Genomic DNA, 56,215 nt, shown 5'->3' on the forward strand with positions numbered 1-56,215 from the left:
GGTGTCGGGGGTCCGCTGCTCTTCGCGTGCTACACTTTCGGACGCCCAACGGGTGCTTTTGGTTGCGTTGAACGCACCGAAGGCCACCTTGGGTGCGTTGAATCAGCACTGCGGCGCTTGGACCCCAGCCGCGCTGACTACTCAATTCACGACGAACGTCCGAATGCTGCGAGCAGGCAGCTGAGTGTTGAACGCCCCGTTCGAAATGGTGACGTCGTTGTAGCGCGCGAGGTTCGCGCTTGCGTTCGTCAGCCAGGTCGGGGCGGTCGCCGAACCGGTGTCCCGGATGGTGACCGCGAGATCGACCGCCGAGGTGTTCTTGTTGATGGCGACGACGACGATCCTGGATCCGCTCTTGAACGCCGAGACGTAGACGTTCGACTGCGGGTTCGCGGTCGCGGTGATCCGCGAGTAGCCGGGGCGGACCCACTTCGAGAAGTGCGCCATGGTTGCGCCGCGCTTGCTGAGCTGGCCGTCCTCGCGCATCGGACCGTACGAGCGGCGGATGTACCACCACACGTAGGTCTGGAACCGGCCGTCCACCAGCGCGCGGTGGATGTGCTCGCCCACGTCGAGCGCCTGCGGCCACAGGTCGGCGGAATCGGTGCTGTTGGGGTAGTAGACCTCCGTCATCCACAGCTCCTTACCGCCGCCCTTCTGTTGGAACAGCGGGTAGGGCAGGTCCGCGAACCGGGTGCCGTAGAGGTGCGCGCCGATGATGTCCACGTTCGCCAGGGCGGTGGCATCGTCGAGGATCGGATCCGAGAGGCTCTTGCGGTACTGGAACGACTCGGGCGCGATGACCCTGGTGCTGAGCGAACCGGCGTTCTCGCGCAGGAACCTGACGATTTCGGCGGCGGTCCACGCCGTCCAATCCTGGGCGTAGTCCGGCTCGTTCTGAACCGAGATCCCGTACAGGTTCACGCCGTTGCTCGCCATGAACGCGGTGAAGTCGTTCAGGTGCTGCGCATACGCGCCGTAGGCGTTGTACCGCAGCCGCTTGCCGCCGGAGAAGCTCTCGGTCATCGAGGCCGGCGGGTTCCACGGTGAGGCGATGACCTTGGCCCCGAGCTCACTCGCCCGCTTGGCCGTGGCGACCTCGCGACTCCAGTTGGCGCGGTTGTCGTGGACGGGAATGCGCAGCACGGTGAACCCCAGCTGCCCCGTGCCGTTGCCGAAGGCCGTCTCGCGCTGGGCCGCGGTGAGATCGCTGATCCAGACGGTGTGGTTCATCCCGCCGAAGCCCAGGATCGTCTGCTGCACGTTCGACGGCTCGACGACCACCGCGGTGGCCGCCGCGGCCGGTGTCCCTGCCGCCAGCACCGGCAATGCGGCGCCCGCCGCCAGCACTGTCCGCCGGCGCAGGAGCGGTGAACCCGCGATTTCGGGCTGCTCTCGACGTGGTGACATGGCATCTCCCTGAAGTCGACTGGCGAACAGTCTGGGAGCGCTCCCAAAGCAGTCTTAACAGTGTCCGTGCGTCACCGTCAACCCCGGACGGCTTCGTACACCCCGGCGATCATGCCGACCACCGGCACCAGCGACAGCAGCACCACGAACTCCGACACGTCCAGCAGCCGCGACCAGTAAGGCGACCGCAGCCCGCGCGCCACTCGCGTCGCGTACGCCAGGCAGACCACCGCCGCCAGGACGACCGCGCAGCCCACCGCGAACACCGCCGTCCGTGGCCCGGAAGCCACCAGCCACACCCCGGCGCACACCAGCGACGGAACGCCGAACCCGATCAGGACCAGGCGTTGCGCGCGACGGGCATACGACCGCGACCGCAGGATCCAGGCCACGCCCAGCAGCGCGGCCAACCCCGCTTCCCACGGGCCGCCCGAAGAAAGCACGACGGAGGCCGCGAGCACCACCGAACCCAGCGCCACCAGCAGCCCGGTCAGGACCGCCTGGGCGCGGGACGTCCGGCCGATCATCTCGGTGCCCAGCGAAGGCTGTTCGTCCGCGCGGAACGCCGCCATGTCGTCCGGCACGCGAGGCAGCGGCAGGCGGGCCAGCCGCAGCGCCGGCATCGGGGCCACCGCCGCCAGCGCCGTGCACAGCACCGCGGCCACCGCCGCCGCCGGCAGCGGGGAAACGCCCGCCAGCAGCACGACCCCGGACGTCAGCGCGCCGAAGCCCGCCGCGCCGGTGATCGCCACGAACCACGGCAGGCGGTCGGCCACCGAGACCGCCGCCAGCACGCCGTACACCGTCACCGCCGCGAAACCCACCGCCAGCGGGCCCGCCGCCAGGGAGAACAACGGGTGCGGTGGCAGCACGGACATCCCCGCGAGCAGCGCGACGCCGACGCCGGCCAGTGAACTGGCCGCGCCCGCTTCGGCGTCGCCGTAAGCGCGGCTCAACGCACCGCCGCCGAGCAGCAGGACCAGGGCCAGGAGGCCGGTCCCGATCGGCGCCAGCACGCTGCCCGACGCCGCCGCCTGCACCAGCAGGCCACCGGCCAGCAGCAGCACGACCGCGGCGACCAGCCCGGACCGTCGCGCCACCGACGGGCCCCAACCGCCGTCGGCGTCGGCGACACTGGCGATCGAGTCGACGACGTCGTCGAACAGCAGCGGGCCGCGCGGGCGCTCCCGCGGGGTCAGGTGCAGCACTTCACCGTCGCGGATCTGGGCCGCGGCGACGCTGAGGCCCAAGGCCAGCGGTGCGCCGCCCAATCGGGACAGCACCCAGCCGGGGTGTTCGGCCGACGCCTGCCCGGACGCACCGGCGAGCCGGACGAGCTGCGGCACCAGCTCGGCGAACGTCGACTGCTGCGGCAGGGCGACGTCGACGCGGGCGCGCGGTGTGACGACCGTGACCCGCCGGGTGGTACCGGTCAAAGACGCCGTCATCACACGTCTTTCGCGGCCGCGATCACCGGCGCGAACTTGGCGCTCGACGCCTCGGCGAGCTTCTGCAGCCCGGCGTTCACCGCCTCCAGGACGATCTCCGAGAGGGTGCGGGCGTCGTACTCGCGGATCGCGCGGGGGTCGATGTCGATCGAGGTGAACCGGCCGTCGCCGCGGAGGGTGACGGTGACCTCGTTCTGCCGCGAGTGCGCCTTGATCTCCATCGCCTCGACCGTGCGCTGGATCCGCTGGACCTCTTCGGTCTGCTTGCGCACCTGGGACAGGAGCTCGTCCATGTCCGGCACCGCGTACGGATCGGTCACTGTGCTTTCCCTTCGTGCTGGCGGACGTGGACGCCGGCCACGAACCGCTGGAAACCGGGTGAGAGCCGCCGTGCGGTCGCGGGTGCGGCCGTGCAGGCGAGCTCGAGCACGAGACGGTCCGCCGGGATGGCCCCGGGGATCGTCAGGTGCACCTGGGTCTGGATCAGCTCGGTGCCTTCGCCGGTCCGCAGGCGCAGGAGCTGCATGACGGCGGGCGCGGCCGGGTCGCCGACGTCGCGGCGGCTCAGCACTTCGAGCCCGGCCAGCGTGCGCGAGAGGCGTTCGACGGCCTCGGCGGCGACGGCGTCGATCGACGCGTCGTCGGGCCGCTGCCGCACGCTGACCGTGATGTTCGGCGTGAACTCCTCGCCCGGCACCGGGTGCACGGCGACGAACACCGCGCCCGAGTCGCCGGGATCGACGGCGGTCCAGCCGTCCGGGATGACGAAGTCGAGGGGAAGCGTCATCACAGCCCCACGTAGGAAACGGCGTCGTCCCAAGCGGAGCCCACGGCGTCGGCGGCTTCACTGGCCGCGTGGCTCACGGCGTCGGCCGCGGCGCCGCCGTACTCGCCGATCGTGTGGCCGAGCTTCGGCAGGTCGATGTCGATCTTCGCGCCGACGCCCAGCCCGAGGCCGAGTGCCGCGCCCGCCTTGAAGTTCACCTTGAGGTGCCCGGCGTCGTAGACGGCCTGGGCGTCGAGCTGCGCGCCGAGGCCGTACTGCAGCGTGCCGTTCGCGCCGACGCCGATGCCCGCGACGTCCGCGGCGAGCTCGCCCTCGACCTTGCCGCCGACGAACCCGTTGGCGTGCGCACCGACGCCGTGCGCGCCGATCGTGCCGGACGCGCTCACTTCGCCGCCGGCGAACACCGTGCCCTTGGCGTGGGCTTCGGCGACCCCCCATTCCTTCTTGGCTTCGGCCTCGCCGTGCAGCGCCGCCAGTTCCGCGTGCCCGGACGCGCCGGCGTCCCAGCCCTTCGACGTGATCTTCCCGTCGTACTCCGGGGAAAAGCCGTCCTGCTCGTGCTGGAACTTGGCGTAGGTGATCTCGGTGTTGCGGCCGATCTTGTTCCGGAGGCCCTCGGCTTCCGGCTGCCCGAACGGCGTGTCCGCCTTCTTCGGCGCGCGCGTGCCTTCGAGGCCGTCCCAGGTGAGTTTCTTCCAGCCGGAGTTGCCGAACCACGACGGCACGGTCCGCGGCCGCTTCCGGCCGTCGAGGGGCTCGCCGTTGAGCCAGTGCAGCGGCCCGCGCGCCCACTTGCCGAGCTCGTGTTCCAGCCGTCCGACGCCCTCGGGCGGGAACAGCTCGGCGAGCGCGTCGGAGAACTCGTCGACGACCTGGCGGGCCGCCTCGGCGCTCTGTTCCCCGAGCTGCCGCGCGGCCTGGATGAACGCGCCGACCGAAGCGGAGTTCACCGCACGGGCCTGGGCGGTCAGCTGGGCGGCGTACTGGTCGAACTGCGCGAGCACCGAGTCGACGGCGGCTTCCGCGGACTGCACGAGCCGGGCCGCGGCGGCGAGCCGGTTCGCCTGGTCGCCGAGCTTCGTGGCGGCGTCGGTGAGTTCGGTGCCGAGTTCGCCCGCCGCTGTCGCGAAGGCGGTGTAGGCGTCGCCGTCCCAGTCCGCGTGCAGGGCCTTCGCGGACTCGCCGATTTCCCGCGCCTGGCCCGAAATGGTCGAGGCCCGGGCGGCGACCCGCTGCGAAGCGGCGCTCAGCGCCCCGGGATCCCCGGTGACGCGCCGTCGGCACTCGACGAGCACGCGCCGGTACCCGGACAGCACCGAGCTGACCACCCCCGACGCGTCGACCACCCCCGAGCCCGCCACCGGCTAGTTCCCGGCCGCGTCGTAGCCGACGTGCTGGCTGAAGTGCCTGCCGTTGTAGTCCAGCGCGATGTCGAGGTCGAAGTCCTGACCGCCCGGAGCCTCCACAGTGGACTCACCGGTGGTGAGGTTGGTGTGGATGACGACCTCGTCGGCATGGGCGGCCACCGGCGCGGGGGCGGGGGCGGGGATCGCGGGTGTCGTCGTCGCGGGATGGTCGACGGGGATCCAGCTGTTCGCCGAACCGGGTGTCGCCGAGCCGCTGGAACTCGGCGAAGAGCCGGCGAGCGCGGGCGGGGTGTAGTCGGTGAACGCAGGCTGCTGCTGCGGGATCCCCCCGCCGCTCCCGCCCGCCACCACCTGCTGCCCGGCCGGGCTTGCCACCGGCGCCGGGGTCTGGGGCGCGGTGACCGGGGTGGTCCCGATCGACGGCGTCGTCGCGCCCGAACTGCCGGAACCGTGGTGGAAGAGCTTCTCGATCTCGCCGATGACCTGCGCGAGCGTCGTGACCTGCTGGGCGAGGTCGACCGCGCCGACGGCCTTGAGCAGCGCGCCGATCGCGGTGATGAACGCCCGCAGCGACGCGCTCGTCGCGGTCGACAAAGCGACCGCGGCCCCGTAGGTCCACCAGTTCGACATCAGCGCGGCGACCGTCGGGTTCACCGCGGACACCACCGCGCGGTAGGCCTCCTGCGCGGTCTTGACCAGGGTGCCGGAGACCCCGAGGAGCTCGGCGCCCTTCTCCACCACGGTGATGATCTTCGTGAGCTGGTCCAGCGAGTCACGGATCTTCTTCAGCGCCGATTCGCTCGCCGCGCCCGACCAGATCTTGCCGAGCTGGTCGGCGGCCTTGGACAGCTCGTGGTACATGGCGAGGAACTGCTCGGCCTTCTTGACCAGGTCCACCACGTGCTTCGCGATCTGCTCCGGCTGACCGGTGACGATCTGCGGCAGGACGGTGATCGGGCCGCCCGAGGACGCGGTCGCGTCCATCGCGCTGGAGTTCGGGAAAGTCAGCATCGGTCCTCACAAAGGTTCAAGGAGTTCAGACGACGGAGGCGGGCCGGTAGACGCTGACCTTCGCCAGCCCGCCGGTGCGGGCGTCGAGCAGCCCGTGGTTGTAGAGGCGGCCGGCGTCGCCCGCGACGCCGATGACCGGCTGGCGGTCGGAGAACAGCAGCGGCTCGACGACCACGACGTCGCCGCTGTGCACGCCGCCGGGCACGTCGGAGAACGTGCGCGCGGTGCCCGCGTAGACCTCGATCAGCCCGACCCGCGCCTGGTTGTCGGCGTCGCCGGCGAGCCAGTCGTTGAAGTCGGCGACACCGTGGAAGCGGGTGTCGGTGATCGGGTGGTCGCCGAGCACACCGAACCGCGCGTCCCCCAGGTAGCGCAGCACGTTCCCGACCGACGACGGCTCGCCGTGGGCGCCCGCGCTGTCGTTGATGGCCAGCGTGGCGAGCTCGGAAGCGTGCGAGCTGCCCCAGATCGACGACGCGGGCGCCGAAGCACCGCCGCCGTGGCCGCCGCCGTAGCCGGCGGCCACGGCCCGGTCGGCCGCCTGGTAGGCGTCGGCGCCGGCCTTGACCAGCCCGTTGACCTGCTGCAGCAGCTGCAGGAGCGTGCGCACGGCGGTGATCTGGCTGGAGTGCAGGGCCGCGTTCGCGGCGGCGACCGCGCTGCCGAACGTCGCGAACGACGTCGGCGGCACGACGAGCCGTTCGAGGTCGGCCACGGCATTGATGCCGTGGGCGATGATGCCCCCGACGTTGCCCACGGCGGAGCGCATCGCCTCGGGCTCAGCCCGGTACTCGCCGGCCATGGGTCTCCTTCCGGGGGGTCTGCTCGGCTGAGCGTAGGTTCGGCTCCGGAAGCGGGCGGACGGCAAAAGTACCCACCGCGGCGGGGCGGCGAGTGGCCAAAATACCGGTCAGAGCCGCCCCGACCCGCTGGAGCATCGCCGTATGAGCCTCACGCCCGAGCGCCCGTCCGAGATCGTGCTGCAGTCGCCGCCGATGCTCCCGAAGAGCTCGTCGGGCGGCATGGTCCAGCTGATGATGTTCCTGCCGATGATGCTCGGCATGGGCGCGATGTCGTTCGTCTACATCGGACGCGACGGCGGCGTGATGACCTGGATCTTCGGCGCGTTGTTCGTCTGCGCCATGGGCGGCATGGTGGTGATGTCGCTCGGCCGCGGCGGGATGGCGAAGAAGGCGCAGATCAACGACGAACGCCGGGACTACCAGCGGTACCTCTCCGGGCTGCGTGCCCAGGTCCGGGACATCGCCGACGGCCAGCGCGCGGCCATGATCGCCGTCCAGCCGGACCCGGCCGACCTGTGGGCCTACGTCGAGACCGGCAAGCTGTGGGACCGGCGGCGCGCCGACCCGCAGTTCGCGCAGGTGCGCGCGGGCACCGGACCGCAGCGGCTCGCGACCCCGTTGAAGGCTCCGCAGACCGTGCCGCTGGAGGACCTCGACCCGGTGTCCTCCACCAGCCTCAAGCACTTCATCCGCACCTACTCGACGGTGGACGGCCTGCCGGTCGCGTTGTCGCTGCGGTCCTTCGCCGCGGTCACCGTGGCCGGGCGGCGGCCCGACGTGCTCGGCCTCGTGCGGGCGCTGCTGGGTCAGCTCGTCACCTTCCACTCCCCCGCGGACCTGCGGATCGCGGTCTGCGTCTCCCCGGACCGGCAGCACGACTGGGAATGGGCGAAGTGGCTGCCGCACGCGACGGCGACCGGCGCGACCGACGCCGTCGGCTCGCGGCGGCTGGCCGACGGCACCGCGGCCGGGCTGGCCGGGCTCCTCGGCCCCGACCTGGGCGAACGGCCCGCGTTCAGCCGCCGCGCGGCAGCCGAGCCCGACCTGCCGCACCTCGTGGTCGTCGTCGACGGCGGCACCGCCCACGGCGAGCCCCGGCTGATCGGCGAGGACGGCCGGCTCGGCGTCACGGTGATCGAAGTCGGCCAAGAGCACCCGCGGGCGTCCTCGACCGAGAGCCTGCTGAGCCTGCACACCGCGCCCGGCTCCCTCGGCATGGTCGTCGGCGAAGGCGGCGAGCAGCGGCTCGGCTTCCTCGGCCGCCCGGACGTCCTCGACCGCGGCGCGGCGGAGGCCCTCGCGAGGATGCTGACGCCGTTGCACACGCCCGCCGCGGTCGTCGGCGAGAAACCGATGTCGGCGACGTTCGGCCTGGCCGGGCTGCTCGGCATCGGCGACCCGCGCGACACCGACACCACCGTCACGTGGGCCCCGCGCGCGGCCCGCGACCGGCTGCGGATCCCGCTCGGCGTCAACCCGGAAGGCCGTCCGGTCGAGCTGGACCTCAAGGAGTCGGCCGAGGGTGGGATGGGCCCGCACGGCCTGGTCATCGGCGCGACCGGGTCGGGCAAGAGCGAGCTCCTGCGGACACTGGTGACGGCGCTGGCCGTGATGCACTCGTCGGAGACGCTCAACCTGGCGCTCATCGACTTCAAGGGCGGCGCGACCTTCGCCGGGATGACCGGGCTCCCGCACACGTGCGCGGTCATCACGAACCTGTCCGACGACCTCGCACTGGTCGACCGCATGGCCGACGCTCTCAACGGCGAGCTGCTGCGGCGGCAGGAACTGCTGCACGCGGCCGGGAACTACGCCTCGGTGCGCGACTACGAAAAGGCCCGCGCGGACGGCGCACCGCTCGACCCGCTGCCGTCGCTGCTGGTGATCATCGACGAGTTCAGCGAGCTGCTGTCCTCGCGCCCGGAGTTCATCGACCTGTTCGTCGCGATCGGCCGGCTGGGCCGGTCACTGGGGATCCACCTGCTGCTGGCGTCGCAACGGCTGGAGGAAGGGCGGCTGCGCGGACTGGATTCCCACCTGTCCTACCGGATCGGGCTGCGGACGTTCTCCGCCGCGGAAAGCCGGGCCGTGCTGGGGGTCGCGGACGCCTACCACCTGCCGCCGGTGCCGGGGTCGGCGTACCTGAAGTCCGACACCGAAACGCTGATCCGGCTGAAGGCGGCCTACGTCTCCGGCGAGCTGCCGCCACGCAGCACGGTCGTGCGAGAGGACGGGCAGGAGCTGGGCGTGCTGCCGTTTTCCCTGGCCTCGGTGGAAATTCCGGTGACGACGGAGGTGTCGCCGGCGCCTGCGGAGGAGGGCGGTACCGGCGAGACGATCATCGGCGCGATGCTGTCGCGCCTGGCGGGCCGCGGCCCGGCCGCGCACCAGATCTGGCTGCCGCCGCTGGCCGAGCCGCCGACGCTGGACCAGCTGCTGCCGCCGCTCGGCGAGGACGCGGCGCGCGGCCTGTGCCCGCTCGGCTGGGGTGGCAACGGGAAGCTGACGATCCCGGTGGCGCTGGTGGACAAGCCGTTCGAGCAGCGCCGCGACCTGCTGTGGGCCGACTTCTCCGGCGCGGCCGGGCACGCACTGATCGTCGGTGCGCCGCAGAGCGGGAAGTCGACGCTGATGAAGGACATCGCGGGCATGCTCGCGCTGACCCACACGCCGGCCGAGGTCCAGCTCTTCGTGCTGGACATGGGTGGTGGCGCGCTGGCGCCGATCGCCGGGCTGCCGCACGTGTCCGGGTACGCCACCCGCCGTGACGCGCAGCGCTGCCGCCGGGTCGTCGCGGAGCTGACGACGTTGCTGGAGCAGCGTGAGGAGTTCTTCGCGGCCAACGGGATCGAGTCGATGGCGACGTTCCGCGCCCGCCGTGCGGAGTTCACCGAGAGCACCGACGGCCGCGAGTTCGGCGACGTGTTCCTGCTCGTGGACAACTGGACCACGATCCGCCAGGAGTACGAGCAGCTGGAGGAGCAGATCACCGGGCTGGCCGCGCGCGGGCTCGGCTTCGGCATCCACGTGATCGTCTCGCTCAACCAGTGGATCGGCGTCCGCGCCCAGCTGCGCGACGCGATCGGCACGCGCTTCGAGCTGCGCCTGGGCGACCCGATGGATTCGTCGATCGACCGCAAGGTGGCGGCCAACGTCCCGGCCGACCGTCCGGGCCGCGGCATCACGGCGGAGAAGCTGCACTTCCTCGCGGCCCTGCCCCGCATCGACGGCGACCAGCGCCCGGAGACGACCGGCACGGGCGGCGTCGACCTGACGCGGCGGATCTCGGAGGCGTGGCGGGGGCCGCGCGCCCCGCAGGTCCGGCTGCTGCCGCCGGAGGTACCCCTCGACACGCTGCCCGCGGCTCCTTCGCGGCAGGTCACGCTGGGCATCGCGGAGTCGACGTTGCGCCCGGTGTACCTGGACTTCGCGACGGACCCGCACTTCGTGGCCTTCGGCGACGTCGAGTCGGGCAAGAGTTCGCTGCTGCGTGCGCTGGCTCAGGGCATCACGTCGGCGTACCCGCCGGAGGAAGCGGCGATCATCGTCGCGGACTACCGCCGCGGTCTCCTGGGAGCGGTGCCCGAGCCGCACCTGCTGGGTTATGCGGGCGCCGAGGGCAAGCTGACGGACCTGATCGCGGAGTGCGCCCAGGCGATGCGGAACCGGCTGCCCGGGCCGTCGGTGACGCCGGAGCAGCTGCGGAACCGCTCGTGGTGGCGCGGACCGGAACTGTTCGTCCTGGTGGACGACTACGAACTGGTGGCCACGGTGGGGCGCAATCCCCTGCAGCCGTTGCTGGAGTTCCTGCCGCAGGCGCGGGACATCGGCCTGCACGTGATCATCGTCCGCGGATCCGGCGGCGCAGGCCGGGCGTTGTTCGAGCCGGTGCTGCAGCGGCTGCGGGAGCTGGGGTCGCCGGGGTTGATCATGTCGGGGACCAAGGACGAGGGGGCGTTGCTGGCGGACGTGAAGCCGTCACCGCAACCGCCGGGGCGGGGAACGCTGGTATCCCGGCGGCACGGGACGGGGCTGGTCCAGGTGGCGTGGACGAAACCGGCGGAATCCTAAGCCTCGTACAGCGGGTCGTCCTCGACGCGCACCGCCAGCAGTTCAACCTGCGTTCGGCAGTCCTCAAGCCGGGAGGAGAGCACCTCGCTGATCCGCCGCAGCCCCGTTTCGGCGTCCTCTCCGTCGAGGGCGGGATACGCCGACAACAGAGCGACCTCGCAGAACTCCTCGGCCGAGCCGGCCGCCCGCGCCGAGACGATCTGAACGATCGACGCGTCCGTCGCCTCGATCTCCGGACCACACAGCTCCAGCGCCCGAACCGGATCCGCGACCGGCACTCGCAGATGGACCCGGACGACCAGGTCTGAATCCGCGCCCTCGGCGTGAAATCGGGCCGCGTCACGTAAGTCGCCCGGCGCATCTCCTTCCTGCCCCCGGGCTCGGCCGACAGGCTGTAGACGATGTACCCGTCCCACGCCACTTCCTGCCACAACGGGAGATCGGCATAGCCCACGACATCGAGGTCACCGTGGAACTCGAGACCGCTCACGTCCACCCGGTACTTGAAAGCGGCAGGCAACACCGCCCGCCGCAGGGCATCCTCGACCGTCTCGCCTTCGGCCACCGGCACGGACATGAGCAGGTATCCGACGAACCCCGTCCGGCCCCCCTCCGGATCGGCGCGCTGGATCTCCATCGCCGAAGCCCCGAACTCGTTCGCCAGGGACGCGTACACCACGGCCGCCATGGCGAATTCGTCGGTTTCGACGTTCAACCCCAGGGTGACCACGATGTCGGATGCCCGAAACCTCATGGTGTCCCTCCTTCCAGCGAGAGCGACTCCACCGCGGTGCGCACTCCCGCGACGAGTTCCTCGTCGGCGACGTCACCCGGCTCGCGGAGAGCGGGATCGATCGGATAGTCCTCGAGCAGGAAGAACACCTCGCTCAAGGCCCATCCCACCATTCCCCGCACCCGCTCATCGCGCTCGTCCGCGCGCCGGCCGGCCGCGTACCAGCTCCTGGCGAACTCGGCCCCGGACAGTTCTCCGCGGGCAAACGACGCCATGAGAGCGAGCTGCCCGGCCACCGCCGAACCGGGCGCCACCTCGGCCGGGGACTTCCACGCGTGCGCACGCGGCGGAAACCGCCCGGCCACGGCGGGCAGCCCCGGATGGGTGCCCGCCAGCCGCCGGGCGTGCCGGGCGAACCTGGCCCGTGCGTCGTTGACCCCGCCCGGCAGGGCACCGCCGAGGAACCGGGAGGTGCCCGCGACCAGGGCGTACCCGAGGCCGGTGGCCAGCACGGCACCCGACAGGTCCGGGAGGACGAGCAGGACCGGTCCCCGCTCCAGGGTCGGCTGTCCGGCCGGCGGCAGTCTCACCGGAGCAGCGCCGTCGACGCACTTGAGCACCTCGTTCACGCCCACGACCCGCCCACCGGTGCGCAGCCGTTCGAGCAGCGCCCGGTCCAACCCGGACGGTGCGGCCACGGGAGCGACCGCTTTGCCGTCCTCGGCGAGCCACGCCGGGGAGAAGGCGGTAGGTCCGTCGAGCACCCGCTGTGCCACGCCCGTGGGCGGCCGGTTCACCGCACGGGTGCGGTCATGTCGGTGGCGAAGCTGTAGTAGCAGACCGCCCGGTGTTTGCCCTGGTTCCAGCTCTCGGTGGTCGGCGTGATGACCTGGACGCGGACGCCGGGAATCGAGCGGGCGCCGGCCTCGCACCGGGCCAGGGTCCGCTGGTAGACCTCGACGATATCGGGCATCGGACCTGCTTCCAGCGGAAGCACCTCGAACGCCTCGGCGTTGTGCCGGTCAGTGCACGACCTCTGCATCACATCGGTGGCGCCCGAAGCCGGCGGGGACCAGAAGCAGTCGCCCGCGACGAGATCGGACCCGTGCGCCACCCCTTCGGGCAGTCGTTCCTGCTGCCGTTGCTGCCACCACGCCGTCCCGGTGGCGACCTTGTACGTCATCACTCCCGCCCAGCCGGCGAAGGCCACCAGCCCACAGATCACGAGCACCAGTCCGCGCTGCCGCTGCTTCCTGATCCGGACAATCGCGACGGCGGCGAACACCGGGGCGATCAGCCCGCCGAGCAACCCGAACACGAGCGTCGCGATCGCGTAGCGGCTGATCGGCTGATGGCGGAGTTCCTCGCGCATCAGCTCGTCGAAGAGCTCGGGATCGTGCTGTGGTGCGGACATGGTTCCCCCTCGAAGCGAGCAGCGAACCGCCGCTTGCCGTACCCCCGGGGTCCCGGCGGCTCGAAGGACGATAGCCGAGGGACAAGGCCGGGGCGGGTTCGAGTGGCTGAACCAAATCACACGAAGTCCCGAACTCAGGTGGGCGCTGGGATCTCGACGTCCCGACCGAGTTCGCTGTCGTAGTACGTGACCCGCCAGTCAGGACTCACCTGGGCCCATACCTCTTCCGCCAGGCGGCGACCACGGGCGGCGAATTCCTCTTCTGCCGCTTCGGACAGGAAGCCGGAGGTCATCGGATCGTCACGATTCACGGTCGCGGTGTAATCGTCGGCCCAACGATTCAGCTCTCGTATCAGAGCCGAACTCAACCCCAGCGTCGAATCCACCGGGACTCCTCGCCTTTTTGTCGGTGAACTGGTAGATCGGCCGGCCTGTACCCTGCCCCTGGTAGCCGGCTAACGGCGACGGCAAGGACGACATCGCCACCTTCACCCGTGGAAACGGCGTCGACGTCTACGTCTCGTTGTCGACCGGCGCGAAGTTCGGCACCAGCTCGACCTGGCACGGCAACTTTGCGTTCAACAGCGAGGTTCCCGCCCTGGGCGATCGCGGTCCTCTTTGGTCCAGGTGACCTGGACCAAACCCGCGGAGTCTTATACCGGGTGAAGGCCTCCTCGCATCGAGGGGGCCTTCACCCGGAACACCTTCAGAGTTCGTCGAGATCGACGGCGAAGCCGGCCCCTTCGTCGTAGGGGACAACTTCCCACAGCGCTTTGGCCGCACGCCAGACCGCCGAGACCACGGTCCAGTCCACTTCCCCCGACAGCGTGAGTGTGACGAGCGAGTCCGCGGCGGACACCCGGCCCGACGGATCGTCCGACGCCACACCGGCGACCATCGCCGCGACGAGCGGTGACCCCGCGCTGAACTGGATGTGACACCCGGCGGCACCACTCGCGACCGGATCCAGCTGGGCCGACATCCAGCCATCGCCGGAATTCCGATCGCTCAGCCGCAGCTCTGTGCCGTCTGCCAAGGCCCGGGACACCAGGCTGTCGAATCCCTCTTGGGGGCGATACCCCCGGTCGTGCAGTACAGCTGGATCTCATACGCCATGCGCACACACCACCATCACGGAACGGATCTCACCACATCGATGTTGTAACCGTACTGCTGCCGCAGCCAGGCATCCTTGGCCTGCTGTGTACGGCGAACCGCCTGTCTTGGTTTCGACGTAGTCGAGAAGCTTGCCGTTCTTGTCATACACGGCGAGATCGAGAACACGCTCGCCATAGGGCGTTTGGAAGGTTAGGGCGGCCCTGTTCTCGGCGTCGGTGACCACCGTGCGGCCCCGTTCCCGGAGGACGGCTTCCGCGACGTCGTCCCGGAAGCCGTCGCCCACTGCCTTGTTCAGCAGAACCTGGGCCTGCGGGCCCTCGATGTCCTTGATGCCCCCCTTCGAATCCCCACGAAGCGGACGCAAGCCGCGTTGTGCACCAATACCGGCGTATCACCGGCATACACGAAGTACGTGTGCAGGTCGTCAACCGTGAGGTTGTAGACCTTGGCCGTCGCCTGGCGGGTGGTCGCGCCGACGACCACGACGGATCCGCCGTCGGCCGTCTGAAGCCGGTCGCCCGGTGCCAAGTCCTCGGCTTCGCGCCACCGCTGTGCGCTTTTCGGGTGTCCTCCGCCTGCTTCGCCGCTTCCGCGTCCGCGATCGCCTGGTCCTTCTGTGCCTCCAGCCGGGCCGCGTCCGCGTCGCGGGACGTCTTCTCCAGCGCGGCCGCCTGGTTCGCCGCCGTCGTCGCCGCGTCCGCCGATGTCCGGGCCGACGGCGCGTACCGCGTTGCCGCGTCCGCGTCCTTCTTCGCCTGATCCGCCGCCGCAGCCGCCTGCTCGGCCGCTGTCGCCGCTGCCTCCGCGTGCGCCGCCGACGCGTTCGCCGCGTCACGAGCCTGCCGGGCCGCCGTCGCTGCCTGGCCGGCCAGCGACTCCGCGGCGTTCGCCGCACGGTTCGCCCGGGCCGCCGCCGCACGCGCCGTCGCGGCCGCGCGCTCGGCCTGGCTCGCGTCCGCGCCCGCCGACCGCGCGTACCCCGCCGCCTCGCTCGCCGCCGAAGCCGCCGCGTCCGCGTTCGAACTGGCACTTCGCGCCGCACCCGCGGCCCGGCCGGACGCATCCGCCGCTGCTCGTGCACCGGCCGCCACGTTCCGCGCGTCCACCGCCGCTTGCCGGGCTTCAGCGGCATGAGCACCGTCCGCCGCCGCGGCCGACGCCGCCGAATACGCCCGCGAACACGCCCGCTCGGCCAGCGACGCCGCCGTCGCGGCCTGCGCCGCCGCGTTCGCCGCCACCCGTGACGCCCGGTTCGCCTCGGCCGCCGCACCGATCGCGGTCTTGGCTGCGTCGGTGGCACCACGGGCCGCGTTGGCGGCCCGCGCCGCCGCGCCCGCCGCCTGGACCGACGAATCCCGTGCCGCCTGGGTCTCGGCCGCCGCCCGCTGGGCCGCTTCCTTGGCCCGCTGCGCCGCCGCGATCGCCCGGTCGGCCGCGTCCTGGGCCTGCTTCGTCTGCGCCGCCGCCTGCGCGCCCGCGTCCCGCGCCAGCTCGGCGAGGTGGGCGACGCTGGCGGTCTCCTGGTCACGTTCGGCCGCGAGCGCGTACCCGGTTTCGAGGAACGCCTGGATGGTCTTCGACCGTGCCGCTCAACGCCCGCTGCGCGGCCTTCTGCACCTCCGGCCCGCCAGTCGTCGACAGCTGGCTGACCTTGATCCGGTCGTCGTCGTTCTGCGCCTGCTGGCGCCCCGAATCGAGGAACTTCTGGACGTCGGCTTCGGTCCCGCTCAGCGCAGCCTGCCCGGCCACCCACCATCGGAGACTTCAACGGCGACGGCAAAGACGACATCGCCGTGTTCGTCCGCGGAACCGCCGGCGACGTCTACGTCTCGCTCTCCGACGGCACCAAGTTCGGGACCAGCGCCCTCTGGCACGACTACTTCGGCATCGCCGACGAAGTACCCGCGACCGGGGACTTCAACGGCGACGGGAAGGACGACATCGCCACCTTCGTCCGCGGAACCGCCGGCGACGTCTACGTCTCGCTCTCGACCGGCGCGAAGTTCGACACCAGCTCGGCCTGGCACGGCAACTTCGCCTTCAACAGCGAGGTTCCCGTCCCCCGGGCGATCCCGATCCTCTAGCGCAGCGGACCCGCCCCCGGCAGTCCCGGGGGCGGGTTACCGACTTCGGTAGGTTCCGGAAATCCTTGACGGCTCTTACGTTGGGCTGGTCGTCCCGTTCGGGACGGATATCCGGATCACCTGGGCCGAAGGGCATTTTCATGCGAATGTCGAGGGCTGTAGCCGCGGTGGGAGCTGCCGCCGCGGCGCTGAGCCTGGTCTCAGCGGGGGTTGCGGACGCCCAGCAGGACATCATCGGCGGGAGCACGGTTTCCTCCGCGCCGTGGGGCGCCCAGATCTACTGGAACAACGTGACGACGTACGGCGGTTTCGAGTGCTCCGGGACGATCATCGCCCCGCAGTGGGTGCTCACCGCGCGGCACTGCCTGAACTCGCCGGGCATGCACGTCAAGGTCGGCAGCGTGACGCTCCAGCAGGGCACCAACGCCACCGTCGACCAGCAGAAGGCGTCCCCGAACGGGGACATCGCGCTGCTGCACCTGTCGACGGCGGTCAGCACGACCTACATGAAGCTCGGCACCGGCAATCCGCCGACCGGGTCGACCAACCAGATCTACGGCTGGGGTCGCACGCAGGGCAGCAGCCCGCCGTCGAGCACCCTCAAGACCGCCAACGTGCGCGTGACGGGCCTGAGCTCGGACGCCTTCGGTGGCACGGCGATCGCCAGCCAGGGCGTCAACGGCTCGGCGTGGCACGGCGACTCGGGCGGCCCGGAGCTCTACAACGGCGTCCAGGTCGGCGTGTGCTCGACGGGGAACAACTCCGGTTCGAACCCGCAGGGCACGCAGAACTACGCGAGCATCGCCTCGAGCCGCAGCTGGATCCGCACCACGACCGGCGTCTGACGAGCCGATCGCCGCGTGCCGGCTGCCCTGGCCGCCGGCACGCGGCATACTCGCTCCATGAAGTTCCGCACGACCGTGCTGCTCGGCGGCAAGACCGCGACCGGCCTGCCGGTGCCCGCCGACGTCGTCGAGGCGCTCGGCGCCGGCAAGAAGCCCGCGGTCACCGTGACGCTCGGCGGGCACACCTACCGCACGACGATGGCGAGCCGCGGCGGGCAGTTCCTGGTGCCGCTGAGCGCGGAGAACCGGGAACAGGCCGGGGTCGCCGCCGGGGACGACGTCGAGGTCGAGGTCGCGCTCGACACCGCGCCCCGCGAACTCGAGATCCCCGCCGACCTGGCGGAAGCACTCGCCGCCGACGACCTCGCCCGGGCCCGGTTCGACAGCCTTTCCTACAGCGCGAAGCAGCGGTTCGTGCTGCCGATCGGCCAGGCGAAGACCGCGGAGACCCGGCAGCGGCGGGTCGCCAAGGTGCTCACCGACCTGCGCGCCGGGAAGTAACTAGTCCACAATGGATGCCCGGAGCGCGGCCTTGTCGGGTTTTCCCGACGGCGCCACGGGAACCGAGTCCACGAAGCGGAACCGCGCCGGGACCGCCGCCTCCCCCAGCTCGGCCGCCACCGCCTTGCGCACCTCGGCCAGGTCCGGCGACCGCCCCGGCACCGGGACCACGAACGCGTGCGCCGCCTCGCCCGTCCGCGCGTCCGGGACCGCCACGACGTACGCCTGGTCGACGTCCGGGCACGCGGCGATCGCCCGCTCGATCGGGCCGGTGTAGTGGATGATCGCGTTCACGATCACGACGTCGCGGGCGCGGCCGGACAGGTGTAGGTAGCCCTCGGCGTCCACGAACCCCAGGTCCTGCGTGCGCACCCAGCCGTCGCGCAGCACCTCGGCGGAGGCGGCCGGATCACGCCAGTAGCCGGAGAACGCCGAGGGCGTGCGCACCCACACCTCGCCCTCGCGCACCGAGATTTCCACCGTGTCGCAGGCCTTCCCGACCGAACCGGGGCCCTCGTCCGCCCGGCAGATCGTCAGCATCCCCGTCTCGGTCTGCCCGTAGGCGTGGTGCATCGCCGGCCCGATCCGCCCGGCCGCCTCGGCGAGCGTGTGCGGCGGCACCGGCGAACCGGCCACGATCAGCGTCCGCAGGCCGCTCAGGTCGACGTCCGAGCCGCGCAGCACGTCGAGGATCTGGTGCAGCCGCGGCACGGTGGTCAGGGCCGCCGTGATGCCCAGCCGCGGCAGCACTCCCGGGAAGTCCGGCGGCCCATCGGGGATCACCGCGGTGCCGCCCGCGAACAGGCACACCCCCAGCTGCTCGACCATCACCGCGCTGGCCAGGGACCCGAACAGCAGGTACCGGCCGAACCCCGCGCCCAGCCGCTCGTGCGCCGAGCCCGGCACCGGCGGCCGCCACACGCGGCCTTCGGTCAGCGCGCGGTAGCGGTAGGCCACCCCTTTCGGGACGCCGGTGCTGCCGCTGGTGAACACGACCGTCGCGACGTCGTCGAGCCGGCCTTGCGGCACCGGCTCGACGTAACGGGCCAGCAGCGAAGGCCCCACCCGCAGCACCGGCACCGCGGCGGCCACCGGCTCCGCATCGGTGATCAGGGCGTCGACGTCACCGAGGATGTGCCGCAGCTGCGCCTCGGGCAGCCCGGGCCGCACCGCGACCGCGCGGGCGCCGAGCACGTGCACCGCGACGAGCGCGGCGAACCCCTCCGGCGTCACGGCGGTGGCGATCCCGATGCCGTCACCCGGCCCGAGCCCCGCCGCCCGCAGGCCCGCGGTGAACCGGCCGATCAGTTCCCGCAGCTCGCCGCGGGTGGTCACCCGCGAGCCGTGTTCGAACGCGGGGACCTCCGGAGCGCGCTCCAGCTCGTCCAGCAGTGCCTGCGGGTGCACCATCGCGACTCACCTTTCGCCCGGGGCGTCCGGTCTACCGGGCGGATCTCAGAATTTCGGCAGAAACGACCCGCTTCCGCGGGAGCGACCGCAGCGACAGCGTGGCCGCGACGGCGACGGCCGCGATCAGGCCGGTGGCGGCGGCGAGCGTCCAGAAGTCCGGGTGCACGATCGACTGGCCGCGCTCGGCCTGCCAGGTGAGCAGCGCGATCAGGCCCGCGTAGCCCGCGCCCGCGGTCCGGACCAGCCGGCGGCGGACGAGGTCGGACTCGAGCACCCGGTAGCGGCGGGCCGGCAGGAGCAGCCCGAACGCCACCAGCGGCAGCACCTGCAGGGCGTGGATGCCGACGAAGTGCGGGATCCGCAGGTCCCCGCCGACCGTGCTCCAGCCGACCACCGGCAGGCCGGCACCGCCGTCGTCGACGCCGACGGAGTGCGCGCCGAACGTCGAAAACTTGCCGTTCGCCTCGAGCACCGCCTGCTGCGCCGGCGTCGGCGAGAACATCAGCGTCGCGACGTACATCCCAGCCACGGCGAGGGCGGCGCCCCACCGCAGGGCCGACCTCAGCGCGCGGTCCGGGATGCGCTGGAACAGCAGCAGCACGGCGACGGCGGCGGTCATCAGCCACGCCGTGTACGCGCCGCCCGCGACGACGTTGTTGATCGCGGCATCGGTGGGTGTCGACTGGTTGAAGTGCAGCGTGCGGCCGCGGCCGATGATCTGCCAGACCAGCAGCGCGAAGTCCAGGCCGATGCCCGCGGCGAAGAGCGTCCCGAACCACCAGCCGGCGCGGCGGCCGCGGCGCACGTGCGTCAGCAGCCACGCCAGCGTCAGCGCGTACAGCCCGATCGACACGGAGAACTTGAACGGCTTGAGCCAGATCGGCGCGTTGACCAGCGTGCGATCATCGACGAGGAGCCCGAGCAGCGAGACCGCGCACAGCACCCCCATCGCCCCGGCGAGCACCACCAGCGGACGGTGCCACGCGCGCAGCGTGACCAGCGCATTTCCCTTGTCTGCCATGGTTTGAAGCCTGGCGCGGGGGCGGTACGCGGTCACTGGAGCGCGCCACCGTCCCGAGGTGGGGAACGCCCTACCGCCGCCCGCGTGGGTAATAGTGCCGTCAGCACGACCGGCAGTTGTGCCGTTTGACCACACTGGCCTCTTTCCTAGCGTGACTTTCACACCGCGCGGACCACCGCGCCCGGGGAATTTTGCTTCAGGAAGGAGGTGGCCCGTCGATGTCCAGTCCGGGATTCCAGGCAGATTCCGCTGCCATGACGCGCGCCGTCCAGGGTTTCGAGGAAACCGCGACGAACGCCAAATCCACGATGGCCAGCTTGGAGTCCGAGCTGACCGAAGCCCTGCGCAACTACAAGGGTGACCAGGCCGTCGCCTTCTGGGACCTCCAGCGCCGGCTGCAGGAGAAGATGACCGCGGCGGTGAAGGAGCTCGACACGATGTCGCAGCTCGTGCACACCAGCCACGCGAACTACGGCCGCGGCGACGCCGACGTCCACCAGAGCTTCCAGGGGGTCGGCCACACCCTCGAGGGCTCGGGCGTGCTCCCCCGCCTCAACCCCTGACCGAGAGGACGCCCACCATGGCCGACGTCGTCGAAATCAACTTCGCCGCGTTGCAGCACAGCTCGGCTTCCCTGGCCGCCAAGGCCAAGGCGCTCACCTCGCAGCTGGAGCAGCTGCACCAGAACCTGCAGCCGATCACCGCGACCTGGTACGCCTCCGGCAGCTCCGCCGGTGACGCCGCCCGCCAGGCCGAGACGCGCCTGCGCCAGGCCACCGCGGACATCGTCGCGATCATCGCGCAGTTCGGCGGCAAGGTCGGCGAGGCGCACGACCTCCAGCAGTCGCTGGAGAACCGCAACCAGGGGCTGTTCGCGGGCTGATCCGCGCCAAGACGTCGGTCGGCCGGTGCGGGAACCCCCCGCTCGCACCGGCCGGCCGGCTTTCCCTTCCGCGTCCGTGCGACAAGAGAGCCGGGACCCGATGCACGACCAGTCGTACTACGTCCACCTGGAATCGCTGAAGGACTTCGTGCGGGAGCTGGAGACCCAGATCCACGCGATGGCGAAACCGAACGACTTCCTGCTCACCCTGGGCGAAGAACCGCTGCTGTTCGGCGAGTTCGGCGAGGCCGGGTCGCTGGCCGACGCCCACCGCGCCGCCGTCTCGGAGATGCAGGGCCTGCTGGACCAGGTCCGCAGCGCGATCGGGTTCGCCCAGGACGTCACCACCACGGTCGCCGACGGTTACGCCGGCGCCGACCAGTCGGTGGCCGGGGACCTGCACGCTTCGGGCGCCGTCACGGGCCTGCTCGACCCGGTGCTCGGCCTGCTGGGCGGCGGCGACACGGACGGGAGCCGCAAGGGATGACGAACACCGCGCACACGAACTTCGCCGCGTACAGCCACCAGCAGCTGTACGCGATGCTTCAGGCCGGCGACCCGAACAGCGCGCGGCACGCCGCCGACAAGTGGCAGTCCGCGGCGCTGCACCTCCACGAGCAGGCCCACAACCTGAACTCCGAGCTCACCGAGTTCTCCGGGCAGTGGACCGGTGGCGCGGCCGAGCAGTACCAGCACATGATCCTCGACCTCGCGAACGGCATCTCGAAGGTGGCGCAGACCGCGGAGGCGATGAACGTGATGCTCGGCGACGCCGCCGACGCGCTGGTGAAGGCCAAGAAGGAGATGCCGCCGCCGGTCGCGGTGCCGGACGTCGCCCCCGCCGACGTCGCGCTCGTGGTGAACCCGCCGCTGCTGCCGCCGGACGCCTCGCCCGCCGTCGTCCAGGCCGCGGCGCAGCAGCGTCAGCAGGCCATCGCGAACGTCGAGGCGCAGCAGGCCGCCGCGAACGCCGCGGGATCCGCGCACGGCAAAGCGATCGTCGTGATGACCCAGCTGGCCGGCGAGTACACCGTTGCCGAGGAGTCGATCCCGGCTTCGCCGAACGCCGTGCCGGCACCCACGACCCCGCCGGCCGGTGGGGGTGCCGGAGGCGCCGGCTCGCCGGGGCTGGCCGGCAACGGCCTGAGCGGCCCCGGGGTCGTCGTCACGCCGACGGACGGGCACCCGCTGCCCGGGGGCACGGGGACGACGCTGCCGCCGGGGACGGTCGTGCCGACGTCGAACCCGCTGTTCGGCGACATGTTCACCGCCGGGCTCGCCGCGGCCTCGGCCGCCGCGTTCGGCCGGTTCGGCTCGATCATGCCGAAGGTGCCGTCGTGGGCCACCGGCAAGGATCCGAAGGACAAGAAGGAAGAACCGCCCGGTACGAAGCTCGGCGGGGGCGGCGCGGGTGTCGAAGGCGGCTCCGGCGGCGGCATCCCGATCGGCGGCGGTGACGCCCCTTCCCTCGGCGGGGGCGGCGGGATTTCGGTCGGCGGCGGCGGGCTCACCGGTCCCGGCGAGGTCCCGGCGGCGCACTCCGGGCTGGCCGGCGACGGCGGGGCGGGCAACGCGCTGAGCGGGCTCGCCGGCAGCGCGGCCGGGGCCGCGGGGGCGGCGGCCGCCAAGGGCGCGATGCCGATGATGCCCATGATGCCGATGGGCATGGGCGGCGGCGGCGACATGGGGTCCGGGCGGCGGATCCCGGCGTGGCTGGTGGAGACGGAGAACGTCTGGGGCCAGTCGGCGCCGGTCGCGCCGCCGGTCATCGGCGAAGACGGCTCCTGATGACGGCCGCGGGATATCGCGTCGCCCCGGCGCGCCTGGACGCGGTGGCCGGCGAGTCCGGCTCCCGCGCCGAGGCTCTTTCGGCGGCGCAGTCGGCGGTGGCGGGCGAGAAGGTGCCCGCCACCGCGTTCGGCCAGGTGAGCGAGGCCGCCGCCGCGGCCAAGACGTTCGAGAAGACCATGACGGAGCTGGGCGGGAGGCTCGAGTCGCACGTCGCCCGGCTGCGGACGCTCCAAAGTGGACTGACGGCGTCGGCCGCGGGCTACCGGCGGGCGGACGCGCAGGTCGCGGCGGTGTACCGGGCGCTGCTGCCCGAAGACCCGCTGCCCCGCGCGGGAAATCCGGCCGGGATCGGCGGCGCGGCCGACACCGGGGCGTGGGCGCACGCGATCGCCGGCAACCGCGTCAAGGTCGCCGATGCCCTGACCGCCGAGCGTTCGCGGCTGGCTGCGTTGACGGACGCCGACGCAATCGCGCGGTCGCAGGCGCGAATCAAGCTGTACGAGGACATTCTCGCGACCGACCGGCAGATCCTCCGGTTCGATCCCGCCGGCAACGGCCGGATCGCCGAGCTCGTCGGGCACATCGAGCCGGGGACGCGGAACGTCGGGCTGTTCGTGCCCGGCGTCAACACGCAGCTGGCGAACTTCGACGCCTACGCCGGTCTCGGCCGCAGCCTGGTGGCCGCGGACCCGGCCGGGCGCACGGCGGTGGTCGTCTGGGCCGACGGGGTGTTTCCGCAGAACCCGGTGGCGCAGGGACCGGACGCGAGCTACGCGCGGACGATGGCGCCGGACCTCAAGACCTTCGCCGACGACCTGCGCGGCGAGATCGCGAGCCACGCGGGTTCCGACGTCACGCTCACCGCGATCGGGCACAGCTACGGCGGCGCGACGGTCGGGCTCGCCGAGACGCACGGCCTCGACGTCGACCGCGTCCTGCACGTCGAGTCCGCGGGCATGGGCCACGGCGTGTGGTCGCCGGCCGACCTGCCGCCGAGCCAGGCGGGCGTCCAGCGGTTCTCGATGACGGCCCCGCTCGACCCGATCGTCGTCGCGCAGGGCAACGCGTGGGGCCTGGAGTGGACCGGCATCGGGCACGGTGCCGACCCGGACGTCTTCCCCGGTGTCACCGAACTGGGCACGGGGGACGACGCCACCGGATCGCCCTTGTGGGGCGTGTCGTCGCACAACGACGTGCTGAAGCCGGGTTCGGATTCGTGGACGAACATCTACCGCGTGCTCACCGGCGGTGGGAACGTGCAGCCATGACCCCGGAACTGACCCGCCTGGCGGACGAGCTGACGTCGGTGATCGACACCACCGCGGCGGCCTTCGGCGGGCCGGCGGACCGGACACTCGACGGCGAGCTCGACTGCGATCCGACCCGGCCGGGGCACCTGCTGTGCTGGCAGTACGGCGTCCGCCTGGAGCACCCGGCCGAGCCGGAACGCCGCCTGGCGTCGCTGCTCCCGGCGTTGCGCCGCGACGGCTGGCAGTCCCACGACCGCAGCACCCCCCGTGAACAGATCACCCGCTTCACCCGCGAAGGCGCGGACTTCACGGTGCACGTGGCAGGCTCGGTCACCATCGTCGGCTCAACCCGCCCGGTCCCCGCCCACCACGAGTGACGCCGCCAATCACGCGAGTCCCGTCCCCAATCACGCGAGTCCCGTCTCCAGTCACGCGAGTCCCGTCCCCAATTACGCGAGTCCCGGCGAACGACCCTCCCGGTACGCGCATTCGCCGTTCGGATACACCGAACTCGCGTGATCGGGCGCGTCATTCACGTGATTGGAGACGGATCTCGCGTGATTGGGGGCGTATCTCACGTGCTGGACGGGCGGTCAGGGAGTGAAGCGGGTGGGGCGCCAGCCGCGGCGGCGGGCGCGGCGGACCGCCGCCACCGTCACGCCTGCGGCCGCGGCCAGCGCGAGCCCGGCCAGGGCGATCGTGCCCGCCGCGACGTCCGGCGGATGGGGCGCGGGGGCGGCGGCCGGGACCACCGCGGGAGCCGAGGCCCGGACGGGAGGGGCGCCGGGCGGGGGGACGTCGGCCGGCAGGGTCGAGGACACCGCCGCGTAGGCGTCCAGGACTCCCCAGCCCAGCCGCGGGTCGTGCCCGCCCGAAGGCGAGCGGTGGGCGGTCAGTGTCAGGCGCGTGACGACCTGGTCGCCGGTCAGCTCCGGGTGGTACGCCCGCACGAGCGCCGCGACCCCGGCGACGTACGCCGCCGCGAGGCCCGGGTCGGTCACCGGCCAGCGGTGCGCGACCGCGCCGCCCGCCCCGGCCGACGTGCTGACCAGCTCCGCACCGGGCGCGGCGACGCCGACGTAGTCCCCCGCTTCGGTCTGCACCGGCTCGCCCGCGGGGTTCACCGAGCCGACGGCCAGTACCCCGGACGTCGCCGTCGGGTACGTCCGCTCGCCCGGCCGGCTCGCCGACGCGGCCGAGACGACCACCGCGCCTTCCGCACGCGCCCGCGAAACCGCCGACGACAACGCCGGGCTGTCGGACGTCACGGGCACGGCGATCAGGATGACGCCCGCGTGCCTGTCCACGGCCCGGCCGATCGCCTCGGCGAGCGCGCCGGGGTCACCGCCGTCGGACGACGTGGACCGGATCGGCAGCAGGTGCGCGCCGGGCGCGACGCCGGCGAAGGTCGTCGACGGCTCCGGTTGCGCGCCGACGATCCCGGCCGCGATCGTGCCGCGGCCGTCGCAGTCGGTCCGCTCGGTGCCGGCCCCGCCCTCGAGCTGGCCGGGCGCGAACTGCGTGTTCTGCGCGTCGACGCCGGTGCCGAGGACGGCCACCAGCTGGCCGTCGCCCCGCGTCAGCGGCCACAGCCGCGCCGGGTCCACCAGCCGCTGCCCCCACGGGATTTCGCCGGTGTACGTGCCGGACGGGTTCGCGCACTGCCCTTGCCCGGACGCGACCGGCGCACCGGACACGGCCCAGCCCGCCGCGAGGCAGGCGACCGCGAGCACCGCCGGTATCCGCACCCGAAACCCCCGAACCGAAAGACGGTGGCGGGAAAGAACTTCCGCCACCGCCAGTCTAGCCGGGAAGAGCCCTTCAGCGAAGGTCCATGCCCAGATCCAACGCGGGTGCGGAGTGGGTCAGCCCGCCCACCGACAGATAGTCCACACCGGACTCGGCGTAGGCCCTACCACGGTCGAGGGTGAGGCCACCAGAGGATTCCAGCCGCGTCTTCGGCGAAACTTCGTCGCGGCGCGCGACCGCCTGCCGGCACTCCTCCGGCGTGAAGTTGTCCAGCAGCACCTCGTCCGCCCCGGCGGCCAGCGCCTCCTCCAGCTGCGCAAGCGTGTCGACTTCCACCTCGCACGCCAGTTCCGGCGCGTGCGCCCGGGCCGCGGCCAGCGCCGCGGTCACCGACCCCGCGGCGACGACGTGGTTGTCCTTGATCAGCACCGCGTCGCCGAGGCCCAGCCGGTGGTTGACCCCGCCACCGCAGCGGACGGCGTACTTCTGCAGCAGCCGCAGCCCCGGCAACGTCTTGCGGGAGTCCCGGATCGCGCACCCGGTACCGTCCACTTCGGACACCCACGCGGCGGTCGCGGTGGCGACGCCGGAGAGGTGGCACAGCAGGTTCAGCGCCGTGCGTTCGGCGGTGAGCAGCCCGCGGACCGGCCCGCGCAGCACCAGCGCGGGCTCCCCCGCCACCAGCCGCTCGCCGTCCTCGCGCCCGGCCAGGACCTCGAAGTCCGGGCCCAGCACCATGTCGAACACCGCGAGCGCCACCGGCAGCCCGGCGACGACCCCGTCGACGCGCGGGGTCAGCTCGGCGACCGCGATCGAGTCAGCAGGCACCGTCGACGCGGTCGTCGCGTCCGGCCCGTACCGCAGGTCCTCGCCCAGCGCTGTGGTGACGACCCGCCGCACGTCCTCGACGTCGAGGCCCGCGCCGGCGATCCGGCGCAGGACCGGTTCGGAGATCGGGAACGTCATGCCACGCCCTCCAAGGTGATCGGGTCGGCCAGCACGGGCTGGCCGGACGGGCTGAGCCGGATGAGCTGACTGCGCCGCCAGCCGTCGTCACGCGACGGGAAGTCCGACCGCACGTGGCAGCCTCGCGACTCGGTGCGCCGGACGGCCGCGGTGAGCAACGCCTGCGCCGCCACGGTCAGCGCCGCGTCCTCGACCGCGGCGTGTGTCCACAACGGAGTGTCCGAAAGCGACAGGTCCAGCACCGAACCGGCCGCCGCCAGCCCGTCGGCGTCGCGGCCGATGGCCGTGTACCGGCTCATCACGCGCTGCAGGGCATCACGTTCCGCCGCCGGGGCGGTCGTCCACGACGGCAGCCGCCCGCGCGCGGGATCGGCCAGCAGCCCGGCCCCGAGGTCCGCCGCGACGGCCTCCGCAACGCGCTGCCCGACGACCAGGCCTTCGAGCAAGCTGTTGGACGCCAGGCGGTTCGCGCCGTGCAGCCCGGTCCGCGCGACCTCGCCGGCCGCGTAGAGCCCGGCCACCGACGACCGTCCGTCCACAGTGGTCATCACGCCGCCGCAGGAGAAGTGCGCCGCCGGCGTCACCGGGATCGGGTCCACCGCGGGGTCGAGGCCCAGTGCCGCGCACGCCGCGAGCACCGTCGGGAACCGCCGCGCGAACCCGGCGATCCCGGTCGCGTCGAGGAAGACGTGGTCGTCGACGCCGCCCGGTGCGGTCGCCATCCGCCGCGTGATCGCCGCCGCGACGACGTCGCGCGGCGCGAGGTCGCCGAGCGGGTGCACCCCGCGCATCACGGGCAGGCCGGCGCCGTCGACCAGCGTCGCGCCCTCGCCGCGCACCGCTTCGGTGACCAGCGGGCAGCGGCCGCGCGCACCCGGGGTGTAGAGCACGGTCGGGTGGAACTGGACGAACTCGATGTCCGCCACGGTCGCACCGGCCCGCAGTGCGAGCGCGAGCCCGTCGCCGGTGGCGATCTCCGGGTTCGACGTCGCCTGGTAGAGCTGCCCGATCCCGCCGCTGGCCAGCAGCACGGCGGAAGCGCGGACGACGCCGGGCACGCCGTGGCGGTCCAGCACCGTGACGCCGGCGACCCGGCCGCCCGGCGTGCGCAGCGCGTCGACGGCGATGTGGTGCTCCAGCACCGGCACCCCCGCCTGCCCGGCCTGCGCGACCAGCGCGCGTTCGACCTCGGCGCCGGTCGCGTCGCCGCCCGCGTGGATCACGCGGAACGCGCTGTGCCCGCCTTCACGGGCCCGTGCGAGCAGGCCGTCCCCCGCGGCGTCGAACCGCGCGCCGTCCGCGCGGAGCCGGGCGATGGCGGCCGGACCGCCGTCGAGGATCGACCGCGCCGCCACCTCGTCGACCAGTCCCGCCCCGGCGGTGAAGGTGTCCTCGGCGTGTTTCGCCACCGAGTCGCCGACGTCGTGCTCGTTTTCCAGGACCACGGCGACGCCGCCCTGGGCCCACCGCGTGTTGCCGTCCGCAACGGCCGCCTTGGTCACCACCAGGACGTGCAGCCCGAGGGCCTGCGCGCGCAACGCCGCCGTCAGCCCCGCGACGCCGCTGCCGATCACGACGAGGTCGGCGCGGGCCTCCCAGACCGGGGTTTTCGCCTGTGCGGCATTAACCGGCGGCATCATTCGCCGCCGCCGGGCTGCCCGATCTCGATCATCCGCTGCACCGAAGCCCGCGCGCGAGCGGCCGTCTCGACGTCGACGTGCACCTCGTCGAGCCCGTCACGCAGGCACCGCAGCAGAGCTGCGGGCGTGATCATCTTCATGTAGCGGCAGGACGCGCGGTCGTTCACCGCGCGGAAGTCGATGCCCGGCGCGGCCTTGCGGAGCTGGTGGATCATGCCGATCTCGGTGGCCACCAGCACGCTCTTGGCCTTGGTGTCGCGGGCCTCGTGGACCATGTCGCCGGTCGAGAGGATCTTGACCCGCTCCGGCGCCACGGCCCCTTCGCCGGCCAGGTAGAGCGCCGAGGTCGCGCAGCCGCACTCGGGGTGGATGAACAGGTCGGCGTCCGGGTCCTCGGCCGCGCGGGCGGCCAGCTCGGCGCCGTTGATCCCGGCGTGCACGTGGCACTCCCCGGCCCAGATGTGGATGTTGTCCCGGCCGGTCACGCGCTTGACGTGCGCTCCGAGGAACTGGTCGGGCAGGAAGAGAACTTCCTGGTCGGCGGGGATGGACGCGACGACGTCGACCGCGTTCGAGGACGTGCAGCAGATGTCGGTTTCGGCCTTCACCTCGGCCGTGGTGTTGACGTAGGAGACGACCACCGCACCCGGGTGCTCGGCCTTCCAGGCGCGCAGCTGCTCACCGGTGATGGAGTCGGCGAGCGAGCAGCCGGCCCGCGCGTCCGGGATCAGGACGGTCTTCTCCGGCGAGAGGATCTTCGCGGTCTCGGCCATGAAGTGGACGCCGCAGAAGACGATGGTGGACGCGTCGCTGCTCGCCGCGATGCGGCTGAGCGCGAGCGAGTCGCCGGTGTGGTCGGCGATGTCCTGGATCTCCGGCACCTGGTAGTTGTGCGCGAGCAAGACCGCGTCGCGCTGCTTCGCCAGGCGCCGCACCTCCTCCGCCCAGGCCGCGTTCGCCTCGACCCCGCCGAACGGGGTGAGACCTTCCGGAACCAACATGGTGGTCATCGGGCCCTCCTGGACCTGTCTCCGGTTTTCGCCTTATAATCGAAAACCGTGCGAAGTCATCTTAACACCCAGACACCCCTGGCCCACGAGGTTTTGGGAGCGGTCCTTCAAGTGCGCTCGGACACACTGCGCGTGCTGTTGTGGCGACGCGCACTGGACCCCCACCTCGGCCGCTGGTCGCTGCCGGGCGGGCGGCTGCGGCCCGACGAGGACGTCGAGACGTCGATCCGGCGCCAGCTCGCCGAGAAGGTCGACGTCCGCCAGCTCAAGCACGTCGAGCAGCTCGCGGTGTTCAGCGACCCGGACCGGGTTCCCGGGCCGCGCGTGGTGGCGACCGCGTTCCTCGGCCTGGTCCCCTCCGACGTCGACCCCGAGGTGCCCGAGGACACCGAATGGCACGACATCGCGCGGCTGCCGCGCACGGCGTTCGACCACGAGGCGATCGTGCTGCGCGCCCGTGACCGGCTGCGGTCGAAGCTCTGCTACACCAACCTCGGGTTCGCGCTCGCGCCGGAGGAGTTCACGATTTCCGCGCTCCGGAGCCTGTATTCGGCGGCCCTCGGTTACCGCGTCTCGGCGACCAACCTGCAGCGGGTGCTTTCGCGACGCGGCCTGTTGCTCCCCACCGGCCACACGGCCGCACCCGGCCGCGCGGGTGGCCGCCCCGCGGCCCTGTTCTCCTTCGCCGGCAAGGGCATGCAGATCACCGATCCGTTCGCGGTGTTCAAACCGCCCAACCGGTGACCGTGCGCCGAAGGCGTTCTGCCCTTACCGTGGGACCCGTGACCGAGCCGGAATCGGAAAGTGCCGCGACGACGACGATCCTGCCGTTGTTCCCGCTCCAGACCGTGCTGCTGCCCGGCACCAAGCTCCCGTTGCACATCTTCGAACCGCGCTACCGGCAGCTGACGGCGGACCTGGTGAGCGGCACGGTGCCGGGCCGCGAGTTCGGCGTGGTCGCCCTCCGCTCGTCACTGACCCGCGAGGTACGTGGTCTGGACCAGTTGTACGAGATCGGCTGCAGCACGGTGCTGCGCGAGGCGAAACGCCTGCCGGACGGCCGCTTCGACGTCATCACGCAGGCCCAGCGCCGGTTCCGCCTGCGCGACCTCGACTGCGTTTCGGCGCCGTACCTCATCGCGTCGGTGGAGTGGATCGACGACGACCCGGTCACCCCGGCCGGCGACATGGCGGAGCGCCTGGCGACGGTCGCGCGCGGCGCGCACCAGCGGTACTGCGAAACGGCGTGGCGCAGCGACGACTGGCAGGCCCCGGACCTGGACACGACGTTCGCCGAGCTGGCCTACGCGCTGGCCGCGGACTGCCTGCTCCCCCTGGAAGACCGCCAGCGGCTCCTGGAGGAACGCCACCCGCTGCGCCGGCTCCGCATCGCCTGCCGCCTGCTGACGCGGGAAGCGGGTTTCCTGGACAAGCTGGGCGCGGTGCCGGTGCCGCCGGGCGAGCTCACCGACCTCAGCCGCCCGGCCAGCCTGAACTGACCCGTACCCCCGTCGAGGGCGGAGAGGACCCGCCGCCGCGCATCACCTGGCAGCCGCGGGCGGCGGCCAGGTCGAACGGGGCCACCCGGCCGGAGCGCACGTCCGCGGCCCACTCTCCGCTCGCAGGGAACGGCTGAGCTCCCGCGGCGACCGCCTCCGTGGACAGCAGCAAGATCGACTCCGGGGAGAGCAGGCCCCACCCGTCCCTGGGGGCTGACCCCGGTCCAGTCTATCGCCCCACCCCGACGAAACCGCCCGCGAAGCCGTGCTCCGGGGAAGTTGTCCACATCCGCGGAAGCCTGGGGACAATCAGGCGTTCTCCTCCGAACCGTTGCCGAACTTGTTCCACACCTTGCCCGCCGCCCCGGAAACCGTTTCGCCGACGTCGCTGAACACCTTCGTCAGCGGGTCCGCCGAGGTGCTCCACGAGTCCTTGTACGACTTGGCCGCCGACTTCAGGTCGTCCTTCCAGTCCGACGTCGGCGAGTCGTCGTCGCGGCGCGGGTAGTCGCCCGCCAGGATCGCCCGGTACTCCTCCGACGCCGCCCACTTCTGCAGCTGCGCCGCGCGGACCACCGCGAACGGGTGCGACTCGGTCTCGACGGACCTGAGCTTGAGGAAGCTGTCGCGGATGTCCTCGACCGATTCGTACTCGGCGGCCTGCTGCAGGAACGACGGGACGTCGATGCGCGCGGGGTCGATGCCGCCGGCGACCTGGATCTGGGCGCGCAGCGCCGCCGTCGGGTCCTGGCTGCACAGCAGCCCGGCCCGGTCGCACGACAGCTCGGCCTTCCGGAACCACTCGCGCAGCGCCGCGATGACCGCCCGCAGGCCGAGTGCGCTGACCGGTGTCCACGACATCGACAGCTGCAGGCCGATCAGGCGCACCATGATCGTGCGGTAGACCGCGTGGCCGGACAGCACGTGCCCCATCTCGTGCCCGAGCACGAACCGCAGCGACTCGATGCTCATCAGCTCGACCAGCCCGGTGCTGACCCGGATGAACGGCTCGTCCATGCCGACCGTCTCCGCCCGGACCCGCGGGTCCTGGAAGACGAACACGTTCGGCACCGCGGGCAGGTCCAGCGTCTCGGCGCATTCGTGGCGCAGCCGGTCGAGCTCCGGGTACTGCTTCGGCCCGACGCGGATCGACGACGCGAGCGCCATCAGCCGCTCGCCGCGCTCGTTGTAGAAGCCCGAAATGGCCTTGACGACCTGGGCGAAACCGGGCACCGCGCGCAGCGTGGCGAGCGCGCCGCGGTCCACCGGGTGCTCGTACGCACGCGGGCTGATGCCGGGAAAGCGGACGGCGTTGTGCCGCGAAACTTCGATGTCTTCGGTCACTGCTGGAACCCCCTGTAGTCGAGGCACCAGCCTAGGGGAAAACGCTCAGCCGAGGCGGCGGCCCAGGTCGTCGCGCCCGTTCCAGGTGGCGAGCATGCTGTAGGCGATCGACACGCCGAGCGGGCCGGCGAGCAGCACCCACCACGACTCCAGGCGCGGCGCCAGCTCGATCACCGAACCGAGCGCGGGCGGGCTGGCGATGGCGTAGTGGCTGTTCGCCCAGCCGACGCCGAGCAGCATGGCGAGCGCCCCGGCGAGCGCGACGCCGAGCACCGCGGCGAGGAACACCACCGGCCCGCGCCGTTCGCGCAGCAGCCAGACGACGACGCCGACGACGATCCCCGCCCCGAGGGTGAGGAACCCGAAGACGGCGAGGTCGTCGAAGCGGTGCCAGCTCTCCAGCTCGAGGGCGCCCTGGGTGCCGTCGGCGGCGATGATGCGCACCCGCTCCGGCGGTGCGAGCCGCGACCAGGCGAAGGCGAGGGGGAAGCTCAGCAGGCTCAGGATGCCGAGCACGCTCACGGCGGGCAGCAGGTCGGCCTTGACGACCACCCGGGGCCGCCGCTCCCGGAACAGCACGGGAACCGACCACGGACCGGCCACGGCCGACGGCCGGTGCGCGGGTCCCGACGACTCACTCACCCGGACTCCCTCCTGCGACAGTGCCACCGAGCGTAACCGGTCGATGCGTGGACGCGGTGAGCCACCGGCCGTGTCGCAGGGTCAGCCGCTCGCCGTCTCGCCGTGGCGGCTGCAGCGGGCCGTCCAGCCCAGCGGGCTCACCTGGACCACGAGCCGGCGCGCGCAGAACGTGCAGTACCGCGGTGGCTCCAGCGCCGTCCTCGGGTTGTGGCACGCCGGGTGGTCCGCCCCACCCGGCGACTCCTGTCCACAATGGACGCAGTAGGCCGCGGAAACCGGTGTGTCAGAGGCTGTCACTGAGGGCCTTGATGGGCATCTTGAGCTCGTCGAGCATCTCCAGGTCCGCCGAAGCCGGGCGGCCCAGGTTGGTCAGGTAGTTGCCGACGATGATCGCGTTGATCCCGCCGAGCATGCCCTGCTCCGCGCCGAGGTCGCCCAGCGTCAGCTCGCGGCCGCCGGCGAAGCGCAGCATCGTGCGCGGCATCGCGAGCCGGAACGCCGCGACCGTCCGCAGGGCGTCCTTGCCCTCGACGATTTCGTAGTGCTCGTACGGCGTGCCCGGCTGCGGGATGAGGAAGTTCATCGGCACTTCGTGGGGGTTCAGCTCGGCCAGCTGCACCGCGAACTCCGCGCGCTGCTCGACCGTCTCCCCCATGCCGATGATGCCGCCGCAGCAGACCTCCATGCCCGCCTCGGCGACCATCCGCAGCGTGTCCCAGCGCTCTTCCCAGGTGTGGGTCGTCACCACGGCGGGGAAGTGCGAGCGCGCCGTCTCGAGGTTGTGGTTGTAGCGGTGCACGCCCATGTCGACGAGCTCGTCGACCTGCTCCTGCGTCAGCATGCCCAGCGAGCACGCGATCTGGATGTCGTTGCCGTCCTCGCGGATGGCTTTCACGCCTTCGCGGACCTGCGAGAGCAGCCGCTGGTCCGGGCCGCGGACGGCGGCGACGATGCAGAACTCCGTCGCGCCGGTCTCGGCGGTCTGCCGGGCGGCCTTGACCAGGTTGGGGATGTCGAGCCACGCCGAGCGCACCGGCGTCGGGAAGCGGCCGGACTGGGAGCAGAAGTGGCAGTCCTCCGGGCAGCCGCCGGTCTTCAGGCTGATGATGCCTTCGACCTCCACCTCGGGCCCGCACCAGCGCATCCGCACCTCGTGCGCCAGGGCGAGGAGGTCGGGCAGCTGGTCGTCGGGCAGCCGGAGCACGTCGAGGACCTGCTGTTCACCGAGGCCGACGCCGTTTTCGAGGACCTGCTCGCGCGCGCGGGCGAGCAGGCTGTCCGGGTGGCGGAGCCCCCGGCCCGGGACGGAGCCCCGGTCGTCACTGACATCGGTGTCCGGGACTGCGGTCACGGCGGCTCCTTGATCGAGGTGGTGCGGAAAGCGCCCCTCATCGTGCCCGAAGGGGCCGCGAGGGGACAGCGATGCAGGTCACTTCCCGGCGGAAGCGCACCCCGCGAACAGCTCCGGGTCGAATTCCCCACCGAACCACGGCGAGAGCCCGGCCCGCGCCGCGGCGAGGAACTCCCCGCGGGACGCCTGGCCGAGCCCCTCGGGGAGCACGCCGAGCAGGGGCGCGCCCGCCGCGACCGGCAGGTCTTCGAGGTTGGACAGCGACGCGAGGTCCGGTTCGGCCGGCCAGGCGCCGATGATCACCCCGGCGACGGTGAGCCCGCGCTTGGTGGCGACCTCGGCGGTGAGCGCGGTCGCGTTGAGCGTGCCGAGGCCGGCCTCGGCCACGACGATCACGAGCGAGCCGAGCGACCAGGCGACGTCGGCGAGGCTCGCGCCGCTGCGGTCGAAGCGCACCAGCAGCCCGCCCGCGCCCTCGATCAGCGTGAGGTCGTGCGCGGTGTCGAGGTCGGACGCGGCCTGCGCGATCTCACCGGGGTCGAGTGCCGGGAGGCCACTGCGCCGGGCGGCGGCCTCCGGCGACAGCGGATCCGGGTAGCGGCGCAGCTCGCGCGTCGTGACGCTCGGCCCGGCGAGGCGGACGACGTCGTGGAGGTCACCGGGCTCGTCGGGGCGCACCCCGGTCTGGGCCGGTTTCAGCACGGCCACCCGCTGTCCCCCGGCCGCCGCGAGGGCCGCGATCGCCGCCGTGGTGATCGTCTTGCCGACCCCGGTCCCGGTCCCCGTCATCACCAGCATGGTCACGGACCATCAACATAGTGACTCCGGGGTGGGGTGCGCACGCGGGCCGTGGTCAGCGGGGCCGGGAACCGCACGGTCGGAGGTCGCGGGGGTCGAAGTGCGGGCCCGCCAGGCGTGCGCGAACCGTGGATCAGGGGCGGCCACGAACCGAACGAGCCGGGCCCGCGAGGTGCGGACCCGGCTCGGCTCGATCAGACGACCAGCGTCTCAGGAACCCGGCACCGCCACCGGCGCTCCCGCGGGCCGGAACGTGCGCTCCGCCGCGTCGAACAGGTACACCTGGGCGTCACCGACGTGGAAGTACATGCCCGTCAGCTGCAGCCTCCCGGCCGTCTCGGCCGCCGCCACCGCGGGGTACTCGCGCAGGTGCTCCAGCTGCTGGAGCACGTTGTGCAGCGCCAGCCGGTCGCCTTCGCGGTCCGGGACCGCGCCGTCGAGGGTGGCCGAGCCGAGCCGGTGCGCGCTCGGTTCCGCGTGGCGCAGCCAGGCCGACAGCGGCCCCGGCGGCGGGCCGTCGGCGAGCGCCGCCATCGCCCCGCACGAAGAGTGCCCGCACACCACGATCTCCTCGACCCCGAGCACGCCCACCGCGTACTCGATGGAGGCGTTCATCGACGCGTCGGCCTGCCCGGGCGGGACGAGGTTGCCGATGTTGCGGATGGTGAACAGGTCGCCGGGCCCGCTGGTGGTGATCAGGTTCGGCACGATCCGGGAGTCGCCGCAGGTGATGAACAGCGTGCGCGGCCGCTGGCCGTCGGCCAGCCCGGACAGCGTGTCGCGCAGCAGCGGCGCGGCCCGGCGGTGGAACTCGGTGGCGCCGCGGCGGGTCTGCTGGGCCGGGATGTCGACCCCTTCGGCCGCCTGCCACTCCGACCACGGCGCGAGCCAGCGCGGCACCGCCCGGCTCGCGGCGATCCGGGACCGCGTCGGGCGGCCCGCCTTGCCCTCGCCGAACCACGGGTGGCCGACCTCGTCGACCTCCACCGTGCCGCCGGCGCGCTCGTGCGCCTGCTGCCACGTGTGCAGGCTTTCGAACGCGGCGTGGTCCAGGTAGTCGACCACCAGCTCCAGCCGCACGGTGACGCCGCCCGGGATGCTCCCGAGCGCCTTCGACAGCCGGGGCACGGACAGGAACGTCAGGACACCCTCGACGACGACCCGCCAGTCGTCACCTTCCCTCTCGACGTGGAGACCCGACCAGACCGTCCGGCGCAGCATCAGCACCAGCGCCAGCCCGATGCCCGCCAGCACGCCGGTGAGCAGGTCGAACACGACGACCCCGGCGAGGGTGAGCAGGTACACGGGCAGATCGCCGTGGGCGAGCACGGTCTTGATGTGCGCGAGGTTGACCAGCTTCGCGCCGACGTGCACCAGCAGCCCGGCCAGCGCCGCCAGCGGGATGCTCTGGATCAGCCCGGCGAGCAGGACGACGAACAGCAGCACCCAGACGCCGTGCAGCACCGCCGACACGCGGGACTTCGCCCCGGCGGTGACGTTGGTGGAGCTGCGGACGATGACGCCGGTGACGGGCAGGCCGCCCAGCGCTCCGGAGACCATGTTGGCCGCGCCCTGGCCGACCAGCTCGCGGTCGAGGTTGGCGCGCGGCCCGGTGTGCATGCGGTCGACCGCGACCGCCGAGAGCAGGCTCTCCACGCTGGCGATCAGCGCAATCGTGACGACGGCGAGGGCGAACCCGCCCCAGCCGCCGTCCGGCAGCTGCGGGACGAGGTGGAGGTTCAGCAGGTCGCCGGGCAGTTCGACGCGCGGCAGCGTCATCCCGGACGCGACCGACACCACCGTGGCCACCGCGATCGCGGCGAGCGGCCCCGGCACCTTGCGGACGGCCGCAGGCAGCTTCGGCCAGAGCAGCAGGAGGCCGATGGTGATCAGGCCGACGATGGTGGCGGAGTCGTGGTGGGCGATGATCTGGGCGGGCAGCTCGGCGACGTTCTCGACGGCCGAGCTCTGGGCCTTGCCGCCGAGGATGACGTGCAGCTGGCCGAGCACGATCGTGACGCCGATGCCGGCCAGCATGCCGTGCACGATCGCCGGCGAGATGGCCAGCGCGGCGCGCGCGATGCGGCTCAGCCCCAGCAGGATCTGGCACGCGCCGGCGGCGACGGTGATCGCGCAGGTGACGGCCCACCCGAAGGTCTGGATGGTTTCGGCCATGACCACGGTCAGGCCGGCGGCGGGCCCGCTGACTTGGAGTGCGGAGCCGCCGAGCGCGCCGGCGACGACACCGCCGACGACGGCGGCGATCAGCCCGGCGGCGACCGGGGCGCCCGAAGCGAGGGCGATACCGAGGGACAGGGGGACGGCTACGAGGAAGACGACCAACGAGGCCGGCAGGTCGTGGCGGAGCACGGCGAGGGGTCTCATGATCACCATGCAACAGGAAATCGAGTGAAATGTCCGCTATGTTCCACCCGATCGAGTGAACAACTCGCCACAATTAGCCCGGATGTCACATATCGGGCGGCCCGTTAACATTCCGTTCACAAGCCGCAGCCTGTCATGTGACAGCTGAAGTCCGTACGACACAAGGCTTTGCGCGCCGGCGGCCACCCCCGTCGGCACCGGAGGTGGCCGCCGGCGGTGCGTCAGTGCTCCAGCGCCCCCGCGGGGACGAACCCGCGCACGGTATCGTCCAAAAGGGACACTTGGGCCGCGCCGACGTCGAAGTACATCCCGGTGAGCCGCAGGGCGCCCCGCTCCAGGGCCGCCGCGACCACCGGGTAGCCGCGCAGCATTTCCAGCTGCTGAACCACGTTCTGCAGGGCCAGCTGGTCGGCCTCGGCGGCCGGTCGTTCGCCGCCGAGCAGCAGTGGCGCCTCGCGGCTGCGGCGCCGGAGCGTCGCTTCGCCGTGGCGCAGCCAGCTGCCGAGCTGGTCGAGCCCGGCCGGAGCCCGGCCGAGCAGCGCCTTCATCGCGCCGCAGCCGGAGTGGCCGCACACCACGATCTCGGCGACCTCGAGCACGCCGACGGCGTACTCGATCGCCGCGCCGACCGACGAGTCCGTGCCGTCGGCCGGCGGCACGAGGTTGCCGATGTTCCGCACGGTGAACAGGTCGCCCGGCCCGCTGGTGGTGATCAGGTTCGGCACGATCCGCGCGTCGCCGCAGGTGATGAACAGCGTGTGCGGCTGCTGGCCGTGCGCCAGCCCGCTCCACGTGTCGCGCAGCAGCGGCGCCGTGCGGCGCTGGAACTCCGAAGCACCGCGGCACAGCAGGGAACTGGCGGTGCGCTGGGCGGGCAGCTCGACGTGCTCGGCCTGCCACTCCGACCACGGCGCGAGCCACCGCGGCACGACGCGAGCCGCACCACCGCGGCGCACGGTCGGCTCGCCCGCGCGGCCGCGGCCGAACCACGGGTGCCCGATCTCGTCGACCGTGACCGGCCCGGCGTGCGCCTGCTGCCAGCCGCGCAGGCAGTCGAACGCGGCGTGGTCGAGGTAGTCGACGTGCAGCTCGAGGGTGACCTCGGCGTGCGGGGGCACCTCGGCGAGCACCCGGGTCAGCCGCGGCACGGACAGGAACGTCAGTGCGCCTTCGATGACGACGCGGTGGCGGTCACCCGCCCGTTCGACGTGGATGCCGGAGAAGATCATCCGCCGCAGCATCATCGCCAGCGCCAGCAGAACCCCCGCCGCGACGCCGGTGAGCAGGTTGACGGCCACCGCGCCGGCCAGGGTGACCGCGTACACCGGCAGGTCGCCGTGGCGCCGCACTTCCTTGAGGCCGTGGAGGTTCACCAGTTTCGTCCCGACGTACACCAGCAGCGCGGCCAGCGCTGCCAGCGGGATCAGCCGCAGCACGCCGGTGAGCAGCAGGCAGGCGGCGAGGATCCAGCCGCAGTGCAGGATCGCCGACGCCCGGGTGCGCGCGCCGGCCTCGAAGTTGGTCATGCTGCGCACGATGACGCCGGTGACGGGGAACCCGCCGAGCGCGCCGGCGGCGACGTTCGCCGCGCCCTGCCCGATGAGCTCCCGGTCGAGATCGGTGCGCGGGCCGCCGCGGAGCTTGTCCACCGAGACGGCGGACAGCAGGCTCTCCAGGCCGGCGATGAGCGCGATGGTGAGCGCGGCGAGCGCGAAGCTCCCCCAGCCGCCGCCGTCCGGCAGCCGGGGCACGATCCCGAGGGCAGGCAGCCCGGCCGGGAGGTCGACGCGCGGCAGGATCATCCCGGTCGCGACGGACAGGCCGGTGGCCAGCGCGACGGCGGCCAGCGGCGCGGGCAGGCGCCGGACGGCCTTCGGGAGCCGCGGCCAGCCGACGAGCACCGCGAGGGTGACCACGCCGATCACCACGGCCTGGTCGTGGTGCGTGGCGATCTGCCGTGGCAGCGCCAGGACGTTGGCGAGCGCGGAGCCCTGCGCCGAGCCGCCGAGGACGACGTGCAACTGGCCGAGCACGAGCGTGACGCCGATGCCGGCGAGCAGGCCGTGCACGATCGCCGGGGACACGGCGAGCGCGGCGCGGGCGGCCCTGCTGAGGCCGAAGAGGATCTGGAGCAGGCCCGCGGCGACGGTGATCGCGCAGGTGACGGGCCAGCCGTGGGTGGCGATCGTGTCGGCCAGCACCACGGTGAGGGCGGCGGACGGGCCGCTGACCTGCAGCGGCGATCCGCCGAAGAGGCTCGCGACCAGCCCGCCGACGACGGCGGAGATCAGTCCCGAGAGCAGCGGCGCCCCGGCGGCGAAGGCCACGCCGAGGGACAGGGGGACGGCGACGAGGAAGACGACTATCGACGCGGGGAAATCGTGCTTGAGGTTCTCCAGGTGGTCGGCGTTCTTCGGGGGTCCGGTGTCGTGTTCGCCACGAACGATCTCGATCATGGGGGCAGGATCGCCGAAACCGGACGAAAAGTCCGCTACGCAAGCATTTCTCGCGTTTGGCCGGGCACAGGATCGACCGGGCGGACCCGGCTTTCACACCGACCGCCTCCGCCGTTCGCGTGGTGTGGATCTTGGTCCGGCACGCAGCGCGACGATGAGGGAGCTTCGGGTCTCGGTGTGCCCGCGATCACACCCGATGTGCTGAATTCAGGCCTTCGCGGCGACCGCAAGCATCGCGCGGGTGATCACGGCCAGGTCGGCGTCAGTCGAAACGTACGGCGGCATCGCGTACACCAGGTCCCGGAACGGCCGCAGCCACGCGCCGTGCTCCGTCACGACGTCCGTCGCCACCGCCATGTCGACGGGGTGGTCGAGCTGCAGCACGCCGATCCCGCCCAGCACCCGCACGTCGGTGACCGCGGGCAGGTCCCGCGCCGGGGCGAGGCCGTCGAGCAGGGCCTTTTCGATCCGGCTGACGTCGCTTCGCCAGCCACCGCCGGCGAGCAGGCCGAGGGAGGCGTTGGCGACGGCCGAGGCGAGGGGGTTGCCCATGAACGTCGGGCCGTGCGCGAGCACCGGCAGTTCCCCCTGCGCGATACCGGCGGCGACCTCCGGGGTGCACAGCGCGGCCGCCATGCTGAGGTAGCCACCGGTCAGCGCCTTGCCGACGCACAGGACGTCCGGCGTGACGCCCGCGTGTTCGGCGGCGAACAGGGCGCCGGTGCGGCCGAAGCCGGTCGCGATCTCGTCGAAGATCAGCAGCACGTCGTGCGCCTCGGTCAGCTCGCGCAGCGCGCGCAGGTAGGCGGGGTGGTGGAACCGCATCCCGCCGGCGCCCTGCACCACGGGTTCGACGATCACCGCGGCCAGTTCGTCCTTGTGCCGCTCGATTTCCGCAGCCAGGACGTCCACATAGGACTGATCCGGCGGGGTGTCGAAGCCGGACGGCGGTGCGGGCACGAAGACCTGTTCGGGCAGCACCCCGCGCCACAGCGAGTGCATGCCACCGTCGGGGTCGCAGACGCTCATCGGCGTGAAGGTGTCACCGTGGTAGCCGCCGCGCCAGGTGAGCAGCCGCCGCTTCCCCGGCCGCCCGCGCGAACGCTGGTACTGCAGGCACATCTTCACGGCGACCTCGACCGACACCGAGCCGGAGTCGCAGAGGAAGACGTGCTCCAGCCCGTCCGGGCTGAGGTCGGCGAGGGTCTTGGCGAGGGTGATGGCGGGTTCGTGGGTGAGGCCCCCGAACATGACGTGGCTCATCCGCCCGGCTTGCGCGGTGAGGGCGGCGTCCAGCACGGGGTGCCGGTAGCCGTGGATGGCCGACCACCACGAGGACATCCCGTCGACGAGCTCCCGCCCGTCGGCGAGCTTCAGCCGGACGCCGTTCGCTTCGGTGACCAGCAGGGACGGCACCTTCGCCGGCATGGGCGCGTAGGGGTGCCAGACGTGCTGGGCATCGAGGGCGAGCAGGTCGGCGGAGTCCATCCGCCGACCCTACGACACCGCCTCAGCCGGGTTCCCGCGCCTCGGCGGCAGGTGGAACCGACCGGCCGGAATCCGCCCGGCCCGCCCCATCCCCTCGCTCCCGACCCGAAGCGCCCTCACAACCGGACCGGCAGCGTCTCCAACCCGTGCACCAGGGAGCTCGGCCGGTACTGCAGCTCGTCCGGCTTGGCGTCCAGCGCGAGGTCCGGGAACCGCGCCAGCAGGCCGCCGAGTGCGATCTCCGCCTCCAGGCGGGCCAAGGGTGCGCCCACGCAGTAGTGGATGCCGTGGCCGAATGCCAGGTGGCCGGTTGCCGCGCGGGTGATGTCCAGGCTGTCCGGCTCCGGGTAGCGCTCCGCGTCGCGGTTGGCGCCCAGCAGCGAGACCAGCACGAACTCGCCCTCCGGGATCGTCACGCCGCCGACCTCCACCGGCTCGACGGTGAACCGCAGCGTGGCCAGGTGGATCGGGCCGTCGAAGCGCAGGAACTCCTCGACCGCGCCCGGCAGCAGCTCCGGCTCCGCGCGCAGCCGGGCCAGCTGCGCCGGCTCGCGCAGCAGCGCCAGCACGCCGTTCGCGATCAGGTTGACCGTGGTCTCGTGCCCGGCGACCAGCAGCAGGAACGCCATCGACACCAGCTCGGTCTCGGACAGCGAATCCCCGTCGTCACTCGCGTGCACCAGGTCCGACAGCAGGTCTTCGGCCGGTTCGGCGCGCTTCTGCGCGATCAGGCCGGTGAGGTAGCCGAACATGTTCGACGCCGCGGCCTGCACCTCCTCCGGCCGGACCGCCGCGCTCAGCAAGGTCCTGGACCAGCCGGAGAACTCCGTGCGGTCCTCTTCGCGCACGCCGAGCAGCTCGCAGATCACCGTGATCGGCAGCGGCGCGGCGAACGACGTCACCAGATCGGCCCGTTCCTGCCCGGCCAGCGCGTCGAGCAGCTCAGCGGTGATCTCCTCGACCCGCGGCCGCAGCCGGGCCACCGTCCGCGCGGTGAACGCCTTGTTCACCAGCTTCCGCAGTCGCGTGTGGTCCGGCTGGTCCGAGTTGAGCATGTGCTGGCTCAGGTCCTGCCCCAGGCTGAAGCCGTTCTGCGGGGCGTCCGGGGGCAGCTTCGCCTCGAACAGCTCGCGGATGCGCCCGCTGTTCTTCTGCAGCCGCGGATCGGCCAGCAGCGCCCGCGCCTCAGCGAACCCGGTGACCAGGTAGCACGGCAGCCCGCGCGGCATCCGCACCCGGCGCACCGGGCCGCCCCCGCGCAGCATCTCCGAAAACAGGTGCGCGTCCTGCGCGAAGTCCTCGGCCACCTCGACGATTTCGTCGGTCGTCATGTCATCCCCCGGTGCTCACCACGTCAGCGTTCGGCGAGTGCCGCCACGACGCGCTCGGTCACGTCCTGCCAGTATGCCCGTTGTTCCTCGCGTTCTTCCGCGTCCGCAAGCCATTCCTGGTGGAACCGCAAGGTCGTCTTGGCCCCCGAGCCGCTGAGCCGCACCTGCACGGTGGAGTCGTGGTCCCAGTCGCTCGGCCGCCACGTGAGCCGCACCCGGTCGCCGTCGGCGAAGCTGCGGATCTCGCCGACCGTGCCGTTCGCCGTCTCGTACTCCGCACCCGGTTCCCGCGGCAGCTCGACACCGGGGCCGAGCCAGATGCCGACGCCCTCGCGGCTGACCAGGAAGTCCCAGACCGTCCCGGCGGGGTAGGGCAGGGTCCGCGAAACGCCGATGTTCCACCCCACATCGGCTGTCTTCCCCGTTGAAGAAGTCATGTCCGCATCCTCCCACCGGGGTACGACAAAAAGGTCCCCCGGCCCGGGTGCAGGATCTGTACCCGTGCGCTATCGCCCGATCTCCCCCGCCGTCCTGGCCGAAGAACTGGCCGAACGCATCGACGCACTCGCCGGGCGCCGCAGGATCGCGGTCGCCGTCGACGGCGCCTCGGGGGCAACGGAAACCACGGAACTCGCGGACGCCCTCGTCGACCCCCTGCGCCTGCGCGGGCGCGCGACCCTGCGCGTGTCGGCGCGCGACTTCCTGCGTCCCGCGTCCCTGCGCTTCGAACACGGCCGCACGAACCCCGACGCCCGCTACACCGACTGGCTCGACCTCGGCGCCCTCCGCCGCGAAGTTCTGGATCCGCTGAAGGGTTCCGGCGAGGTGCTGCCGTCGCTGTGGGACGCCGAACGCGACCGCGCGACCCGCGCCGAGCGGGTGCCGGTGCCCGAAGGCGGGGTCGTGCTCGTCGACGGCGAACTGCTGCTCGGTGCCGGGCTGGCCTTCGACCTGGCCGTGCACCTGTGGCTCTCCCCCGCTGCCCTGCGCCGCCGCGTACCGGAAGCCTGGGCGGTCCCGGCGTACGAACGCTACGAGACGGAGGTCGGCCCGGGCGCGCTCGCCGACGTCGTGGTGCGGGTGGACGATCCGCGGCACCCCGCGCTCCACCTCCCGTAGGGACTCAGCGGACGGCGGCCACCGGATCGCCGTCCAGCAGGCCGGACAGCCGCTGCGCCAGGACGTCCCACCGCCAGTTCTCGCTCACCCACGCCCGCCCGGCCTCGCCCATCCGGCGCGCGCGCACCGGGTCCGAGAGAAGGCTGACGAGGGTCTCGGCGAGCTGGCCGGCGTCCCGGCCGTCGACGACGTGCCCGGTGACCTCGTCGAGCACCGCTTCGGGCGCCCCGCCGGAATTGCCCGCGACCACCGGCAGGCCGGTCGCCGAAGCCTCCAGGTAGACGATGCCGAGGCCCTCGACGTCGAGGCCCTTGCCGCGGGTGCGCGCGGGCATCGCGAAGACGTCGCCCGCCGCGTAGTGCGCCGGCAGTTCGGCCCACGGCACCGACCCGGTGAGCACGACGTCGCGCTCCAGGCCCAGCTCGGTGACCAGCGCGGTGAGCTTCGCGCGGTAGGGGCCGCCGCCGACGATCAGCAGTGCCGCGTCCGGAACGCGCTCGCGGATCACGGGCAGCGCGCGGATCAGCTGGTCCTGGCCCTTGCGCGGAACCAGCCGGGACACGCAGACGACGGTCGGCCGGTCGCCGAGGCCGTGCCGGGCGCGGATCTCCGCGCGCGCGGCCGGATCCGGCCGGAACACCTCGGTGTCGACCCCGGACGGCAGCAGCTCCAGCCCGGCCATCGCGCCGAACGCCGCAGCGAAGCGGCCGCGGGTGTACCGGCTGACGTAGGTGACGACGTCGACGGTGTCCCCGATGCGCCGCAGCGCCTGCCGCGACGCCGGGAGCATGGACCAGCCGACCTCGTGACCGTGCGTCGACGCCACGACGCGGCGCGCCCCGGCCCGGCGCAGCGGCTGGGCCAGCAGCGCGAGCGGCGCGGCCGCACCGAACCAGACGGCTTCGCAGTCCCGCGCCCGCATGATCCGCTTCGCCCGGCGAAGGACGTCGGGCGTGGGCAGCATCAGCGACGTCGGGTGCCGGACGACCTCGAACGGCGCCTCGGCGTCGAACTCCTCGTGCGACCCCGTCCGCGACTCCCACGACGGTGCGTAGACGACCAGGTCGTCCGCCGGCAGCCGCGTAGCGAGGGAGTTCAGGTAGTTCTGGATCCCCCCGGGCCGGGGCGGGAAGTCGTTGGTCACGAGCAGAGTCCGGAGCACGCCCCAAAGGCTAGCCGCCACCTGTCCGTCCGGAGGTCCGGGTGGCGAAGCCCCCGGTCCGAGGCGGGCCTCGGACGACACCGACGCCGGAGGGGCGGCACCGCGTGTGCGGTACCGCCCCTCCGGGGTGCTGTGCTGCTGCGAGGTCACGCCGTCGGGCGGCGCGCTCCCGCGTACTGGCTCTGCAGCGGCGAGATCTTCACGACGTCACCGGTGTCGGGCGCGTGCACCATCTTGCCGTCGCCGATGTACATGCCGACGTGCGAAACCGGCGAGTAGAAGAACACGAGGTCGCCCGGCTGGAGCTGGTCCCGCGGCACCGCGGTGCCGAAGGTGGACTGCTCGCGGCTGGTCCGCGGAATGGTGATCCCGGCCTGCTTGTACGCCCACGACGTCAGGCCCGAGCAGTCGAAGTTGATCGGGCCCGTGGCGCCGTACACGTACGCGCTGCCGAGCTTGCTCAGCGCGGCGTTGACCGCCGCCTGGGCGGCCGCGGTCGGGGCCTTGATGCCGGTGGGCGCGACCCCGCCGCGGTCCTTCTGGACCGCCTTGTCCGACGCGCTGAGGTTCTTGTTGGCCGCGTCGATCTGGTCGATCTGGTCCTGCAGCGTCTTCTGCTTGGCCTGGATGTCCTGGGTCAGCTTGGCCGCGGCATCACGCGCGTCCTGCGCGCGCTTCGCGGCGTCGCTGGCCTTGGCGGCAGCGTCGGTCGCCTCGCGGACGGCGCCGGTGAGGTTGCCCATCGCGGCGTTCTTGCCGGTCGCGATGACCTCGAGCGCCGAGGAACGGTCGAGGAAGTCCTGCGTGGACGTGCCCGCCAGCAGCGCCGACAGCTTGTTGAGCTGGACACCGCTGGTGAACGACGCACCGGCGAACTTGTCGACCTCGGTCTGGTACTTCTTCTGGCCCTCGGACGCCTTGGTGGCCTGTTCCTTGGCCGCGTTGACGTCGCCGGTGGCCTTGTCGAGCTCGCCCTGCTTCTTCTTCAGGTCGTCCTGAGCCGACAGCAGGTCTTCGTTGAGCTTCTCGGCCTGGGCCGCGAGGTCGCGGTACTTGGCGAGGGCGTCGGAGCCGGTGGGTGGGGTCTGGAGAACGGGGACGGGGGCGGCGATGGCCGTCGGCTGGGCCAAGGTGACGAGGGTGATCACCGAAACCGCTGCGAGGGCACCTGACACCACGCGCCTGACTGGATGCGACTGCACGGTCGCGCGGGTCTCCTTTGCGTCTCGGCCGCCGACGGGACCGGGGCAAAGAGGCCGGGGAGTCCTCTTCGCCGTTGTCCCCCACTCGCGCGCGGTTCGTGCCGCTTGGGGCAACACGAGCCGCAACAGGGAATGCACGCGGTGGTGGTTCCGGTTCCCAGCTTCCCGACAAAGCTGCGTCCGGCGGCGATCTCGCGTCGCCGCCACCATCGACGGCCGTGGGCCACGAGATCTCGGACAGGTTACGAAAAGACCGCGACCACGTCCACCACCCGGCGACGAAAAACCGTGTGTGACGCCGCTGAACACCATCGGACCAGCAGGGAAGAAAACATGTGATGGGCGTTACACGCTGGGGATTCTTCAGGGCGCATTTCGACTACTGACCGTTCACCGATGGGATCGACCATTCGGCGCGCCGACACGAAACGGGCAACTCAGGCGGTGCGCCGGATCGGTTCTTCGACCAGGCGCAGCCGGGGCACCATTCCGGCTTCGGCCAGCGCGTCGACCGCGCGCCGCTCGTCGGCGTCCCACACCACGGCGGGTGGCGCGCCGAGCAGGACGTTGACCACGCAGTCGTGGCACGAGATGCCGCGCACGACGCAGCGGTCGCAATCGACCACGAGGTTCTCGATGTCCGAAACGGCGATGTGCGAGACGTCCACTTCGGACAGGTCCGGGGCGTCGGTCATGTTGTCCTCCTCACGTGGGAACTGCTGCTCCACACGGTAGGGGTCACCACCGACAGTTTTGGTTCGGTCACACTCGCGAAAGGCGGCTGACCAGCACGGACGACGGCGTCGGATGGGCACCGCGGCCCCGCACCGAGTCCGCGACCGCGCGGTCGGACGTCGCGACGACCATGGGCCGCCCCGCGGGCTCGGCCGCGACGAGGTTGCGGATCACGTCGTCGGCCAGGACCCCGCGGTCGGAGAACAGCACCCGCACCCCGCGGGGCACGGAGGCGGGGACGGAGAGCACGCCGGCGCCGTCGAACACGACGGTGACCTCCGCGGAGGTGCGCGCGGCCAGCGCGGACAGCTGGTGGATCAGCCGGTCGCGCTGGTCCGCGAGGGCGAGTTCGGGGTAGCCGGTCTTGGTCACGTTGTAGCCGTCGACGATCAGGTGCACGTTGGGCAGCGCGAGGTAGCGGTCCAGCGCGGACACGTCGGCGATCTTGCCGCCCTGACCGGTGCCGGAGCTGGCGCCGCGGACCATGTCCGCCGGGCGCGCGCCGCGGGCGCCGAGGGCGAGTTCGCGGCGGAGACCGGTGACCGCGCCGTCGATGGTGTCGATGAGCAGGGCCAGCCGCACCTCGTCGGCCTGCCGGGCCTCGCGAGCGGACTGACGGGCGACCTCGGCGTCGGAGACGGCGCGTTCGGCGCGGGCGCGTTCGCCGGCGACGCGCTGGCGTTCGCGCTGGAGCTGGGCGGTGAGAGCGGCGATCTCGTCGGTCCGGGCCGCGGAACCGCGTTCGGCCTCGGTGGCGGCCGCCACCGCCGCGTCCCTGGCCTGGCGCAGCTGGACGCCCTGTTCGCGAAGGCGCTTCAGGAGCTTCTCGACCTCGCCTTCGCGTTCGCCCCGGACGCTCTCGGCGGCTTGCTTCGCCTCGGCGAGTTCGGCGCGGACCTGGGCGAGCTCGGCCTCGAGCCGCTGCGTGCGGGCGAGCGCGGCGTCGCGTTCGGCGCGCAGGGCGTTTTCCCCGGCGTTCTTGGCGACCAGCCGGACACGCCCGGCGGCCCCGGACTCGCCGAGGAGGACGGCGGCGGCCGCGGCGGCGATGGAGTCGGTCGCGTTGGGGTCGAGGGCGTCGGTGCGGTGTTCGCGGAGCCATTCGATGACGGCGGTCCGGAACTGCGCGGAGTCGGCGAGGGCCGCGAGCAGGGCGGCGCCCCCGAGCTTGGCGCGCTTGGCCGGGGCGAACTTGGCGACGGGCCGCAGCTGGCGGGGCACGTCGGTGGCCGGCAGCTTGGCGACGGCGGCCGCGGCGAGCTCGGCGATGCGGTCGCGGACGGGTTCGGGCAGGGTCGGCCAGGTGGCGGGTTCGGGGTGTCCGGCCTGGTCGGCGGGCTCCTCGGCCTGCTCGGCGCGCGACGCCACGCCCGAGGGACCGACGGGGTCCCCTGGTGGCTCCGGCACGAGCGGCTGCGGGTGCATTGGTCCAGGGTAGGCCCCGCCCCCGCATCCCGCCCCGCGCGCCACACGGACCGCACCCGGCCGGCGAATCCGCGGGCGGCGTCCCGGACGAGCGGCGGTCGCGTGGGGCAGCCCTGGCAAAAATGTCGGGGGTGGCCCTTAGAGTCCCGCCCATGCTTCCGGTCCAGGCTCAGCTCGCCTTCGACGAGCTCGGAACCCCTTTGCGGGACACCACTTTCGTGGTCTTCGACCTCGAGACGACCGGGGCTCCGCCGGGGCCGTCGGGGATCACCGAGATCGGCGCGGTGAAGGTCCGCGCAGGCGAGGTGCTGGGTGAGTTCGCGACGCTGGTGAACCCGGGGATGGTGATCCCGCCGCAGATCGTGTCGCTGACGGGGATCACCCAGGCGATGGTCTACGACGCGCCGCCGATCGAGGAGGTGCTGCCGGCGTTCCTGGAGTTCATCGGCGGTGCGGTGCTGGTGGCGCACAATTCCGGCTTCGACACGTCCCACATGCGGGCGGCGTGCGAGGGGCACGGGTACGTGTGGCCGAAGCCGACGGTGGTGTGCACGGTCCGGCTGGCGCGGCGGGTGGTGCCGCGCGACGAGGTCGGGCGGTACAACCTGACGGCGCTCGCCTTGCTGTTCGGGGCCAGGACGCGGCCCACGCACCGGGCGCTGGACGACGCGCGGGCGACGGTGGACGTCCTGCACGGCCTGCTGGAGCGGGTCGGGAACCTGGGCGTGCACTCGCTCGAGGAGCTGATGGGGTACCTGCCGGAGGTGACCGTCGCCCAGCGGGCGAAACGGCACCTGGCAGCGGACCTGCCGTCGGCTCCGGGCGTCTACCTGTTCAAGGGCCCGAAGGACGAGGTCCTGTACGTCGGCACGGCCAAGGACCTGCGCCGCCGCGTGCGGACGTACTTCACGGGTTCGGAAGGGCGGAGCCGGATCCGGGAGATGGTCGCGCTGGCCGAGCGCGTCGACCACGTGGTGTGCGCGCACGCGCTGGAGGCGGAGGTGCGGGAGCTGCGGCTGATCGCGGCGCACCGGCCCGCCTACAACCGGCGGTCGAAGAACCGGCACCAAGGCTGGTGGATCGGGTTGACGGAGGAGGCGTTCCCGCGGTTGTCGGTGGTCCGGCTGCCGCGGCCGGGCGTGCTGGGCCCGTTCCGCAACCAGGCGGACGCGCGGACGACGGCGGACACCCTGGCCGGGGCGTCGGGGCTGCGGACGTGCACGCAGCGGATCTCGCCGCGGTCGGCGAACGGGACCCCGTGCGTGCTGGCGGAGCTGGGGCGGTGCGGAGCGCCGTGCGCGGGACGGCAGAGCGTGGAGGCGTACGGCCCGGCGGTCGAGTCGGTGTCGGGGCTGATCGCGGGCCTGGACGGCCGCCCCCTGCACACCGCGGCGGCGCACGTCGAGCGGCTGGCGGCGGCGCAGCACTACGAACAGGCGGCGCGGCACCGCGACGAGCTGGCCGGCCTGATCCGCGCACTGGGAAGGGCCCACCGCCAGTCATCGCTGGCCTCGATCGGCGAGCTGATCGCGGCGGCCCCGGACGGAGCGGGCGGCTGGGAGCTGGCGGTGATCCGCTACGGCAGGCTGGCGTCGGCGGGCGTCGCGCGGCGCGGGGTGCCGCCGATGCCGGTGGTGGAGGCGCTGGTGGCCTCGGCGGAGACGGTGCTCCCGGAGCCGGGCCCCCTCCACGGCGCGCCCCCGGAGGAGGTGGGGGTGCTGCTGCGCTGGCTGGCCCGACCGGGAGTCCGGCTGGTCCGCACCACCCGCCCCTGGGCCGAGCCGGCAGCGGTGGCGGGCTGGCAGGGCTGGCTGAATCTGGTCGCCGGAGCACACTCGCTGGAACACGTCGGCTGACGCAGGATCGGCTCGTGAGGACGGCCGCGTACGTGGGTGCGGTGTCTGGAGCGGACGGCCCGCGCACGGCCGAAGTCGGCCCGGCGGCAGCCCGCGCACGCCGAGCAGGTGACCGTCGGAGACCACGCGCCCGCCGTCCGCTGGCTGGCACGCACCGCGGCGCAGGGCTCACTAGGATCGCGGGCGAACCCCGCAGACGAATCTTGGAGGACCCAGGTGATCACCGCGATCGTGTTGATCCAGGCAGAGGCGGACGCGATCCCGGACGCGGCGCAGGCGATCGCCGACATCGAGGGTGTCGGCCAGGTCTACTCGTGCGCCGGGGACGTCGACCTCATCGCCACGGTGAAGGTGTCCACGCACGAGGAGCTGGCCGACCTGATCCCCGGCCGGATCGGCAAGGTGCCGGGCGTGCTGGACACCGTCACGCACATCGCGTTCCGGTCGTACTCCCGCGCCGACACGGAATCGGCCTTCTCGATCGGCGTGGAGGACTGAGCGAGCCCCCGGCGGGCCGTGCCGCGCCTCTCGAGGGGCGCAGAAGGCCACCCCTGGCTTCGTGACGACCAGACCGAGAAAACGACGAAGGCCACCTTCCGGAAGAGGTGGCCTTCGTCGTGGATGGAGCTAGTGGTCCGCCTGCTTGGCGGCCGCGGCCGTTTCCGCGGAGTCGAACTCGCCGTGCTGCCCGTGCTGGCCGTTCTCGGCACCGGAGTGACCGTTGCCGTGGGCGGCACGCTGCAGCGCCACCGTCTCGTCGGCCGGGTCCGGGGACCAGAACGTGCCCGGCACGGCCTGACCGGCCGAACCCAGCTTGTTCATCTTCTTCGGCACGGACGCGCCCTGGTATTCGAGCGGGATCGCGTGGCCGTGGCTGTCGACGCCGGCGAGCGGCTGGTGGATCTCGATGAACTCACCGTGCGGCAGCCGCTTGATGATGCCCGTCTCGACGCCGTGCTCCAGCACCTCGCGGTCGGCCCGCTGCAGGCCCAGGCAGAGCCGGTAGGTGAGGTAGTAGGCGATCGGCGGCACGATCAGCACGCCGATGCGGCCCGCCCACGTCGTCGCGTTCAGGGAGATGTCGAAGCTGTCGGCGATGATGTCGTTGAAGCCCGACAGCTCGATGACCATGAAGAAGCCCAGCGCCATCGCGCCCAGCGCCGTGCGGACCGGGACGTCCCGGGGCCGCTGGAGCAGGTTGTGGTGCGCGGTGTCCTTGGACAGCTTCCGCTCGAGGAACGGGTAGGCCAGCAGGAGGCCGATCAGGAGCGGCATGCCGACCGCGCCGGGGAAGAACACCGCCGGGATCGTGTAGTTCCCGAGGTAGACCTCCCAGGCCGGCCAGATCCGGAGCATGCCGTCGGCCCAGGCCATGTACCAGTCGGGCTGCGAACCCGCCGACACCTGTGCCGGGTTGTACGGGCCGAAGTTCCACACCGGGTTGATCTGGAACAGGCCCGACATCAGCGCCAGCACGCCGATGACCAGGGTGAAGAACGCCCCGCCCTTGAGCGCGAAGTACGGCATGATCCGGACGCCGACGACGTTGGTCTCCTTGCGGCGCACGCCCGGGAACTGCGTGTGCTTCTGGTACCAGACCAGCGCCAGGTGCACCCCGACCAGGGCGAGCATGATGCCCGGGAGCAGCAGGATGTGCAGCGTGTACAGCCGCGGGATGATCTGGTCGCCGGGGAACTCCCCGCCGAACAGCGCCCAGTGGATCCAGGTGCCCATGACCGGCACCGAGAGCACGATGCCCGACAGCGTCGCGCGGATACCGGTGCCGGAGAGCAGGTCGTCCGGCAGCGAGTAGCCGAAGAAGCCCTCGAAGCAGCCGAGGATCAGCAGCAGGCCGCCGATCACCCAGTTCGCCTCACGCGGACGGCGGAACGCGCCGGTGAAGAAGATCCGGAGCATGTGGACGGCCATGGACGCGACGAAGATCAGCGCGGCCCAGTGGTGCAGCTGCCGCATGAACAGGCCGCCGCGGACGTCGAACGAGATGTCCAGCGTCGTGCGGAACGCCTGGGACATCTCCAGGCCCTGCATGTTCTTGAAGCTGCCGTGGTAGACGACCTCCTGCATGGAGGGGTCGAAGAACAGCGTCAGGTACACACCGGTGAGCAGCAGGATGATGAAGCTGTAGAGCGCGATCTCGCCCAGCAGGAACGACCAGTGGGTCGGGAACACCTTGTTCAGCTGGTGCCGCAGGCCCTTGGCCAGCTGGTATCGCTGGTCGGCGTTGTTCGCGGCCTCGCCCAGCGCCTTCTCGACCGGGCTCGACCCCTTGGTCGGCGTGGTGAGTGAACTCATGACTTACGCTCCCAAAAGGCCGGACCGATGGCCTCGTTGAAATCGCCTCGCGCGATCAAGTATCCCTCTTCGTCCACCGTGATCGGTAGCTGGGCCAGCGGCCGGGTCGCCGGGCCGAAGATCGGCTTGGCGTAGTGGAGCGCGTCGAACTGCGACTGGTGGCACGGGCACAGGATCCGGTTGGTCCGCTGCTCGTACAGGGAGGTCGGGCAACCGACGTGGCTGCAGATCTTCGTGTACGCGTAGTAGTCGCCGAAGTTGTAGTCCTCCTGGCCGGCCCGCTTGACCACCTTGGCGGCGTCGGTCGAGCGGAGGCGGATCAGCATGACCGGGTTGTCGACGCGGGTCAGCGCGGCGGCCAGCGCCTCCGGGGTCTTTTCCGAGTCCCGGTGGTACGGGAACACCGTCTCCATCGCGCCGGCGTCGAGGTCCTCGGCCTTGACCAGGCTGACTTCGTCGGGACCCTCGATCGGCTTGCCGGTGTCGCGACGCAGGTAGACCTTCTCACCGGGGTAGGCCGGCTGCCAGCCGGTGTGCCACAGCGAGTCGCGGCTCTCGCTGTCCTTCCACGGGTTCTTGATGAAGGACGCGATGGGCAGCGCCGCGGCCGCGAGGCCGAGCGCACCCGCCCCGGCGATCGCCGAGCGCTTGATCAGCGACCGGCGGGCGATGGTGCTCCGCTGCCCGGCGTCGGCCAGGTGCGCGAGGATCGTCGCGCGGTCGACCTCGGCCGACCCGGCACCGTCCGCGTCGGTCCGCTGCTGCACCGCCACCTCGGCGGGCACGAACTTCTTCGTGTACAGGATCACGCCGATGCCGAGGCCGAGGATGGCCAGGCCGAGCGTGATGCCGAGCATCGGGGTGTAGAGGCTGTACCAGAAGTGGCCGCTCTCGTTGTCCGGTGCCTCGTACTGCCATGGCCACCAGATGAGCGAGACGACGAACCCGATCCCGGCCAGCGCGGACAGGCCGAACCAGAACGCGACCAGGCGTTCGGCCCGCTTCTCCGCCCGGGTGCCCTCCACGGGCCACGGGGTCGGGTACTCGACGATCTCGACGCCGTCGAGCGCGCCGCCCAGCTTCACCAGCTGGTCACGGTCCATCTCAGCCAGCTCCGCCTCCGACGGCGGCTTCGGCCCCTCGGCACTCATGCCTTCGATCCAATCCACAACGTCACGCCGATCAGCGCGGCGATCCCGACGATGAAGGCGATGACGCCCTCCGAAGCGGGGCCGACCCCGCCGAGGCCGTTACCACCCGGGTCATTGTTGCCGTCCGACACCGACTTCACGTAGGCGACGATGTCCTTCTTCTCCTCCGGCGACAGCTGCCGGTCGGAGAACTTCGGCATGTTCTGCGGGCCGGTGAGCATGGCCGTGTAGATCTGCTCTTCGCTGGCCGGGTCCAGGTTCGGCGCGTACTTGCCGGCGGACAGCGCGCCGCCGCGGCCGGTGAAGTTGTGGCACGACGCGCAGTTGAGGCGGAACAGCTCGCCACCGCGGGCCGGGTCGTCGCCGCGCAGGGCCTCGCCCTTTTCGGCGGGACGCTGGACGCCGCCGCCGTGCGCCTGGATGTAGGCGCCGACCGCGTCGATCTCGGCCTCGGTCAGCTTCGGCGGCTTGCGCTCGATCTGCGCCTCCTGGCGCGCCGCCGGCATCCGGCCCGAAGAGGTCTGGAAGTACACCGCGGCGTCGCCGATGCCGATCAGGCTCGGCCCGCGGTCCTGCACGCCTTCGAGGTTCGCGCCGTGGCAGGCGATGCAGGTGTTGTTGTAGACCTGCTCGCCGAGGCGCAGCTGCGCCGGCGTGCCCTGGGCCTGCGCGGTCTGCGGCTCCGGCGCGAACACGGCGTACAGGGCGCCGGCGCCCACCAGCGCGATACCGAGCGCGAGCAGGCCGGCGAACCGCCTCCGCAGCTTCGACCGCGCGCGGTAGCGGCGCTCCGACTTTTTGGTGCTGGTGGTCATCTTGCGGCAACCCTTGCTGTCAGTTCAGGCCGATGGTGAAGGTGGTGGCGGCTGGGTGTGCGTCCCTCACGGCAGGAGGTAGATCACACCGAACAGGCCGACCCACACGATGTCGACGAAGTGCCAGTAGTAGGACACGACGATCGCCGACGTGGCCTGGGCGGGCGTGAACTTGCTCAGTTTCGTGCGGATGAGCAGGTACACGAAGGCGATGAGCCCGCCGATGACGTGCAGGCCGTGGAAACCGGTCGCGAGGTAGAACACCGTGCCGAACGGGCCGGACGGGATCGTCATGCCCTCTTCGACCAGGTTGTGGTACTCGTTGGCCTGGCCGCCGACGAAGATCGCGCCCATGATCAACGTGATGATGTACCAGCGGCGCAGCCCGTAGACGTCGCCGCGCTCGGCGGCGAACACGCCGAACTGGCAGGTCAGCGAGGACAGCACGAGAATGATCGTGAACGGGATCGCGTACCCGACGTTGAGCTCGAACTTCTCGTCGTGCAGCGGCGGCGGCCACTGGCCGGTCGCGTTCTGCGCCTTGACGGTGAAGAACATCGCGAACAGTCCGGCGAAGAACATCAGCTCGCTGGAAAGCCACACGATGGTGCCGACACTGACCATGTTCGGCCGGTTCAGCGAGTGGACCCGCTGACTGATGGTGGGAGCTGCCGTTGTCACGCGTCGCATTATGTCCTCTCGCACCACCGCTCCGCCGGGTGGGTCCACGGCGGGTCGTCTGCGTAACCGATCACACCGGATGCCCGGGAAGGTGAGAGCTACTCATGGGTTTACTCGACCGGCTTCTTGACCTGGTCAAGAAGCGGGAAACGCCCGGTCTGAGCGCCGACGCGCCCGGTCTGAAGATCGTCGCGGAGGCCTTCGACCCGGTCGTCGCGGACTCCGCCGTCCTCGCCGGTTCACCCGCATGGGTCAGCGCGGCACCGGCCGTGCTGCGGCACCACCTGCTGCTCCCGCCGGACCGGGTCGCCGAGGCCGCGTCGATCCTCGCGCAGGACGGCTACGAGCTGCGGGAACAGTCCCCTCCGGCGGAGCCGGCGCGCGTGCTCGCGGTCCGGGTGCAGGTGCTCGACGCCCTGCACTGCGCCCAGGAACGGTCCCGGATGGCGGGTCTGGCGCAGCGGCTCGGCGGCGACGCGCTCGGCTGGGACGCGCTCCAGCCGGAGGCGCCCGCGTGATGTCGGTCTCGGCCGATACGATCGGCGTGCGAGTCGGGCGATGACAAGACGGAGGCGTGCTCAATGGGCGAGCGGTCGATGCGGGTCCTGGTGTTCAGCCACAAGGCGGAGGTGCGCGAGGCGATCGTGAACGCGGTCGGCCGGCGGCCCGCCGCCGACCTGGCGCGCGTGGACTACGTCGAAGCGGACGGCATCGCCGACGTTCTGTCCGAGGTGGACGCGGGGAACGTCGACCTGGCGATCCTCGACGGCGAGGCGCAGCCGACCGGCGGCATCGGCCTCTGCCGCCAGCTCAAGAACGAGATCGCCGAGTGCCCCCCGATCGTCGTCGCGGTGCGGCGCCGGGACGACCGGTGGCTGGCCACCTGGTCGCAGGCGGACGCCGTGCTGGTGCACCCGCTGGACCCGCTGACCGCCGCGGAGACCGTCGCCGACGTACTGCGGGCGCGACGGGTCCCCGTCGTGAACGGCTGAGCCCGGTGACCACCCCGGTCCCCCGCGGCTGGCCGGCCCTGCTCAAGCAGCTGATCGCGGGCGTCGACCTCGCCGCGGACGACACGGCGTGGGCGATGGACCAGATCATGAGCGGCGCCGCGAGCCCGGCCCGGATCGCCGGGTTCGCGGTGGCCCT

At 72.1% G+C, this 56,215-nt stretch carries 57 protein-coding genes and 1 pseudogene (1 of these 58 cut by a window edge); 19 read left to right on the plus strand and 39 right to left on the minus strand.

Going from position 1 to position 56,215, the window contains the following annotated elements; all coding sequences use genetic code 11:
• Positions 1–141 precede the first annotated feature (141 nt).
• The 7 genes from AB0F15_RS25600 to AB0F15_RS25630 all read right to left on the minus strand — a co-directional run bounded on the left by AB0F15_RS25600 (position 142) and on the right by AB0F15_RS25630 (position 6,825).
• The gene (locus AB0F15_RS25600) at positions 142–1,410 is read right to left on the minus strand and encodes a glycoside hydrolase family 30 beta sandwich domain-containing protein (protein ID WP_360275058.1); all 1,269 of its coding nucleotides are present in this window, start codon (positions 1,408–1,410) and stop codon (positions 142–144) included.
• 77 nt (positions 1,411–1,487) lie between these two features.
• The gene (gene eccD / locus AB0F15_RS25605; protein ID WP_360275061.1) at positions 1,488–2,858 is read right to left on the minus strand and encodes a type VII secretion integral membrane protein EccD; all 1,371 of its coding nucleotides are present in this window, start codon (positions 2,856–2,858) and stop codon (positions 1,488–1,490) included.
• Complete coding sequence (locus AB0F15_RS25610; protein WP_360275063.1) at positions 2,858–3,178, minus strand: YbaB/EbfC family nucleoid-associated protein; 321 nt, start codon at positions 3,176–3,178, stop codon at positions 2,858–2,860. Before AB0F15_RS25610 ends, eccD begins: the two co-directional genes overlap by 1 nt.
• Complete coding sequence (locus tag AB0F15_RS25615; protein ID WP_360275066.1) at positions 3,175–3,645, minus strand: hypothetical protein; 471 nt, start codon at positions 3,643–3,645, stop codon at positions 3,175–3,177. Before AB0F15_RS25615 ends, AB0F15_RS25610 begins: the two co-directional genes overlap by 4 nt.
• Positions 3,645–5,006: a WXG100 family type VII secretion target gene (locus tag AB0F15_RS25620; protein WP_360275068.1), complete on the minus strand. Its 1,362-nt coding sequence runs from the start codon at positions 5,004–5,006 to the stop codon at positions 3,645–3,647. The genes AB0F15_RS25615 and AB0F15_RS25620 overlap by 1 nt, the downstream gene beginning before the upstream one ends.
• A 3-nt stretch (positions 5,007–5,009) precedes the next feature.
• Positions 5,010–6,023 carry a hypothetical protein gene (locus AB0F15_RS25625; RefSeq protein WP_360275071.1) on the minus strand — a complete coding sequence of 338 codons (1,014 nt, stop codon included), beginning with the start codon at positions 6,021–6,023 and terminating at the stop codon, positions 5,010–5,012.
• 25 nt (positions 6,024–6,048) lie between these two features.
• Positions 6,049–6,825 (minus strand): WXG100 family type VII secretion target, encoded by a 777-nt coding sequence (locus tag AB0F15_RS25630; protein ID WP_360275074.1) that lies wholly within the window; start codon positions 6,823–6,825, stop codon positions 6,049–6,051.
• 142 nt (positions 6,826–6,967) lie between these two features.
• Between AB0F15_RS25630 and eccCa the strand changes: the two genes are divergently transcribed.
• Positions 6,968–10,897, plus strand: a complete 3,930-nt coding sequence (gene eccCa / locus AB0F15_RS25635) for a type VII secretion protein EccCa (protein WP_360275076.1) — start codon at positions 6,968–6,970, stop codon at positions 10,895–10,897.
• Here the strand turns inward: eccCa and AB0F15_RS25640 are convergent.
• The 7 genes and pseudogenes from AB0F15_RS25640 to AB0F15_RS25670 form a co-directional block, all read right to left on the minus strand.
• On the minus strand, positions 10,894–11,175 hold the full coding sequence (locus tag AB0F15_RS25640; protein ID WP_360275079.1) for a hypothetical protein: 282 nt from the start codon (positions 11,173–11,175) through the stop codon (positions 10,894–10,896). The genes eccCa and AB0F15_RS25640 overlap by 4 nt on opposite strands.
• Before the next feature lie 472 nt (positions 11,176–11,647).
• Complete coding sequence (locus AB0F15_RS25645; RefSeq protein WP_360275082.1) at positions 11,648–12,394, minus strand: hypothetical protein; 747 nt, start codon at positions 12,392–12,394, stop codon at positions 11,648–11,650.
• Positions 12,395–12,423: 29 nt separating this feature from the next.
• Positions 12,424–13,044 carry a DUF4190 domain-containing protein gene (locus AB0F15_RS25650; protein WP_360275084.1) on the minus strand — a complete coding sequence of 207 codons (621 nt, stop codon included), beginning with the start codon at positions 13,042–13,044 and terminating at the stop codon, positions 12,424–12,426.
• Between the two features lie 134 nt (positions 13,045–13,178).
• Entirely contained in the window at positions 13,179–13,430 is a 252-nt protein-coding gene (locus AB0F15_RS25655) for a hypothetical protein (protein ID WP_360275087.1), read from the minus strand.
• A gap of 320 nt (positions 13,431–13,750) precedes the next feature.
• Positions 13,751–14,080, minus strand: coding sequence for a hypothetical protein (locus AB0F15_RS25660; protein WP_360275090.1), 330 nt, complete (start codon positions 14,078–14,080; stop codon positions 13,751–13,753).
• Positions 14,081–14,149: 69 nt separating this feature from the next.
• Positions 14,150–14,527 carry a hypothetical protein gene (locus AB0F15_RS25665; protein ID WP_360275093.1) on the minus strand — a complete coding sequence of 126 codons (378 nt, stop codon included), beginning with the start codon at positions 14,525–14,527 and terminating at the stop codon, positions 14,150–14,152.
• A pseudogene (locus AB0F15_RS25670) lies at positions 14,455–14,709 on the minus strand (polymorphic toxin-type HINT domain-containing protein); the annotation flags it as partial. The pseudogene AB0F15_RS25670 and the gene AB0F15_RS25665, both read right to left, overlap by 73 nt.
• An 18-nt stretch (positions 14,710–14,727) precedes the next feature.
• Here AB0F15_RS25670 and AB0F15_RS25675 point away from each other — a divergent pair.
• The gene (locus AB0F15_RS25675) at positions 14,728–14,922 is read left to right on the plus strand and encodes a hypothetical protein (protein ID WP_360275096.1); all 195 of its coding nucleotides are present in this window, start codon (positions 14,728–14,730) and stop codon (positions 14,920–14,922) included.
• A 765-nt stretch (positions 14,923–15,687) separates the two neighbouring features.
• Here the strand turns inward: AB0F15_RS25675 and AB0F15_RS25680 are convergent.
• Positions 15,688–15,912: an ALF repeat-containing protein gene (locus AB0F15_RS25680; RefSeq protein WP_360275098.1), complete on the minus strand. Its 225-nt coding sequence runs from the start codon at positions 15,910–15,912 to the stop codon at positions 15,688–15,690.
• Between the two features lie 5 nt (positions 15,913–15,917).
• Between AB0F15_RS25680 and AB0F15_RS25685 the strand changes: the two genes are divergently transcribed.
• The 3 genes from AB0F15_RS25685 (at position 15,918) to AB0F15_RS25695 (ending at position 17,593) form a co-directional block, all read left to right on the plus strand.
• The gene (locus AB0F15_RS25685) at positions 15,918–16,247 is read left to right on the plus strand and encodes a VCBS repeat-containing protein (RefSeq protein WP_360275285.1); all 330 of its coding nucleotides are present in this window, start codon (positions 15,918–15,920) and stop codon (positions 16,245–16,247) included.
• A gap of 146 nt (positions 16,248–16,393) precedes the next feature.
• Complete coding sequence (locus AB0F15_RS25690) at positions 16,394–17,092, plus strand: trypsin-like serine protease (protein ID WP_360275101.1); 699 nt, start codon at positions 16,394–16,396, stop codon at positions 17,090–17,092.
• A gap of 57 nt (positions 17,093–17,149) precedes the next feature.
• Entirely contained in the window at positions 17,150–17,593 is a 444-nt protein-coding gene (locus tag AB0F15_RS25695) for a YdeI/OmpD-associated family protein (RefSeq protein WP_360275103.1), read from the plus strand.
• Here the strand turns inward: AB0F15_RS25695 and AB0F15_RS25700 are convergent, their stop codons facing one another.
• A complete protein-coding gene (locus tag AB0F15_RS25700; RefSeq protein ID WP_360275106.1) occupies positions 17,594–19,003 on the minus strand; it encodes an AMP-binding protein in 1,410 nt (469 codons plus the stop codon).
• A gap of 31 nt (positions 19,004–19,034) precedes the next feature.
• Positions 19,035–20,024, minus strand: coding sequence for a hypothetical protein (locus AB0F15_RS25705; protein ID WP_360275109.1), 990 nt, complete (start codon positions 20,022–20,024; stop codon positions 19,035–19,037).
• A 218-nt stretch (positions 20,025–20,242) separates the two neighbouring features.
• Between AB0F15_RS25705 and AB0F15_RS25710 the strand changes: the two genes are divergently transcribed.
• The 6 genes from AB0F15_RS25710 to AB0F15_RS25735 all read left to right on the plus strand — a co-directional run bounded on the left by AB0F15_RS25710 (position 20,243) and on the right by AB0F15_RS25735 (position 24,325).
• Positions 20,243–20,587 (plus strand): WXG100 family type VII secretion target, encoded by a 345-nt coding sequence (locus AB0F15_RS25710; RefSeq protein ID WP_071831485.1) that lies wholly within the window; start codon positions 20,243–20,245, stop codon positions 20,585–20,587.
• Positions 20,588–20,604: 17 nt separating this feature from the next.
• A complete protein-coding gene (locus AB0F15_RS25715; protein ID WP_003057455.1) occupies positions 20,605–20,907 on the plus strand; it encodes a hypothetical protein in 303 nt (100 codons plus the stop codon).
• A 100-nt stretch (positions 20,908–21,007) separates the two neighbouring features.
• Complete coding sequence (locus tag AB0F15_RS25720) at positions 21,008–21,394, plus strand: hypothetical protein (RefSeq protein ID WP_360275112.1); 387 nt, start codon at positions 21,008–21,010, stop codon at positions 21,392–21,394.
• Positions 21,391–22,695, plus strand: coding sequence for a WXG100 family type VII secretion target (locus AB0F15_RS25725; RefSeq protein WP_360275114.1), 1,305 nt, complete (start codon positions 21,391–21,393; stop codon positions 22,693–22,695). Before AB0F15_RS25720 ends, AB0F15_RS25725 begins: the two co-directional genes overlap by 4 nt.
• Entirely contained in the window at positions 22,695–23,966 is a 1,272-nt protein-coding gene (locus AB0F15_RS25730; RefSeq protein WP_360275116.1) for an alpha/beta hydrolase, read from the plus strand. Before AB0F15_RS25725 ends, AB0F15_RS25730 begins: the two co-directional genes overlap by 1 nt.
• Positions 23,963–24,325, plus strand: coding sequence for a hypothetical protein (locus AB0F15_RS25735; protein WP_360275119.1), 363 nt, complete (start codon positions 23,963–23,965; stop codon positions 24,323–24,325). Before AB0F15_RS25730 ends, AB0F15_RS25735 begins: the two co-directional genes overlap by 4 nt.
• A 216-nt stretch (positions 24,326–24,541) precedes the next feature.
• Here AB0F15_RS25735 and AB0F15_RS25740 read toward each other — a convergent pair whose 3' ends face one another.
• The 4 genes from AB0F15_RS25740 to nadA all read right to left on the minus strand — a co-directional run bounded on the left by AB0F15_RS25740 (position 24,542) and on the right by nadA (position 29,313).
• Positions 24,542–25,696: a S8 family serine peptidase gene (locus AB0F15_RS25740; RefSeq protein ID WP_360275122.1), complete on the minus strand. Its 1,155-nt coding sequence runs from the start codon at positions 25,694–25,696 to the stop codon at positions 24,542–24,544.
• A gap of 73 nt (positions 25,697–25,769) precedes the next feature.
• Positions 25,770–26,663 (minus strand): carboxylating nicotinate-nucleotide diphosphorylase, encoded by an 894-nt coding sequence (gene nadC / locus AB0F15_RS25745; RefSeq protein WP_360275125.1) that lies wholly within the window; start codon positions 26,661–26,663, stop codon positions 25,770–25,772.
• Positions 26,660–28,303 carry an L-aspartate oxidase gene (locus AB0F15_RS25750; RefSeq protein ID WP_360275127.1) on the minus strand — a complete coding sequence of 548 codons (1,644 nt, stop codon included), beginning with the start codon at positions 28,301–28,303 and terminating at the stop codon, positions 26,660–26,662. Before AB0F15_RS25750 ends, nadC begins: the two co-directional genes overlap by 4 nt.
• On the minus strand, positions 28,300–29,313 hold the full coding sequence (gene nadA, locus AB0F15_RS25755) for a quinolinate synthase NadA (protein ID WP_360275130.1): 1,014 nt from the start codon (positions 29,311–29,313) through the stop codon (positions 28,300–28,302). The genes AB0F15_RS25750 and nadA overlap by 4 nt, the downstream gene beginning before the upstream one ends.
• A gap of 111 nt (positions 29,314–29,424) precedes the next feature.
• Between nadA and AB0F15_RS25760 the strand changes: the two genes are divergently transcribed.
• Together AB0F15_RS25760 and AB0F15_RS25765 are read left to right on the plus strand one after the other, a co-directional pair.
• The gene (locus AB0F15_RS25760; RefSeq protein ID WP_360275133.1) at positions 29,425–30,057 is read left to right on the plus strand and encodes an NUDIX domain-containing protein; all 633 of its coding nucleotides are present in this window, start codon (positions 29,425–29,427) and stop codon (positions 30,055–30,057) included.
• Between the two features lie 38 nt (positions 30,058–30,095).
• Entirely contained in the window at positions 30,096–30,812 is a 717-nt protein-coding gene (locus tag AB0F15_RS25765; RefSeq protein WP_360275135.1) for an LON peptidase substrate-binding domain-containing protein, read from the plus strand.
• A gap of 309 nt (positions 30,813–31,121) precedes the next feature.
• On the opposite strand, the gene AB0F15_RS25770 is transcribed toward AB0F15_RS25765, so the two are convergent.
• The 10 genes from AB0F15_RS25770 to AB0F15_RS25815 form a co-directional block, all read right to left on the minus strand.
• Entirely contained in the window at positions 31,122–32,156 is a 1,035-nt protein-coding gene (locus AB0F15_RS25770; RefSeq protein ID WP_360275138.1) for a M48 family metallopeptidase, read from the minus strand.
• A 45-nt stretch (positions 32,157–32,201) separates the two neighbouring features.
• Positions 32,202–32,798: a DUF2567 domain-containing protein gene (locus tag AB0F15_RS25775; protein WP_360275141.1), complete on the minus strand. Its 597-nt coding sequence runs from the start codon at positions 32,796–32,798 to the stop codon at positions 32,202–32,204.
• Between the two features lie 81 nt (positions 32,799–32,879).
• Positions 32,880–33,095 carry a hypothetical protein gene (locus AB0F15_RS25780; RefSeq protein WP_360275144.1) on the minus strand — a complete coding sequence of 72 codons (216 nt, stop codon included), beginning with the start codon at positions 33,093–33,095 and terminating at the stop codon, positions 32,880–32,882.
• Positions 33,082–34,071, minus strand: coding sequence for a biotin synthase BioB (gene bioB, locus AB0F15_RS25785; protein ID WP_360275288.1), 990 nt, complete (start codon positions 34,069–34,071; stop codon positions 33,082–33,084). Before bioB ends, AB0F15_RS25780 begins: the two co-directional genes overlap by 14 nt.
• Positions 34,072–34,227: 156 nt before the next feature.
• Positions 34,228–34,953 carry a dethiobiotin synthase gene (gene bioD / locus AB0F15_RS25790; RefSeq protein WP_360275147.1) on the minus strand — a complete coding sequence of 242 codons (726 nt, stop codon included), beginning with the start codon at positions 34,951–34,953 and terminating at the stop codon, positions 34,228–34,230.
• Positions 34,954–35,157: 204 nt separating this feature from the next.
• A complete protein-coding gene (locus AB0F15_RS25795) occupies positions 35,158–37,341 on the minus strand; it encodes a bifunctional SulP family inorganic anion transporter/carbonic anhydrase (protein ID WP_360275150.1) in 2,184 nt (727 codons plus the stop codon).
• Positions 37,342–37,553: 212 nt separating this feature from the next.
• A complete protein-coding gene (locus AB0F15_RS25800) occupies positions 37,554–39,788 on the minus strand; it encodes a SulP family inorganic anion transporter (RefSeq protein ID WP_360275152.1) in 2,235 nt (744 codons plus the stop codon).
• Positions 39,789–39,995: 207 nt separating this feature from the next.
• Entirely contained in the window at positions 39,996–41,276 is a 1,281-nt protein-coding gene (locus AB0F15_RS25805) for an adenosylmethionine--8-amino-7-oxononanoate transaminase (RefSeq protein WP_360275155.1), read from the minus strand.
• 116 nt (positions 41,277–41,392) lie between these two features.
• Positions 41,393–42,607 (minus strand): cytochrome P450, encoded by a 1,215-nt coding sequence (locus tag AB0F15_RS25810; RefSeq protein WP_360275158.1) that lies wholly within the window; start codon positions 42,605–42,607, stop codon positions 41,393–41,395.
• Between the two features lie 23 nt (positions 42,608–42,630).
• Positions 42,631–43,044: an SRPBCC domain-containing protein gene (locus tag AB0F15_RS25815; RefSeq protein WP_360275160.1), complete on the minus strand. Its 414-nt coding sequence runs from the start codon at positions 43,042–43,044 to the stop codon at positions 42,631–42,633.
• A 64-nt stretch (positions 43,045–43,108) separates the two neighbouring features.
• Between AB0F15_RS25815 and AB0F15_RS25820 the strand changes: the two genes are divergently transcribed.
• The gene (locus AB0F15_RS25820; RefSeq protein WP_360275162.1) at positions 43,109–43,726 is read left to right on the plus strand and encodes a uridine kinase; all 618 of its coding nucleotides are present in this window, start codon (positions 43,109–43,111) and stop codon (positions 43,724–43,726) included.
• A gap of 4 nt (positions 43,727–43,730) precedes the next feature.
• Here the strand turns inward: AB0F15_RS25820 and AB0F15_RS25825 are convergent, their stop codons facing one another.
• From AB0F15_RS25825 to AB0F15_RS25840, 4 genes are all read right to left on the minus strand, one after another.
• Entirely contained in the window at positions 43,731–44,888 is a 1,158-nt protein-coding gene (locus AB0F15_RS25825; protein WP_360275165.1) for a glycosyltransferase family 4 protein, read from the minus strand.
• 146 nt (positions 44,889–45,034) lie between these two features.
• Positions 45,035–46,090 carry an NlpC/P60 family protein gene (locus AB0F15_RS25830; protein WP_360275167.1) on the minus strand — a complete coding sequence of 352 codons (1,056 nt, stop codon included), beginning with the start codon at positions 46,088–46,090 and terminating at the stop codon, positions 45,035–45,037.
• Positions 46,091–46,527: 437 nt separating this feature from the next.
• Positions 46,528–46,785: a hypothetical protein gene (locus tag AB0F15_RS25835; protein WP_360275170.1), complete on the minus strand. Its 258-nt coding sequence runs from the start codon at positions 46,783–46,785 to the stop codon at positions 46,528–46,530.
• 67 nt (positions 46,786–46,852) lie between these two features.
• Positions 46,853–48,250, minus strand: a complete 1,398-nt coding sequence (locus AB0F15_RS25840) for an NYN domain-containing protein (protein WP_360275174.1) — start codon at positions 48,248–48,250, stop codon at positions 46,853–46,855.
• A gap of 152 nt (positions 48,251–48,402) precedes the next feature.
• Here AB0F15_RS25840 and AB0F15_RS25845 point away from each other — a divergent pair, with 152 nt between their 5' ends.
• Positions 48,403–50,106, plus strand: coding sequence for a DEDD exonuclease domain-containing protein (locus AB0F15_RS25845; RefSeq protein ID WP_360275177.1), 1,704 nt, complete (start codon positions 48,403–48,405; stop codon positions 50,104–50,106).
• Positions 50,107–50,322: 216 nt separating this feature from the next.
• Entirely contained in the window at positions 50,323–50,604 is a 282-nt protein-coding gene (locus AB0F15_RS25850) for an Lrp/AsnC ligand binding domain-containing protein (RefSeq protein ID WP_360275180.1), read from the plus strand.
• 129 nt (positions 50,605–50,733) lie between these two features.
• Here AB0F15_RS25850 and AB0F15_RS25855 read toward each other — a convergent pair whose 3' ends face one another.
• From AB0F15_RS25855 to AB0F15_RS25870, 4 genes are all read right to left on the minus strand, one after another.
• Positions 50,734–52,419 carry a cytochrome bc complex cytochrome b subunit gene (locus AB0F15_RS25855; protein ID WP_360275183.1) on the minus strand — a complete coding sequence of 562 codons (1,686 nt, stop codon included), beginning with the start codon at positions 52,417–52,419 and terminating at the stop codon, positions 50,734–50,736.
• Positions 52,416–53,570 (minus strand): ubiquinol-cytochrome c reductase iron-sulfur subunit, encoded by a 1,155-nt coding sequence (locus AB0F15_RS25860; protein ID WP_360275186.1) that lies wholly within the window; start codon positions 53,568–53,570, stop codon positions 52,416–52,418. The genes AB0F15_RS25855 and AB0F15_RS25860 overlap by 4 nt, the downstream gene beginning before the upstream one ends.
• On the minus strand, positions 53,567–54,385 hold the full coding sequence (locus AB0F15_RS25865; RefSeq protein WP_360275189.1) for a c-type cytochrome: 819 nt from the start codon (positions 54,383–54,385) through the stop codon (positions 53,567–53,569). The genes AB0F15_RS25860 and AB0F15_RS25865 overlap by 4 nt, the downstream gene beginning before the upstream one ends.
• Before the next feature lie 66 nt (positions 54,386–54,451).
• Entirely contained in the window at positions 54,452–55,075 is a 624-nt protein-coding gene (locus tag AB0F15_RS25870) for a heme-copper oxidase subunit III (protein WP_360275291.1), read from the minus strand.
• Between the two features lie 95 nt (positions 55,076–55,170).
• On the opposite strand from AB0F15_RS25870, the gene AB0F15_RS25875 reads away from it, so the two are divergent.
• From AB0F15_RS25875 to trpD, 3 genes are all read left to right on the plus strand, one after another.
• Entirely contained in the window at positions 55,171–55,584 is a 414-nt protein-coding gene (locus tag AB0F15_RS25875; protein WP_360275191.1) for a hypothetical protein, read from the plus strand.
• A 63-nt stretch (positions 55,585–55,647) separates the two neighbouring features.
• Complete coding sequence (locus AB0F15_RS25880; RefSeq protein ID WP_360275194.1) at positions 55,648–56,058, plus strand: hypothetical protein; 411 nt, start codon at positions 55,648–55,650, stop codon at positions 56,056–56,058.
• A 5-nt stretch (positions 56,059–56,063) separates the two neighbouring features.
• Positions 56,064–56,215: the start of an anthranilate phosphoribosyltransferase gene (gene trpD, locus AB0F15_RS25885; protein ID WP_360275196.1), read on the plus strand. It continues 883 nt past the right edge of the window; 152 of the gene's 1,035 nt are visible here — the first part of the coding sequence; its start codon is at positions 56,064–56,066; its stop codon lies beyond the right edge, outside the window.

Source organism: Amycolatopsis sp. NPDC026612 (assembly GCF_040638285.1).
Lineage (GTDB): Bacteria > Actinomycetota > Actinomycetes > Mycobacteriales > Pseudonocardiaceae > Amycolatopsis.

Bases quoted from the DNA above. Each gene is read 5' to 3' on its own strand.
- AB0F15_RS25600 (WP_360275058.1), bottom strand. From the start codon at position 1,410: ATGTCACCACGTCGAGAGCAGCCCGAAATCGCGGGTTCACCGCTCCTG.
- eccD (WP_360275061.1), bottom strand. From the start codon at position 2,858: ATGACGGCGTCTTTGACCGGTACCACCCGGCGGGTCACGGTCGTCACA.
- AB0F15_RS25615 (WP_360275066.1), bottom strand. From the start codon at position 3,645: ATGACGCTTCCCCTCGACTTCGTCATCCCGGACGGCTGGACCGCCGTC.
- AB0F15_RS25625 (WP_360275071.1), bottom strand. From the start codon at position 6,023: ATGCTGACTTTCCCGAACTCCAGCGCGATGGACGCGACCGCGTCCTCG.
- AB0F15_RS25630 (WP_360275074.1), bottom strand. From the start codon at position 6,825: ATGGCCGGCGAGTACCGGGCTGAGCCCGAGGCGATGCGCTCCGCCGTG.
- eccCa (WP_360275076.1), top strand. From the start codon at position 6,968: ATGAGCCTCACGCCCGAGCGCCCGTCCGAGATCGTGCTGCAGTCGCCG.
- AB0F15_RS25650 (WP_360275084.1), bottom strand. From the start codon at position 13,044: ATGTCCGCACCACAGCACGATCCCGAGCTCTTCGACGAGCTGATGCGC.
- AB0F15_RS25690 (WP_360275101.1), top strand. From the start codon at position 16,394: ATGTCGAGGGCTGTAGCCGCGGTGGGAGCTGCCGCCGCGGCGCTGAGC.
- AB0F15_RS25695 (WP_360275103.1), top strand. From the start codon at position 17,150: ATGAAGTTCCGCACGACCGTGCTGCTCGGCGGCAAGACCGCGACCGGC.
- AB0F15_RS25700 (WP_360275106.1), bottom strand. From the start codon at position 19,003: ATGGTGCACCCGCAGGCACTGCTGGACGAGCTGGAGCGCGCTCCGGAG.
- AB0F15_RS25705 (WP_360275109.1), bottom strand. From the start codon at position 20,024: ATGGCAGACAAGGGAAATGCGCTGGTCACGCTGCGCGCGTGGCACCGT.
- AB0F15_RS25710 (WP_071831485.1), top strand. From the start codon at position 20,243: ATGTCCAGTCCGGGATTCCAGGCAGATTCCGCTGCCATGACGCGCGCC.
- AB0F15_RS25715 (WP_003057455.1), top strand. From the start codon at position 20,605: ATGGCCGACGTCGTCGAAATCAACTTCGCCGCGTTGCAGCACAGCTCG.
- AB0F15_RS25720 (WP_360275112.1), top strand. From the start codon at position 21,008: ATGCACGACCAGTCGTACTACGTCCACCTGGAATCGCTGAAGGACTTC.
- AB0F15_RS25725 (WP_360275114.1), top strand. From the start codon at position 21,391: ATGACGAACACCGCGCACACGAACTTCGCCGCGTACAGCCACCAGCAG.
- AB0F15_RS25730 (WP_360275116.1), top strand. From the start codon at position 22,695: ATGACGGCCGCGGGATATCGCGTCGCCCCGGCGCGCCTGGACGCGGTG.
- AB0F15_RS25735 (WP_360275119.1), top strand. From the start codon at position 23,963: ATGACCCCGGAACTGACCCGCCTGGCGGACGAGCTGACGTCGGTGATC.
- nadC (WP_360275125.1), bottom strand. From the start codon at position 26,663: ATGACGTTCCCGATCTCCGAACCGGTCCTGCGCCGGATCGCCGGCGCG.
- AB0F15_RS25750 (WP_360275127.1), bottom strand. From the start codon at position 28,303: ATGATGCCGCCGGTTAATGCCGCACAGGCGAAAACCCCGGTCTGGGAG.
- nadA (WP_360275130.1), bottom strand. From the start codon at position 29,313: ATGACCACCATGTTGGTTCCGGAAGGTCTCACCCCGTTCGGCGGGGTC.
- AB0F15_RS25795 (WP_360275150.1), bottom strand. From the start codon at position 37,341: ATGGTGATCATGAGACCCCTCGCCGTGCTCCGCCACGACCTGCCGGCC.
- AB0F15_RS25800 (WP_360275152.1), bottom strand. From the start codon at position 39,788: ATGATCGAGATCGTTCGTGGCGAACACGACACCGGACCCCCGAAGAAC.
- AB0F15_RS25805 (WP_360275155.1), bottom strand. From the start codon at position 41,276: ATGGACTCCGCCGACCTGCTCGCCCTCGATGCCCAGCACGTCTGGCAC.
- AB0F15_RS25810 (WP_360275158.1), bottom strand. From the start codon at position 42,607: ATGACGACCGACGAAATCGTCGAGGTGGCCGAGGACTTCGCGCAGGAC.
- AB0F15_RS25815 (WP_360275160.1), bottom strand. From the start codon at position 43,044: ATGACTTCTTCAACGGGGAAGACAGCCGATGTGGGGTGGAACATCGGC.
- AB0F15_RS25835 (WP_360275170.1), bottom strand. From the start codon at position 46,785: ATGACCGACGCCCCGGACCTGTCCGAAGTGGACGTCTCGCACATCGCC.
- AB0F15_RS25840 (WP_360275174.1), bottom strand. From the start codon at position 48,250: ATGCACCCGCAGCCGCTCGTGCCGGAGCCACCAGGGGACCCCGTCGGT.
- AB0F15_RS25845 (WP_360275177.1), top strand. From the start codon at position 48,403: ATGCTTCCGGTCCAGGCTCAGCTCGCCTTCGACGAGCTCGGAACCCCT.
- AB0F15_RS25855 (WP_360275183.1), bottom strand. From the start codon at position 52,419: ATGAGTTCACTCACCACGCCGACCAAGGGGTCGAGCCCGGTCGAGAAG.
- AB0F15_RS25860 (WP_360275186.1), bottom strand. From the start codon at position 53,570: ATGAGTGCCGAGGGGCCGAAGCCGCCGTCGGAGGCGGAGCTGGCTGAG.
- AB0F15_RS25865 (WP_360275189.1), bottom strand. From the start codon at position 54,385: ATGACCACCAGCACCAAAAAGTCGGAGCGCCGCTACCGCGCGCGGTCG.
- AB0F15_RS25870 (WP_360275291.1), bottom strand. From the start codon at position 55,075: ATGCGACGCGTGACAACGGCAGCTCCCACCATCAGTCAGCGGGTCCAC.
- AB0F15_RS25875 (WP_360275191.1), top strand. From the start codon at position 55,171: ATGGGTTTACTCGACCGGCTTCTTGACCTGGTCAAGAAGCGGGAAACG.
- AB0F15_RS25880 (WP_360275194.1), top strand. From the start codon at position 55,648: ATGGGCGAGCGGTCGATGCGGGTCCTGGTGTTCAGCCACAAGGCGGAG.